The organism is Paenibacillus sp. F4, assembly GCF_002894905.1.
Taxonomy (GTDB): Bacteria; Bacillota; Bacilli; order Paenibacillales; family Paenibacillaceae; genus Paenibacillus; species Paenibacillus polymyxa_B.
Genome location: NZ_POVS01000004.1, coordinates 140,806 through 198,476 on the forward strand (window position 1 = coordinate 140,806; position 57,671 = coordinate 198,476).

47 protein-coding genes and 2 pseudogenes (3 of these 49 cut by a window edge) are annotated in these 57,671 nt (G+C 44.0%); 31 read left to right on the top strand and 18 right to left on the bottom strand.

The features are described from left to right. Window positions 1-31 (bottom strand): annotated as a pseudogene (locus C1T21_RS01340) (helix-turn-helix transcriptional regulator) (its annotated part extends 248 nt beyond the left edge of the window); the annotation flags it as partial. Between C1T21_RS01340 and C1T21_RS01345 the strand changes: the two are divergent. Then, window positions 1-628, top strand: partial view of a hypothetical protein gene (locus C1T21_RS01345; protein WP_258012331.1) — the 3' portion only. 50 nt of this gene lie to the left of the window's left edge; the window shows 628 of its 678 coding nt (coding positions 51-678); its start codon lies beyond the left edge, outside the window; it ends in the stop codon at window positions 626-628. The pseudogene C1T21_RS01340 and the gene C1T21_RS01345 overlap by 81 nt on opposite strands. Window positions 629-724: 96 nt before the next feature. On the opposite strand, the pseudogene C1T21_RS01350 reads toward C1T21_RS01345, so the two are convergent. Continuing rightward, window positions 725-1,565 (bottom strand): annotated as a pseudogene (locus tag C1T21_RS01350) (cellulase family glycosylhydrolase). A 223-nt stretch (window positions 1,566-1,788) separates the two neighbouring features. Between C1T21_RS01350 and C1T21_RS01355 the strand changes: the two are divergent. The 3 genes from C1T21_RS01355 (at window position 1,789) to C1T21_RS01365 (ending at window position 5,705) form a co-directional block, all read left to right on the top strand. After that, complete coding sequence (locus tag C1T21_RS01355) at window positions 1,789-2,355, top strand: 5' nucleotidase, NT5C type (RefSeq protein ID WP_103046900.1); 567 nt, start codon at window positions 1,789-1,791, stop codon at window positions 2,353-2,355. A 121-nt stretch (window positions 2,356-2,476) separates the two neighbouring features. Further along, the gene (locus C1T21_RS01360) at window positions 2,477-3,271 is read left to right on the top strand and encodes a Nif3-like dinuclear metal center hexameric protein (protein ID WP_103046901.1); all 795 of its coding nucleotides are present in this window, start codon (window positions 2,477-2,479) and stop codon (window positions 3,269-3,271) included. A gap of 79 nt (window positions 3,272-3,350) precedes the next feature. Beyond that, window positions 3,351-5,705 carry a glycoside hydrolase family 2 TIM barrel-domain containing protein gene (locus tag C1T21_RS01365; protein ID WP_103046902.1) on the top strand — a complete coding sequence of 785 codons (2,355 nt, stop codon included), beginning with the start codon at window positions 3,351-3,353 and terminating at the stop codon, window positions 5,703-5,705. A gap of 150 nt (window positions 5,706-5,855) precedes the next feature. Here C1T21_RS01365 and C1T21_RS01370 read toward each other — a convergent pair whose 3' ends face one another. Then, window positions 5,856-6,299, bottom strand: coding sequence for an AbrB/MazE/SpoVT family DNA-binding domain-containing protein (locus C1T21_RS01370; RefSeq protein WP_103046903.1), 444 nt, complete (start codon window positions 6,297-6,299; stop codon window positions 5,856-5,858). A 666-nt stretch (window positions 6,300-6,965) separates the two neighbouring features. Here C1T21_RS01370 and C1T21_RS27665 point away from each other — a divergent pair. The 4 genes from C1T21_RS27665 to C1T21_RS01400 all read left to right on the top strand — a co-directional run bounded on the left by C1T21_RS27665 (window position 6,966) and on the right by C1T21_RS01400 (window position 11,156). Next, complete coding sequence (locus C1T21_RS27665) at window positions 6,966-7,832, top strand: hypothetical protein (protein ID WP_250273176.1); 867 nt, start codon at window positions 6,966-6,968, stop codon at window positions 7,830-7,832. A 102-nt stretch (window positions 7,833-7,934) separates the two neighbouring features. After that, window positions 7,935-8,441, top strand: a complete 507-nt coding sequence (locus tag C1T21_RS27670) for a hypothetical protein (protein ID WP_250273175.1) — start codon at window positions 7,935-7,937, stop codon at window positions 8,439-8,441. Between the two features lie 916 nt (window positions 8,442-9,357). Continuing rightward, on the top strand, window positions 9,358-10,566 hold the full coding sequence (locus C1T21_RS01395; RefSeq protein ID WP_374703711.1) for an MFS transporter: 1,209 nt from the start codon (window positions 9,358-9,360) through the stop codon (window positions 10,564-10,566). A 20-nt stretch (window positions 10,567-10,586) separates the two neighbouring features. Beyond that, window positions 10,587-11,156, top strand: a complete 570-nt coding sequence (locus C1T21_RS01400; RefSeq protein WP_103046904.1) for a sugar O-acetyltransferase — start codon at window positions 10,587-10,589, stop codon at window positions 11,154-11,156. 110 nt (window positions 11,157-11,266) lie between these two features. On the opposite strand, the gene C1T21_RS01405 is transcribed toward C1T21_RS01400, so the two are convergent. Beyond that, window positions 11,267-11,818 carry a helix-turn-helix domain-containing protein gene (locus tag C1T21_RS01405; RefSeq protein WP_180984530.1) on the bottom strand — a complete coding sequence of 184 codons (552 nt, stop codon included), beginning with the start codon at window positions 11,816-11,818 and terminating at the stop codon, window positions 11,267-11,269. Between the two features lie 114 nt (window positions 11,819-11,932). Here C1T21_RS01405 and C1T21_RS01410 point away from each other — a divergent pair, with 114 nt between their 5' ends. From C1T21_RS01410 to C1T21_RS01440, 7 genes are all read left to right on the top strand, one after another. After that, the gene (locus C1T21_RS01410) at window positions 11,933-12,514 is read left to right on the top strand and encodes a LysE family transporter (RefSeq protein WP_103046906.1); all 582 of its coding nucleotides are present in this window, start codon (window positions 11,933-11,935) and stop codon (window positions 12,512-12,514) included. Window positions 12,515-12,786: 272 nt separating this feature from the next. Further along, window positions 12,787-14,526, top strand: coding sequence for an alpha,alpha-phosphotrehalase (gene treC / locus C1T21_RS01415; protein ID WP_103046907.1), 1,740 nt, complete (start codon window positions 12,787-12,789; stop codon window positions 14,524-14,526). 90 nt (window positions 14,527-14,616) lie between these two features. Beyond that, the gene (gene treP / locus C1T21_RS01420; protein ID WP_103046908.1) at window positions 14,617-16,575 is read left to right on the top strand and encodes a PTS system trehalose-specific EIIBC component; all 1,959 of its coding nucleotides are present in this window, start codon (window positions 14,617-14,619) and stop codon (window positions 16,573-16,575) included. Window positions 16,576-16,651: 76 nt separating this feature from the next. Further along, a complete protein-coding gene (gene treR, locus C1T21_RS01425; RefSeq protein WP_103046909.1) occupies window positions 16,652-17,401 on the top strand; it encodes a trehalose operon repressor in 750 nt (249 codons plus the stop codon). Window positions 17,402-17,611: 210 nt separating this feature from the next. Beyond that, window positions 17,612-18,352, top strand: a complete 741-nt coding sequence (locus tag C1T21_RS01430) for a LytR/AlgR family response regulator transcription factor (protein ID WP_103046910.1) — start codon at window positions 17,612-17,614, stop codon at window positions 18,350-18,352. A gap of 1 nt (window position 18,353) precedes the next feature. Next, window positions 18,354-19,655: an ATP-binding protein gene (locus C1T21_RS01435; RefSeq protein ID WP_103046911.1), complete on the top strand. Its 1,302-nt coding sequence runs from the start codon at window positions 18,354-18,356 to the stop codon at window positions 19,653-19,655. Window positions 19,656-19,778: 123 nt separating this feature from the next. Further along, complete coding sequence (locus C1T21_RS01440; RefSeq protein WP_103046912.1) at window positions 19,779-21,821, top strand: serine hydrolase domain-containing protein; 2,043 nt, start codon at window positions 19,779-19,781, stop codon at window positions 21,819-21,821. 113 nt (window positions 21,822-21,934) lie between these two features. Here the strand turns inward: C1T21_RS01440 and C1T21_RS01445 are convergent, their stop codons facing one another. From C1T21_RS01445 to C1T21_RS01455, 3 genes are read right to left on the bottom strand one after another with little or no spacing between them, the layout of a single operon-like run. Further along, on the bottom strand, window positions 21,935-23,131 hold the full coding sequence (locus C1T21_RS01445; RefSeq protein WP_103046913.1) for a Ger(x)C family spore germination protein: 1,197 nt from the start codon (window positions 23,129-23,131) through the stop codon (window positions 21,935-21,937). After that, a complete protein-coding gene (locus C1T21_RS01450) occupies window positions 23,124-24,227 on the bottom strand; it encodes a GerAB/ArcD/ProY family transporter (protein ID WP_103047034.1) in 1,104 nt (367 codons plus the stop codon). The genes C1T21_RS01445 and C1T21_RS01450 overlap by 8 nt, the downstream gene beginning before the upstream one ends. Window positions 24,228-24,251: 24 nt before the next feature. Next, window positions 24,252-25,940, bottom strand: a complete 1,689-nt coding sequence (locus C1T21_RS01455) for a spore germination protein (protein ID WP_103046914.1) — start codon at window positions 25,938-25,940, stop codon at window positions 24,252-24,254. Window positions 25,941-26,282: 342 nt separating this feature from the next. Between C1T21_RS01455 and nirB the strand changes: the two genes are divergently transcribed. Then, entirely contained in the window at window positions 26,283-28,712 is a 2,430-nt protein-coding gene (gene nirB / locus C1T21_RS01460; protein WP_103046915.1) for a nitrite reductase large subunit NirB, read from the top strand. A 39-nt stretch (window positions 28,713-28,751) separates the two neighbouring features. Beyond that, window positions 28,752-29,081 carry a nitrite reductase small subunit NirD gene (gene nirD, locus C1T21_RS01465; RefSeq protein ID WP_103046916.1) on the top strand — a complete coding sequence of 110 codons (330 nt, stop codon included), beginning with the start codon at window positions 28,752-28,754 and terminating at the stop codon, window positions 29,079-29,081. Between the two features lie 72 nt (window positions 29,082-29,153). On the opposite strand, the gene C1T21_RS01470 is transcribed toward nirD, so the two are convergent. From C1T21_RS01470 to C1T21_RS01480, 3 genes are all read right to left on the bottom strand, one after another. Next, the gene (locus tag C1T21_RS01470) at window positions 29,154-30,458 is read right to left on the bottom strand and encodes an exosporium glycoprotein BclB-related protein (protein WP_103046917.1); all 1,305 of its coding nucleotides are present in this window, start codon (window positions 30,456-30,458) and stop codon (window positions 29,154-29,156) included. A gap of 235 nt (window positions 30,459-30,693) precedes the next feature. Then, the gene (locus C1T21_RS01475) at window positions 30,694-34,584 is read right to left on the bottom strand and encodes an immunoglobulin-like domain-containing protein (RefSeq protein ID WP_103046918.1); all 3,891 of its coding nucleotides are present in this window, start codon (window positions 34,582-34,584) and stop codon (window positions 30,694-30,696) included. A 45-nt stretch (window positions 34,585-34,629) separates the two neighbouring features. Next, on the bottom strand, window positions 34,630-34,971 hold the full coding sequence (locus tag C1T21_RS01480) for a phage tail protein (RefSeq protein ID WP_103046919.1): 342 nt from the start codon (window positions 34,969-34,971) through the stop codon (window positions 34,630-34,632). 239 nt (window positions 34,972-35,210) lie between these two features. Between C1T21_RS01480 and C1T21_RS01485 the strand changes: the two genes are divergently transcribed. The 3 genes from C1T21_RS01485 to C1T21_RS01495 are packed head-to-tail and all read left to right on the top strand — an operon-like array spanning window position 35,211 to window position 39,227. After that, on the top strand, window positions 35,211-36,911 hold the full coding sequence (locus tag C1T21_RS01485; protein ID WP_103046920.1) for a spore germination protein: 1,701 nt from the start codon (window positions 35,211-35,213) through the stop codon (window positions 36,909-36,911). A 25-nt stretch (window positions 36,912-36,936) separates the two neighbouring features. Next, window positions 36,937-38,031, top strand: a complete 1,095-nt coding sequence (locus C1T21_RS01490; protein ID WP_103046921.1) for a GerAB/ArcD/ProY family transporter — start codon at window positions 36,937-36,939, stop codon at window positions 38,029-38,031. Then, complete coding sequence (locus C1T21_RS01495; protein ID WP_103046922.1) at window positions 38,028-39,227, top strand: Ger(x)C family spore germination protein; 1,200 nt, start codon at window positions 38,028-38,030, stop codon at window positions 39,225-39,227. The genes C1T21_RS01490 and C1T21_RS01495 overlap by 4 nt, the downstream gene beginning before the upstream one ends. Window positions 39,228-39,290: 63 nt before the next feature. Here C1T21_RS01495 and C1T21_RS01500 read toward each other — a convergent pair whose 3' ends face one another. Then, window positions 39,291-39,839, bottom strand: coding sequence for a PadR family transcriptional regulator (locus tag C1T21_RS01500; protein WP_103046923.1), 549 nt, complete (start codon window positions 39,837-39,839; stop codon window positions 39,291-39,293). 167 nt (window positions 39,840-40,006) lie between these two features. Here C1T21_RS01500 and C1T21_RS01505 point away from each other — a divergent pair, with 167 nt between their 5' ends. Continuing rightward, window positions 40,007-40,498 carry a phenolic acid decarboxylase gene (locus C1T21_RS01505; protein ID WP_013308656.1) on the top strand — a complete coding sequence of 164 codons (492 nt, stop codon included), beginning with the start codon at window positions 40,007-40,009 and terminating at the stop codon, window positions 40,496-40,498. Between the two features lie 103 nt (window positions 40,499-40,601). On the opposite strand, the gene C1T21_RS01510 is transcribed toward C1T21_RS01505, so the two are convergent. From C1T21_RS01510 to C1T21_RS01520, 3 genes are all read right to left on the bottom strand, one after another. Beyond that, complete coding sequence (locus tag C1T21_RS01510) at window positions 40,602-41,048, bottom strand: hypothetical protein (protein WP_103046924.1); 447 nt, start codon at window positions 41,046-41,048, stop codon at window positions 40,602-40,604. Between the two features lie 271 nt (window positions 41,049-41,319). After that, window positions 41,320-41,709 carry a winged helix-turn-helix transcriptional regulator gene (locus C1T21_RS01515; protein WP_061831260.1) on the bottom strand — a complete coding sequence of 130 codons (390 nt, stop codon included), beginning with the start codon at window positions 41,707-41,709 and terminating at the stop codon, window positions 41,320-41,322. A gap of 189 nt (window positions 41,710-41,898) precedes the next feature. Continuing rightward, entirely contained in the window at window positions 41,899-43,242 is a 1,344-nt protein-coding gene (locus C1T21_RS01520; protein WP_103046925.1) for a glycoside hydrolase family 30 protein, read from the bottom strand. 211 nt (window positions 43,243-43,453) lie between these two features. On the opposite strand from C1T21_RS01520, the gene C1T21_RS01525 reads away from it, so the two are divergent. The 7 genes from C1T21_RS01525 to C1T21_RS01555 all read left to right on the top strand — a co-directional run bounded on the left by C1T21_RS01525 (window position 43,454) and on the right by C1T21_RS01555 (window position 49,316). Continuing rightward, the gene (locus C1T21_RS01525; RefSeq protein WP_061831262.1) at window positions 43,454-44,134 is read left to right on the top strand and encodes a response regulator transcription factor; all 681 of its coding nucleotides are present in this window, start codon (window positions 43,454-43,456) and stop codon (window positions 44,132-44,134) included. After that, window positions 44,131-45,900 (top strand): sensor histidine kinase, encoded by a 1,770-nt coding sequence (locus tag C1T21_RS01530; RefSeq protein WP_103046926.1) that lies wholly within the window; start codon window positions 44,131-44,133, stop codon window positions 45,898-45,900. The genes C1T21_RS01525 and C1T21_RS01530 overlap by 4 nt, the downstream gene beginning before the upstream one ends. 23 nt (window positions 45,901-45,923) lie before the next feature. Then, window positions 45,924-46,433, top strand: a complete 510-nt coding sequence (gene pssA, locus C1T21_RS01535) for a CDP-diacylglycerol--serine O-phosphatidyltransferase (RefSeq protein WP_025677988.1) — start codon at window positions 45,924-45,926, stop codon at window positions 46,431-46,433. A gap of 22 nt (window positions 46,434-46,455) precedes the next feature. Beyond that, on the top strand, window positions 46,456-46,950 hold the full coding sequence (locus C1T21_RS01540; RefSeq protein ID WP_103046927.1) for a DedA family protein: 495 nt from the start codon (window positions 46,456-46,458) through the stop codon (window positions 46,948-46,950). Window positions 46,951-47,037: 87 nt separating this feature from the next. Beyond that, window positions 47,038-47,454 (top strand): phosphate-starvation-inducible protein PsiE, encoded by a 417-nt coding sequence (psiE, locus tag C1T21_RS01545; protein ID WP_025723919.1) that lies wholly within the window; start codon window positions 47,038-47,040, stop codon window positions 47,452-47,454. A gap of 55 nt (window positions 47,455-47,509) precedes the next feature. Next, entirely contained in the window at window positions 47,510-48,517 is a 1,008-nt protein-coding gene (locus C1T21_RS01550; protein ID WP_103046928.1) for an AI-2E family transporter, read from the top strand. 232 nt (window positions 48,518-48,749) lie between these two features. Continuing rightward, a complete protein-coding gene (locus tag C1T21_RS01555; protein ID WP_103046929.1) occupies window positions 48,750-49,316 on the top strand; it encodes an NADPH-dependent FMN reductase in 567 nt (188 codons plus the stop codon). Between the two features lie 115 nt (window positions 49,317-49,431). Here C1T21_RS01555 and C1T21_RS01560 read toward each other — a convergent pair whose 3' ends face one another. Both C1T21_RS01560 and panB read right to left on the bottom strand, forming a co-directional pair. Further along, window positions 49,432-50,355 (bottom strand): ketopantoate reductase family protein, encoded by a 924-nt coding sequence (locus tag C1T21_RS01560; protein WP_103046930.1) that lies wholly within the window; start codon window positions 50,353-50,355, stop codon window positions 49,432-49,434. Beyond that, window positions 50,355-51,227: a 3-methyl-2-oxobutanoate hydroxymethyltransferase gene (panB, locus tag C1T21_RS01565; protein WP_103047035.1), complete on the bottom strand. Its 873-nt coding sequence runs from the start codon at window positions 51,225-51,227 to the stop codon at window positions 50,355-50,357. The genes C1T21_RS01560 and panB overlap by 1 nt, the downstream gene beginning before the upstream one ends. 530 nt (window positions 51,228-51,757) lie before the next feature. Between panB and C1T21_RS01570 the strand changes: the two genes are divergently transcribed. The 3 genes from C1T21_RS01570 to C1T21_RS01580 all read left to right on the top strand — a co-directional run bounded on the left by C1T21_RS01570 (window position 51,758) and on the right by C1T21_RS01580 (window position 53,902). Further along, window positions 51,758-52,129, top strand: a complete 372-nt coding sequence (locus C1T21_RS01570) for an MmcQ/YjbR family DNA-binding protein (protein ID WP_061831267.1) — start codon at window positions 51,758-51,760, stop codon at window positions 52,127-52,129. A gap of 140 nt (window positions 52,130-52,269) precedes the next feature. After that, a complete protein-coding gene (locus tag C1T21_RS01575) occupies window positions 52,270-52,896 on the top strand; it encodes a nitroreductase family protein (RefSeq protein ID WP_029515856.1) in 627 nt (208 codons plus the stop codon). Between the two features lie 55 nt (window positions 52,897-52,951). Then, a complete protein-coding gene (locus C1T21_RS01580) occupies window positions 52,952-53,902 on the top strand; it encodes a ring-cleaving dioxygenase (RefSeq protein WP_103046931.1) in 951 nt (316 codons plus the stop codon). A 92-nt stretch (window positions 53,903-53,994) separates the two neighbouring features. On the opposite strand, the gene C1T21_RS01585 is transcribed toward C1T21_RS01580, so the two are convergent. Continuing rightward, window positions 53,995-57,360, bottom strand: a complete 3,366-nt coding sequence (locus C1T21_RS01585; protein ID WP_103046932.1) for a DEAD/DEAH box helicase — start codon at window positions 57,358-57,360, stop codon at window positions 53,995-53,997. A gap of 166 nt (window positions 57,361-57,526) precedes the next feature. Then, on the bottom strand, window positions 57,527-57,671 hold the 3' end of the coding sequence (locus C1T21_RS01590) for a macrolide 2'-phosphotransferase (protein ID WP_103046933.1). The gene runs 806 nt beyond the window's last position; the window shows 145 of its 951 coding nt (coding positions 807-951); its start codon lies beyond the right edge, outside the window — the gene reads right to left on this strand; it ends in the stop codon at window positions 57,527-57,529.

Here is a 57,671-nt window from a genome sequence, read left to right on the forward strand (position 1 = left end):
TAAGCTCCTCAAGCGAAAGAGTGGATTCGAGCAATTGGATGGGAACACGATCATTAAGGTTGCTGAAGAGGAGGATGGTCTCATCCATCTGGTATCTGAAGGCGATCTAAGGCTGGAATCAACGGGCCAAGAAATGGTAACTCTGAGTGTATTCCCGGATTTTGACGCCTCATTCACATCTATTTCCGGTGGAGAGTTGCTTGAAATAACAGAAAACAATGTATTCAAAACGTATCGTTTAAAAGCTGCTAAGAAAGAAATTCATTTCAATTTGAAAAGGATAAATAACGATAAATTTACTATTGATTTCGAATTAGATGCCTTTCACGGAATCAAGGAAGCTCTGCTGCGTATCCATTATACTGGAGATATCGGTTATGCTTTTATGGATGGCGAACTGATCAACGATAATTTCTGCAACCATACGACCTGGGAAATAGGTTTGAAAGCATTTGAACATCGGCTCATCGAGCAAGGGTTGTGCGTATATGTTTCTCCCATTCGAAAAGGTAAGGTTCTCAACAGCAACACGACTATGGCTGGCTGGAAAGAGACGACAAAGGAACGTATTGTAGATATCGGTTCGGTCAGCCTTGTGCCTGTATATGAAATCAAAATCACCATGTAACCCAGAAGGTTATATGGTGATTCTTTTCCAGATTCATTTCACATAAGGTAAGGAGCCAGTGAATACATGAGTCTTTTTTATTTTCTTAATGTGTTTTTAGTAGATACCGGCTTTTTTCGATGTTTGTTTGATCCCGTTGCTTCCGTTAACTACAGTTTTTCCCCAATCCGTCAGATTGCCATTAGGTCCTGTTACAAGATCAAGGTAGGAAAGGTTGGAACTATTACCACACCAGGACCAGGCTAACCAGCCTATCCCTTTGGATTGTCCGTATCTCATGATTTCTGTCTCGTCGACATCTGCTCCTTGATGGTAACCGCCAAATTCACCAATAATCAGCTGCAAATACAGATTTACCAAAGTCATTGATAGACTGAGGATATTGTCCCCATCCGGCACAATCGACGATGAGCGTATTTTTGATACCTGCGTTTCTCAACTTGGGAATCGCTTGCTTGTATCCATCAGCCCAACCACTCCCATTCCAAGAACCATACCATTCGTTCGCAATGTTTACAATAACCCGCTCTTCCTTGCCGATCAGAGCATCTTTTATGCTAATCCAGTAGTTCACAGCTGCATCCAAAGACGCGTAGTCGTCTTTGCCCGTAGCGTCATGAACTTCAAGCACAGCAATCATTTTGTAACTCGTGACGAGAGAGATAATATTTTTCACAGAATTAATGTCATCCTTGGTGTACTGGTTTCCGTTAGAAAGGACAATTCGGACGGTATTAGCACCTGTCTGGGCAATTACCGGGATAGCCGTATAAAGATCGCTTTTGTACCAAGTGTGAGCATGATTGACGCCTCTCATAACAAACGGCTTGCCTGTAGAATCATACAATTTGGTACCGCTTACATAAAATCCTGAAGCAGCTTGTGCCTTGGAGAAGAATCCCCCCAAACATTTTTTGCTTTTGAAATGGAGACACATAGTTTACTTATTTATGTGTGAGTTTTCTATGATTTTATTGTGCTTATTGTTTCTATTAAGGTGTATACCTTCGATATTTAGATGAACCTAACGTTCTACTTGGCTGATTATCTTGAACAAAGGTGAGATCTATCGTACAGCAATACCTTAGCTTCACCGCGATATTAAATTATAGTATGATATTCTTATGAAAAATTTTACCAGAGTGAATAGGGGCAAGCTGATGAGAAAACCAATCATTGCAGTCGATATGGACGATACCATCTGTCATCTCGTCAAACGAGCCATATACCATAACAATAGTGAATTTCCCACTCATCCGCTGCGGTATGAAGAAATGTTAGATTGGAATACTGATCATCTACGTCATCCGAAGAGCACGCTTGATGTATTTTATGGACGACCGGGTTTGTTTGAGGAACTTGAACTGTTTGACGAGTATGTTGTAGAAGAAATGGAGAAGCTTTGCAATGCTTTTGATGTCATTATTGTGACAGCGGCAGAACCCAAGACCGTCGTAGAGAAATGGAACTGGCTTCAAAGACATATGCCATTCATTCCGATTGAGAACTTTTTCCCATGTAAACGAAAGAACCTGATTAACTATGATCTCCTGATTGATGATGGTCCTCATAATTTAGTGCCTGCGCTAGAGGAGGGGAAAAAGGTGCTTTGCATTCCTCATCCATGGAATCTGAGAGCAAGAGAGCAATATGAGTTCCCCGTCATGACATCCTGGCAAGGGGCAAAAGAACGAATCGACTCCATTTTAGGAGTTCTGTACAAATAATAGAACCATTCGTAAAACAGCTGGCTCCTTTGGAACTGGCTGTTTTGCTAGAAAGAATAGCACCTATGATTGAAATAAAATGGTACAATTGATATGCTTTATCCATGAGGAGGGAACGTGTATGACCATGACTATGGGTCAGATTGTGAATCATCTGACCAAGGGAATAAGCATACCCAACACCACCGTAGATCTGCTGGACCCAGGATATATAGATACTGAGGTGCAAGGAATTGTAACCGCTTTCTCAGCTTCGCAGTATGTGATAGAACAAGCTATTTCTCTAGGTGCAAATTTTATCATTACGCATGAAGGCATCTTTTATAGTCATCAGAGAATGCATGAATGTTTACTACATGATCCTGTTTTTTTGCAAAAATCTCGCCTCATTGCCGATGCAGGTATAGGCATTTATCGGTTTCATGACGCCATACATCGTTATCAACCGGATGGAGTGATGGTTGGGCTTCTTCAGGCGCTTGGCTGGCACAATTACATTGTGAAGCAGCAGCCGACGGCCGCCATTTTGACTATTCCGGTTATGGAAGTTAAGGAGATCGCTGAATATATCAAAGCCAAACTACATATTCGTTATGTACGGGTGGCTGGCGAGGTTTCCATGCCGTGTGAACGAGTGGGAATCTCAGTAGGATACAGGGGAGGCGGTGAACTAGCCATTCCATTATTTCTAAATGAAAATGTAGATTTAGTCATTGCCGGTGAAGGCCCAGAATGGGAAACACCAGAATATGTTAAAGATGCTGTCTATCAAGGTCAAAGTAAAGCACTTATCATGCTGGGACATGCTGAAAGTGAAGCACCTGGGATGAAGTATCTCGCAGATGTACTTTCCGCCCAATTTCCAATGCTCCCCGTACACTTTATTGAAGATCGCCCGGTGTTTCAAATATTGTAATGAGAACATGTCTTTTGTGATGGTCATCCAGCACTGCTGTTATATCCGTTCATCCACTTTATGAAATGGAGGCAAGATGATGGGAAGCAGAGTGATTATGCCGTTCAAAACAGACTGGAAGTTTATGGAAGGTAATTACGCAGGTGCTGAGAAAATGGACTACAACGATGAGCATTGGCGACTCCTTCAAGTCCCTCATGATTGGAGCATTGAAAAGTCCTTTGATCCACATATGCTGTATGGGGGCAATCAAGCTTATTTGCCGAGATGGTCTGTCGGATGGTACAGAAAGCATTTTAATGTGAAGCCCTCCTCTCCAAAACAGCGCGTATACATACAATTTGATGGCATTCACAGTAACAGTGAGGTTTGGATCAATGGGCATTTTGTGGGCAAGCGGCCCTATGGATATGTTAGCTTTCAATATGATTTGACTCCATATATTCGGTGGGATGAGGAGAATGTGATTGCCGTCAAAGTGGACAATACGATTCTTTCACCTGACAGATGGTATTCGGGGGCCGGTATTTATCGTAATGTCTGGCTGATTTGTACGGATTATATTCATATAACCGAATGGGGGACTTACATTACCACACCTGAAATTTCGCCAGATGAAGCCAAGGTGACTGCCAGAATCCAGGTCACTAATCATCACGCTCATGCCGTAGAGTGTACGATTATGACTGAAATGCTGGACCCACAGGGACAGACCAAAGGAAAAGTGGAAAACCGAGTAACCCTTTCGGGCTGTGAAACGGGGGAAATAGAGCAAAAAACGCGAGTTATAGAGCCAGAACTATGGTCACCGGACAACCCAGTGCTCTACGAAGCCCAGACGACGATCTATTGCGACAATACAGAGGTGGATCGTTATTGTACTCCTTTTGGCATAAGAGAAGTGAAGCTGGATACACAAAAAGGTTTATTGCTGAATGGGGACAGCTTAAAGCTAAAGGGAGTGTGCATTCACCATGATTTAGGCTGTCTGGGGGCTGCTTACCATGATACAGCCATGAAGAGAAGGCTGCAGAGACTGAAAGAAATGGGCTGTAACTCGATTCGTTTTGCTCATAACCCGATGGCGCCCGAATTATTAGATTTATGTGATCAGATGGGGTTCTTGGTGGTTGATGAAGCTTTTGACAAATGGAAGTCTCTTTTCTATGAGCATTTGTATGATGAGTGGTGGGAAAAAGATCTGGAAGCAATGTTGCTCAGGGACAGGAACCATCCCAGTGTTTTCATGTGGAGCGTTGGGAATGAAGTGGAGAATCAAGGTCAGCCATCCATGCTCAAAATGTTGGAGCAACTTGTGGGTTTCTGCCATGAAAAAGACCCGACTCGACCAGTTACATGTGCACTTGAGCCGCATAATACACCAATCAGCTTGCGTGAGGGTTCGATTGAGGCCAAAGTGGAGCATACCAAACAGCTGGCACAACGAGTGGATGTTCTGGGGTTAAACTATCAGGAGCAGTGGTATGAGCACTATAGAGCGGTCATGCCGGATACGCTTATCCTTGGAACCGAGACGTTCCCGTACTATCGGGGTAAGGATAACCGTGTTAAAGGTTATTTGCCCCTAAATCCCTGGTTTGATGTCGCTAATCATGATTATGTGATCGGTCAATTTGTTTGGAGTGGAATTGACTATTTGGGAGAAACGAGTTATCCCTCCAAAGGGTGGTCCTCAGGCCTGATTGATACTTGCGGATTCCGCAAACCAGTATCTTATCTTCAACAAAGTTTATGGTCTAATCAGCCTGTTGTGCACATAGCCGCATTTAACGAACATATGAAATCGGAATTTAATCCGACATGGACGATGCACTGGAAATCTCCGGCCATGGAAGATCACTGGACATTTCCTGAATACGGTGGAAAATTGATAAGGTTGGTTACCTTCACCAATTGTGAGAGCGTGGAATTGATCGTGAATGATGAATCATATGGTGAGAGGAAGCTAGTGGATTACCCTAATCATTTAATCCTATGGGAGCTTCCCTATACACCGGGCAAAATCCGGGCTGTAGGTCGTAATGGAAACGAGAAGGTTTGTGAGCATGAATTGACTACTGCCGGGCTTCCTTATGCTCTAAAGTTGGAGGCTGATCGGGTAATTCTACCTGCCGATGGGCATGAGATATCTCATGTGGAAGTAACCGTCATAGACCCAAACGGGATCATTGTACCTAACCAGGATTTTGAATTAACCTTTAAACTGCATGGTGATGGTCGTATCCTTGGAATAGACAATGGGGATCTCACCAGCGATGAATCCTTTAAGGGGAATGAGAGACGTACACACAGAGGAAGGTGTCTCGTTGTTGTACAATCCGGTTATGTAGCTGGTGAGTTGTTGCTTCAAGCGTCAGCAGAGGGAGAGTTGCAGGGAGAAACTAGACTGAAAATAGAAGAAGAACCCAAATGATAATTCAAGGCTGATTCAGTATAGAGCATGTATAGTTTAATTAAAAGGTCTGAATAGGTGGTGAGTGCTCATGCCTTACCTGTTCAGACCTTTTTTTATGTTTACAACTGACGGTCAACTAAGTATACGTTCCAAAATCAGAACGATAACCTATAATAATTTTTTTAGCTGAGATATTCGGGCTTGCGATACGCCAAACCACTCGGCATATTCGCCTTGTTTGGCTCCTGGATGTTCAAGCATTAGTCTGCGTAAACTTTTAAGCAAATGTAACGTGGACCGATGAGCTTTTTTTTCTTTATTCGCAGTTTCCTTCTTAATAGGCATGGAAGTAACACCTACGTTCCTCTTCAGGTCGAGTATACATTGCTTACATAAAAGAGAGCTTTTGAAATAGCCTAAATCCTGAATCGAATTGCACAGTTTACAGGAAGTCCCGTCACTATACTTTCCTATGCTCATAAAGCCTTTTTCAACGTCTATATAAAATTCTAAAAATTCGTTAATTTCAATCCCCATGCTGGTTCGGATTTGTATAGGGATAACAATCCGGCCTAACCAATCTAAAGGACGTGTCATCCATTTAAGACCCATCTTACTTGGATTATCCTTTATAGTGTGATTGGGTTCTTCCTTTTAGCTTACGTAGCAAAGTCAAAGCAGATACAGAAATGCGACTGGCAGAATATTTAGGCGTAGATATCAGCTCATTAAATGTCTGAAGCTTATTCAAAGAGGGGGGATTTGTTCGGACTCAAAGAGTCCGTCCGGATCCCCTTTGTTCAGGGAGCTTCGGACAGGAAAATCAACTGAATACATAAATGAATGTGTTACAGAGCGATATAAATCGCTCTTTTTGTCGTGCCCAGGTATTCTGCCGGAGTAAAGTAATTCAGCTTCCACATGAATTCATCTTCTTTTGAAAAATCTATCGTAAATCACTAAAGCGACGACAATAGTAAACACCTGGATAAAAAACTGTGGTACCAAGATTAAAAAATCCATTTAATTTCCTCCTTAGTGTAACTTTTTTCCTAAATTTCGAACTTAACAAAAATAGTATTATATAATCAATTAATAGTTATTTACTATAAAATGATTGAAAGCGCTAGAATATTTAATAAATTATCACTATAATAGATATGAGTCTACCAAATATTATTAAAAATGAGGACTTGATTCCAAGTCGAATTTGGTAAATGTACATCAAAAGATTTTACTTACATAGATCAAAAAAATAATGGGAAGAGGGAATTTTGAATGAAGAAAAAATGGTTTACGCTACTTGCTACACTTACAATGGTGGCTGCATTAGGTACTTCTGTATCCGCTGCACCTGTTGTTCCGTCGGCTGATACTTCAGTTTCGGTTTCTGCTTCTGAAGCTTTAACAAAAGATCAAGCTACATCCGAAGCTGCTGTCGATCAATCCGAGCAAGAGGCTCAAAAAGTTGTCACAAAATACTTAACTGCTATGCACGAAAAGAATTTTTCGGATGCAGTAAGTCTGGTCAAAGATTCGCGGTATCTAAGTGAAGAAAAACAAATTCAGAAGTATGAGGAATACAGTAATAGAACTGATTTTGACAAAATTGAAGTTGTCGGTGCCCAAAAAGAGTCCAATTCGAGTGTAGCAGTTGCAATCAAAGAGGATGGGGAAAAACAAAATTTGAAAGTAATCAAAGATGGTGAAGAGTGGAAGTTAGTTCTTGGTGATGGCAATCCTGCAACCGTTAAAGCACTGAATCCATCTGAAATTTCTACAAATGCGGCAGTAGACTATTATAGACTTAGTGGGGTTCAATATGGAACTGTACTAATTGGGGGCGACGCCTTTTCTGTTGGTTCATCCCATTCGGCCACAATCAAAGGATGGCAAGACACAGGTATTAGTGACGTAAAAGCAGTTAATAGATATGAGATTGTGCAAGATGTATGGAATGGATGGAAAGAATGGAGTGTTCCACAGAAAGTATCTGGAAACAGTTCTGAAAAAGATTCTAGTAGCTGGTACAGTAAATCTTTTGATGGTATCCCAACAGGTAGTGGATATCATATCAGAATTACTGGACTGACCACACCAGACGGTTACGGTGCAAGCGGCGCAGGGAATGTTTACGTGAATTAAAAGTTGAATAAAAAAACAGGTTCCAGTAAAAAGGAACCTGTTTTTTCTTTTTTTCACTAGCTTTTACAGTTATACTATCTTATAGAGGGAGGTGAGTGAAATTTGAAAAAAGCAATAGTATTTTTTGTTATGTTAATTGCTGGTCTAATTGTAACCGAGCAGGCGGTTGATATTCTTACGACTCGTGGACGTGGCGAAGCAATTTACAAGATGGGTATGTTAATCCCTGCCCAAGATTTTTATCTATACTTATATGGGTCCATTTTTTTGTTGATAGGGGTCTTGCTTATCTTTTCTCCTTTACTATTCAGAAAGTTTTTTATGACCAGAGAAAAGAGAGTATCAACTAACTCTAAAGTAAAGTGGAATTTGAAAAGAGCGGTAGTGTTTTTTATTATGTTAATCGCAGGTCTAATTGTAACCGAGCAGGCGATTGATATCCTTACGACTCGTGGACGTGGTGAAGCAATTTACAAAATGGGTATGTTAATCCCTGCCCAAGATTTATATCTATATTTGTATGGGTCCATTTTCTTGTTGTTAGGGATTTTGCTTATCTTGTCCCCTTTTCTATTTAGAAAGTCTTTTATAGCCAAGAAGAGTGTCTAGGACTTGGAAATGATAGGAGTTGGTAAGCATGTCTACTGCTCTGATTGCAACAATAATCGGTATTATTTTCTTCTTAGCTTTGTTTACTTATTTGTTTATCGTTATCAGAAGATGGAAAAGAAATCGGAATAAAATGAATTAATCGGAACATTTGGATTTCGTACCAGTTCCTTCAGCTGAAGCTGTATCGCTTATTGATTGAGAAGTAGGGTGTTTCTGGATAAATCCAGGATCACCCTTTTTTTCATGAGTAGGTTGAAAACCTGAAGATTGGTTAAAACCAGTCTGGTATCTGTAGCAAGGAGGTTGGATTCCAGATCGGTGAGTAAAAGAGCAGGCAGGGCAAGAGCAGGGGGAAGCAGGCTTATGCGTACCTGGCTCTAAGGCGGCAAGAACGTTCGCCTAAAAGACAGTACGCTCCGCTGGGCCGCTACTCACGCCGATAACTAGAGCGCCTTGGCCGGGAGAAAGCGCCCGGCCAAGGCGCTCTACATTCCTGGTGTTCGCTTAACGTACCCACGGATCGTTAGGGCTTTGAAAGTAGACCAGGGAGGGCAGAAAACACCATGAACGCTGCATTTCGCCGCTTCCTCGTTCGCTCCATCACTTCATTTCGCTAATCATCGCGTTTTCTGCAAAGGCAGCACCACGAATGGTAGTAACGTCGGGTGCTTGGAAATTACAACAGAAGATGAAAGGATTTCGGCATAACATGCCACACTGGAACCGTTGGGGGCGACTTGGGGGATGGAGATAAGGCTTGTAATGATGAAGCTCTAAAAACGGAAGGTACCTGCTCTCAGCTTATCATACCGTCCAGTTTTTTTTGACAAATAGTTTGGATACGAATAGAATGACTAATTATAATATAACTTATTAAAAGATTAATAAAAAGTGGTGATAAGGAGATAAGTGAATGCCAGTAGAATCATCCATGAATCCCAGGGTAATTCGTAATATTTTATTTTTGTTATTCGCTTTACCGGGTGTAGCTTTTGCTTCCTGGGTGTCTCGAACGCCTATTATACGGGATATTTTACATGTCTCGACTGCCGAAATGGGGATTATAATTTTTGGATTAGCCGCAGGTTCTTTACTGGGACTACTCAGTGCAGGCAATATGATTTCTCGTATAGGTGGACGGGCGGTCATTTTGGGAAGTGCGATTTTGATTGTGATCGGTTTTGTAATTGTAGGGTTGGGAACTGCATTTTCGCTCACGAGCATCGTGTTTGCTGGTTTGGTCATCTTTGGAGGTGGCTATGGGACAGCAGAAGTAGCTCTTAATGTCGAAGGTTCTGCGGTAGAAAATCAATTGCAAAAAACGCTTTTGCCCGCTTTTCACGGTTCATTTAGTATGGGGACACTTGTAGGTGCGGTCATTGGCTCTGGAGCAGCGGCACTACACATACCTGTTGTGGTCCATTTTGGAGCTATGGCTGTCATGATTGCAGCGGTAACCTTCTATTATTATCGTTTTCTGCCTCACAATACAGGTATAGAGAAAGAAGTTCCTACTCAAAAGGTCGGAACTAATCTCAAGGCGCAGCTTGTTGTATGGAAAGAAAGACGGATTTTATTGATCGGTATCATCGTGTTAGGTATGGCATTTGCAGAAGGGTCTGCGAATGACTGGCTACCGCTAACGATGGTAGATGGTTATGGCGTGGATTCTTTAACAGGTTCCTATATGTATGGACTATTTGTGGCAGCGATGACCATTGGACGTTTTACTGGCGGATTCATACTGGATAAATACGGCCGTGTCCCTGTGTTGAAAGGGAGTGCTGTCCTGGCTGCTATCGGTATCATTCTAGTGATCTGGGGACAGCATTACCTCATAGCCGGATTGGGCGTCGTATTATGGGGGCTTGGAGCCTCACTTGGTTTTCCTGTGGGCTTATCTGCTGCCGGAGATGACCCTCGTGGTGCAGCTATCCGGGTTGGAGCCGTAGCCACGATCGGTTACATTGCCTTTTTAGTAGGTCCCCCAGGATTAGGGTTTTTAGGTGAACATATTGGACTTCTGCATGCCTTGATTGTAGTGCTTGTTGGCGTTATTGTTGCTGGTTGGATATCCGGTGCAGCCCAACCTATTGAGGTGAAAGAAAAGAAATCAGATTAAAATATAAAGGGGATTGTTCAATGACTATGAAAACGGAAAAACAAAAGATGATGGATGGGGAACTGTATGTAGCTGCTGATCCTCAATTAACGCAAGAAAGAGAGTATGCGAGAAAATGTGTACGTCTCTTTAATCAGACGGCAGAGACGGATCGTGAGTACCGTGAAAAGTTACTTAAGGAGCTTTTCGGATCAACTGGTGAAAATATAGGCATGGAACCCAACATACGTTGTGACTACGGATACAACATCCATGTTGGAAATAACTTCTATGCCAACTTTGACTGTACCATTTTGGATGTTTGCGAAGTGCGCATTGGAGATAATTGTTTCCTGGCTCCAGGAGTCCATATTTACACAGCAACTCACCCCATAGATCCGTTTGAACGAATCGCTGGCCCAGAGTATGGAAAGCCTGTTAAGATTGGCAACAATGTATGGATCGGCGGTAGAGCAGTTATTAATCCCGGTGTTACGATAGGTAATAATGTCGTAGTGGCATCAGGAGCAGTAGTAACCAAGGATGTTCCAGATCGTGTGGTTGTAGCTGGAAATCCAGCACGAGTGATAAAGCAAATTAAAATCTCCTAAACAGCATACAGGCAAATCATTTAATGTACCGATGATCCTATTAAAAGAGCTCCTTATTTTAATAGGATCATTTAATTTAAAGACTTGAACACTTAGGATCTCATGGTGGACTATATAGAGTAATAAATAATCATATTCATCCGGACTAGTGTTTCTCCTGGATTATAGTAAATATGTGGGCGGTCTGCTTTAAAGCGGATCGAATCTCCGGCTTTCACCGTGTACATTTCCTCACTGACTTTTACCACCATTTCACCCTCAAATACCGTAATAAATTCTTCAGTACCCTCACGGTGTGGGGCTGAACTTAGTTCCCCGCCTGCTTCAATCTCTACGGTGTAGACCTCGAAATTTCTGTTTCCTTCATAGGGGAAAAACGGATACAAGCGATAGTGATTGCTTTCTTCAAGCACGTGTACTTTGCTTTTAGGAACGACTACCGCATCTACAGGTGGTTCGTTAATCAGAGCAGTGAAAGAGATTTTCAAGCCGTTCGCAATTTTCCATACGGTTGTAATCGAGGGATTAGATTCTCCCCGCTCAATCTGACCGAGCATCGTTTTACTGATCCCCGTCAGATCAGCTAATTTATCTAAACTCAATTTTCTTTCATTTCTTAGATGTTTTAGATTTTTACTTAAAATTAGATTAATATTCTCCATAATTCTTCGCTCCCTATTGTGCTATATAAAGAACATAATGTACAATCATGAAGTACAAACGTGCGTTTCAACGTACATTTTATTCAATTATAACACACTGGAGTTGATTATTGTATGCCGTTTATTCCGTTCCTTTCTTATGCACTTGTTACCAGCTTTACGCCAGGTCCCAATAATATCATGTCTTTAGACAGTGCCAGGCGGTTGGGCTTGAAAAAAGCATTTCCATTCTTGCTGGGAGTAACAACTGGCTGTTTCGCCATTATGCTGTTAGCCTGCTATTTTAATCTTGCTTTGTATCATTTTTTGCCGCGAGTTAAAGTCTGGATGAATGTTCTCGGCAGTCTGTACATGCTTTATCTGGCGGTGAAAATGGTGAAGAGCAAATCCTCTACGGAGGATAATGATCACAATGAGGGATATTCCTTCAAATCAGGACTGCTGCTGCAATTTATCAATTTAAAAATCATTTTGTATGGTATTACGGTCATTTCAACGTTTGTAATGCCTTATGATGTATCGTATATAGAGCTTATTACGATTTCATTACTCCTGACCTGTATTGGTTTTGTAGCTGTAGTATGCTGGGCGATTTTTGGCGCTGTGTTTCAACATTTCTTGAATAAGCATGAGCGTTCCTTCAATATCATAATGTCCTTATTGCTCCTTTATAGTGCACTATCGATATGGATGTAAATGAGCACCTTATTCATCATAGAAAAGAAGGGTTCCTGACTATAGGCAGGAGCCTTTTTTTCGTGTGAATTGAGCTTATTCTACGAGTCATAACATACAATCGAACAGAATGGATGAGTCTCCTGATCATTTAGCTGCAAAACGGGTATTACCTTAATAGATAAAGCTGTTGACAACTTGTATATACATGACTTAATCTTGTATATACAAGATGTTGAAAGCGTTATATTATTTTTACGCTACTTCATTTCGCAAGAAAGGAATGAGCATGAATGGAAGCAATGAACAAGACTTTAATTCCTCAAGATAAAGATTGGTGGCGTAAATCAGTAGTCTATCAGGTTTATCCCAAAAGTTTTAACGATACGACGGGCAAAGGAACCGGTGATATAAGAGGACTGACGCAAAAGCTGGATTATTTAAAAAAACTGGGTGTTGATATTGTCTGGTTGCAGCCTGTATATGTCTCACCACAACGTGATAACGGGTATGATGTAGCCGATTATTGCCAGATTAATCCTGATTATGGAACAATGCAGGATTTTGAAGAATTGAGCGAGGGAATCCGGGCACGTGGGATGTACTTAATGATCGACATCGTGGTTAACCATTCTTCCACAGAACATGCCTGGTTTCAGGAGGCACGGCTTTCTAAGGATAGTGAGTATAGGGACTACTATATCTGGCGTGATCCAGCACCCGATGATGGACCACCAAACAATTGGGTTTCCAAATTTGGTGGACCTGCTTGGCAATATGACGAGGCAACAGGCCAATATTTCCTGACACTATTTGATAAGACTCAGGCGGATCTAAACTGGGAAAATCCCAAAGTCCGTCAGGAAGTTGTCAATCTGCTGGAATTTTGGGCTGAGAAGGGAGTCAGTGGTTTCCGGCTCGATGTCATTAATTTGATTTCCAAGGATCAGCAATTCTCGAACGATGATGGGAGCACGGCTCCTGGCGACGGACGTAAATATTATACGGACGGTCCACATGTGCATGAATACATTCATGAGTTACATGAGAAAGTATTTGCTAAACAGAATAGCGTCACTGTGGGTGAGATGTCCTCTACCTCCCTAGAGCACTGCATCCGTTATTCCAATCCAGAGAGAAAAGAATTGTCCATGACCTTTAATTTTCATCATTTGAAGGTAGATTATCCAAATGGACAAAAATGGGAACTCATGCCATATGATTTTGAAATGCTGAAAAAGCTATTCTCGGATTGGCAAACGGGCATGCAACAAGGTGGCGGCTGGAGTGCATTGTTTTTTAATAATCATGATCAGCCAAGGGCGATCTCTCGCTTTTTGGATGATGGCCAATACCATGCGGAAAGCGCCAAGCTGCTGGCAACCACGCTACATGGTCTTCAAGGAACACCTTATATATTTCAAGGTGAAGAAATTGGGATGGCCAACCCGCAGTGGGCAGACATTGAAGAGTTTCGGGATGTTGAATCTCTGAATATGTATCGTATCTTACAGGAGCAAGGCAAAAGTGCAGAAGAAGCATTGAATATCATTCGAGAGCGGTCTCGCGATAATTCGAGGACACCGATGCAGTGGGATAGCACTCGCAATGCGGGCTTCACTACAGGCACTCCTTGGATTAAAGTAGATGAACGATATCCACAGATTAATGCTCAGGATCAGTTAGAGGACCCGAACTCTATCTACCACCATTACCGTAAGCTAATTCATCTGCGTAAGACGGTGCAAGTTATTACCGATGGGAATTATCAACGCTTGGACGAAGCTCATCCTCAGGTCTACGCCTATCAACGCAGCAATGAAGAGGAGACTTTGATCGTCATCTCTAATTTTAGCGGACAGGATGCGCAATTCCGTATACCGGATTCATTTTATTCACGATTAATAAATCAAGCGTTGGATGCGGCTGAGCTCTTAATTGGTAATACCCAGCACGCCCCAGAGCTAAAACAAGTGATCTCTTTAACCCCATATGCTTCATATATGTGGATTGTTCGTAGACTTAGTGAATAGTATGGAGACATCTAGTAGCGCCCCGGGCACGTTATTTTGATAACCGGGGTTGCTACTTTAAAATGAGCAAACGTTAAGGGAGTGGGCTAAATGGCGATTGAAAGATCACAGGTAGAAGACATTATAAAAGCCGTTGGTGGCAAAGACAACATAGAGGCCTCTACGCATTGCGTAACTCGTCTGCGATTTGCCCTTTATGATGATAAGCTGGTTGATAAAGATGCACTTGAACAAAATGATCTGGTTAAAGGCCAATTTTCTTCACAAGGACAATATCAGGTCGTGATTGGCCCAGGTCTGGTGGATAAAGTATATGACGAAATGATCTCCATTACAGGAGGTAGTCGGGCTTCTAAAGATGATGTCAAAAATGCGGCAAGCAAAAAACAAAATCCAATTCAGCGTGCCATCAAGACGCTGGCAGATATTTTTATCCCCATCTTGCCCGCAATCGTGACTGCAGGCTTATTGCTTGGAATAAATAATATTTTGACTGGCAAGGGAATCTTCTTCGAAGGTATGGCTCTGGTTCAAGTCTATCCTCAATGGACCGACTTTGCTGCTATCATTAACACCATTGCCAGCACCGCCTTTACATTTCTACCTGCCTTAATTGGATGGTCGGCTGTTGTCCGGTTTGGCGGCAGTCCTTTACTCGGGATCGTACTGGGTTTGATTCTGGTTCATCCGGATCTGCTAAGTGCATACGGTTATGCAGATGCTGTTACCAAAGGAACCGTTCCAGTTTGGAATTTGTTTGGGTGGGAAGTGAACAAGATTGGTTATCAAGGACAGGTTTTACCCGTTTTAGTATCCGCTTACGTGCTCGCGCACATTGAGAAATTCCTAAATAAGAAGATAGCAGATTCATTTAAACTGTTACTTGTAGCACCGATTACATTATTAATAACGGGATTTCTGGCATTTACAGTGATCGGTCCGGTTACTTTTATGATTGGTAATGCTATTACGTCTGGTCTTGTATACGTTTTCGATTTGGCTCCTGCGCTGGGAGGCCTGATTTATGGAGGCTTGTACTCCTTGCTCGTGATTACGGGAATGCACCATACTTTCCTGGCGGTGGACGTGCAATTAATTGGTACGCAGGGTGGAACATTCCTTTGGCCGATGCTGGCGCTGTCCAATATCGCTCAGGGTGCCGGAGCACTGGCAATGATGCTGGTATTGAAGGAGCAAAAGGGAAAAGGATTGGCTCTTACCTCTTCAGTGTCTGCATTTCTGGGTGTAACCGAGCCTGCCATATTCGGGGTGAATATCCGATATAAATATCCGTTTGTATTCGCAATGATCGGTTCCGGTATTGCAGGTATACTGCTCACCGTAAATCATGTGATGGCTTCTTCCATTGGTGTGGGCGGGATTCCAGGCTTCTTGTCTATTTTCCCAAACAACTGGGGTGTATTCTTCATTGGGATGGCGATCGTGTTAATTGTGCCGTTTGCTTTAACTTTAATGTATGGCAAGTTGTTAACTAAGCGCCGTCAGGCTGCACCAGCCAATGATTCCGTACGGAAAGACTCGCTTCCGCAAAGTACCGCACTAGATGTGCTTGAAGTGAGGACTCCCGTACGAGGACGTGTTGTACCGTTGGAACAGGTCCCTGACCCGGCTTTTGCCGAACGGCAGATGGGGCAAGGTATTGCAGTGGAACCGAAGGATGGCAAGATTCTTGCCCCATTCAGGGGGAAAGTTATTCATATCATGATGAAAAGCAAGCATGCCTTGATTTTGGAGCATTCGACAGGTGTACAGATTCTGGTACATGTGGGGATCAATACGGTGTCACTGAAGGGTGAGGGATTCACCATGCATGTGGAGACCAATCAAACCGTGGAGCAAGGACAACTACTGATGGAATTTGACCGTGATCTGATTCAGAAATCCGGATATCCCGTCATTACACCAGTCATTGTCCCGGATGGTCAGAGTATGATTGAATCGGTTGAGGAACTGCCAGGTGAGGCAGACGATTTGCAGTATACCTTAATGAGAATTCATTTGAATTCTTCATCAGGTCATAGGAATTAATTCAGATTCAATTCGCACAGTCTATTATAGTGAACAGGGAAGTGAAAGAATGCTACAATGAACGTGGTGATGAAAATTGACAAAGAATATATTTTTGCAAATTTATCAGGATTATTCGGGACAGATCCAGACAGGCGAATTGGCTCCAGGCACGAAAATGCCATCTGAAAATGAACTGGCCAGAGAGTATAACACTTCTCGTGAAACCGTACGTAAAGCACTTCACTTGCTTGCACAAAATGGGTATATCCATAAAATAAAAGCTAAGGGATCTTTTGTTCTGGATATTGGACGGATGGATTTTCCTATAGGAGGACTGGTAAGTTTCAAGGAAATGTCTGAACGAATTGGGCGTACATCACGAACCATTGTACATGAAAATCAGCTAATTCCAGTTCCAGATGACATAGCCAATCATCTTGAGATTGACAAAGACAAGTATTTGGTCTGGAAAGTTATTCGTGCGCGTGAGATTGAAGGTGAATGCGTCATACTGGATAAAGATTACTTTCGATCAGACATTGTACCTGTGCTTACCGAGGAAATTAGTCGTGGGTCCATCTACGAATATTTGGAGAGAGAGCTCCATCTTCAAATTAGTTATGCCAAAAAAGTGGTTTCTGTAGAAAATGCAGACGAAGAAGACCATAGGCTGATGGACCTTCAGAACTACACTCATGTGGTCGTAGTACGTAACTATGTTTATCTGGAAGATACCACGTTGTTCCAGTATACCGAGTCAAGGCATCGGCTAGACAAATTCCAATTTATCGACTTTGCCAGACGTTCCCACGGTGAAGACAAGAGAGCAGATTTTTTAAAATAACGATCAATAAAATAGTTAAGAAACCCCGTCTTTTAAGACGAGGGTTTCTTTTTTACCTTGGATGCAACTGCTGAGCAGCTTGTATACTGGCATTTGAGGGATTTGAATTTGCGTTTTATCCAAAAGCTGTTTATAGAATATTAAAAGGTTATATACTGTTTAGAATACAATTCCATGATCAATGCAATGGGAACGAGGTGTATGTTATTTATGTATAGAGTGGCTATCTGCGATGATGAGCACAAGCAGAGAGAACTTGTTAAAAATATGCTGATTACTTTGTCGATAAAGACCAGTATAGAATTTAAAGTTGAATTATTCGACTCCGGAGAACAGCTGGTATCTCATTATCAAAACCATGAGTCTCCATTCCATATCTTAATATTGGATGTTGAAATGAATGGCATGAACGGAATTCAAACCGCCCAAAAAATAAGGAGTTTAAATCACCTGGATGAACAGATTGTTTTTTTAACGAGCTACCCTGAATATATGGTGGAAAGTTTTGACGTAGTCACATTTCAGTATTTAATAAAACCGATTGCTCCCCATATCTTTGAGGAAAAAATGATAAAGCTGTGTCAATATTTTCAATCTCTCGATAAAAAATTCGTTATCATCAAGTCAGCTTATGAGGAAGTGCTTTTAAAATATGATGATATCATTAGTATTGAAGTGGTCAAAAGCTTAACCATAAAAAACAAACTGCATTTTGTAACCTCTACTCAAACCTATGATAGCAAAGGGATTCTTTCGGACTATGCTTCAGCATTAAAAGAACATAATTTTCTACAAATTCATCGTTCGATTATTATAAACTTAATTCATGTGAAAAAATTTGCTGGCGGTGATGTTTTGATGTCAAATGATGTGAAGTTACCTATTGGGCGTTCTAAAATAAAAGAAGTTAAAGATCTATATACCAAATTTATGATCATGAAGTTGCATTAATATGATGGAATATAACTCCCTGCTTCTTAATCTTTGCGTTGTCCTTGTTATGTGCTTCCAAGTGAATTTTTACTTTAACTCGGTTTTTGATAAGTCCAATCGAAAGCCGAACAGATTCGTGTACTTCATTATTTTTGGGTTGCTGGATTCCTTATATTTAAGTGTTTATTTGACTCCTACGATATCTTCAATTTTAGCATTACTTGTCATATTTAGTTTAGCGCAATCGTATACAGTGGAAATAAAGACAAAGATCATTTTTTCTATTCTTTATGCTGTATTGATAACCATCGTTAATTTTATATCTCTTTATATTTTATATGCTGTAGGCTCCGTTAAAATTAGCAACTTTATCCATTTGAGTGGACAAGATCACTTGATATTCTCTAAGGTTATGTTACTCAGCTGCATTATCATGTTTGCTGTCATTCAGATTATACGGCTATTTGCCAAACGCAGAACCTTCCCTTTGCAGCATCGTTACTATATTTTATTTCTAATCGTTCCCATCATAAGTTTATACCAGGTCAATGTTTTATCTGTTTATAGTGAAAAGAATATGTATTATTTTGGTTCTATTATTGGCTTTATTTCCTTAAATGTTTTTATCATATATATTTTTGATAATGTCATTGAAAAATTTCAATTAATGCATGAAAATGCTCAATTACAACATCAGATGGACTACCAAGATGCTAACTACGAAAAAACGGTTCACAGCTTCAAAAATATAAAAAGAATCATTCATGATACACACCAACAGTTTTTGTATATTGAAGAATGTATCAAGAGAAATGAATTGGCAGAGGCGAGTGAACATATTAAGGTTACCTTAAATAAAATCGAAGGAGCGTATCAAAGGGTTAATACCGGTAATCTGGTTATAGATGCCCTTGTCACGAACAGCCTTAATATTGCTCTGGCCAATGGCATCAAGGTAGATACCCAGCTTAACTTGTATTCACAGAAAGTAAATATTGAACGTTATGACTTATGTGTCGCTCTGGGCAATATGCTGGATAATGCCATAGAAGCATCTAAAAGGGTCAGGATTGCGGATGATAGGTACATTCTTATTAAAATACATTCCAATGAGTCCGCGCTGTTCATTCACATCCTTAATCATGTGGAGAATGAAGTTGCCCATTTGCATAGTCAAAAATCAAACCCGGATGTTCATGGCATTGGCTTAACCAATATATCTAGAATATGTGACAAATATGGTGGGAATATGACCATTGAAACGAAAAATAAAGTATTCAATAATATGGTTTTATTGCCATTTTATAAGGACATTCCTTAGACATTATGTTGTTTAGGGATTGTTTTTTACATTTAAGGGTGTTTTTTTATATAGAATCCTCGTTCATTGTATGATCAGGTCAGTAATAAAGCCTGGTGAAGCTATAAGAGGAGGAAATATGGAATGAAGAAAATAATAGCTGTGTTCGTTTCTGCTATGCTTTTTGTACTGCCGATGACGAATACTTTTGCTCAAGACACTGCTGAACCCATCAAGGAAAAGGCTCGCAGTCTAGCCTCGGAGCTGGTATCCAAATACGGTGCTAGCGGTGTGCAGTATGCCATTATGGACCAAGGAAACATTGTATTATCGGATAGCGTGGGTGTAAAGAATAAAGCAACCAACGAGCCGATCACCAAAGATACGATGTTCGGTATAGGCTCTACAAGCAAAATGTATGTATCTGCTGCAACGATGATGCTGGTCGATGCCCATAAGGTAGATATTGATCAGCCGCTAACAACATACATTAAGGACTTTAAAATGTCTGATGAAAGATACAAACAAATTACACCCCGTATGCTGTTAAATCATTCGTCAGGTCTTTACGGTGCTCACTATAAAAATAGTATGTTATTTAATGACAATGATACAGAAAATCATGATGAGCTCTTGCTAAGGTTGCAATCAGAAACTTTAAAATCAAACCCTGGCGAATATTCCGTATATACCAATGATGGATTTCAATTGCTTGAAATATTGGTTGAGCGGGTGAGCGGTCTAAGTTACACCGATTTCCTGGCAAAGCATATTAGTACACCTTTAGGTTTGAAATCTACCAAAACACCTCTCGATCAATTTGATAGACAAAAGCTGTCCAAAACTTATTTTCCTGCGGTTGAGGGGGCTTTACCGGTTGAAAATGCCAATGTCATCGGGACAGGGGGCTTATACTCCACCGCAGAAGAGGTGGCTATGTTTTCAGAAGTATTAACGGGGAACAGACCCGATATTCTATCTGCACAATCGGCGAAGTCCATGAAAAGTCATGAATATCGAAATGGAATATGGGTACCTGAAGAGACAAACAGCTTTAATTATGGACTTGGTTGGGATGCGGTTCAGTTGGCACCGTTTAGTGATTACGGAATAACTGCGTTATCCAAGGGTGGGGATACTGTTTTGTATCACTCTACTTTGATCACCATACCAGAGCATCATATTTCTATGGCTGTGCTTTCATCTGGAGGGTCTTCCATCTTAGATAGTATTTTTGCTTCTAACATTTTATTGGAAGTTTTAAAAGATAAGGGCATCATTAAAGACATCATACCGGAGAAAACATTTGAGCCTCCTGTAAAAGTGGAAATGCCATCTGATTTACTTTTTTATTCGGGATTATACGGTTCTGTGGGTACAACCATAAATGTAGAGATTAAAAACGGTGAGTTTGATTTACCTGCTTTCTTGGATGGATTCGTCCCGGCGCAAAAATATGTGTATACAGGCAATGGACAATTCAAAAGCAGTGATGGCAGTGTAGCCATAAGCTTTGACAAACAAAAAAACGGGAAAACGTATATTAAGGCGAACCTATATTTAAACTTTCCGGGATTAGGTCAAATGGTTATGGTGACTTATGAATATCAAAAGCTAGATGCCAATCCTGTAAATCCCATAGTTAAAAAGGCATGGGAAAACAGAAACGGGAAAAATTATTATGCTTTGGATGAAAAGATATCTTCCATATTTTATCTGGCCCCCTCATTTATAACGAAAAAAATATCCTTTGATCATGATGGATACGCAAGTGGTACTAAAATTGTGGATGAGAATAAAGCAGTAAATGCCGTTGAGATTCCTGTTATGAGTGGAAGAGATGCATTTGATCTGAATTTTTATACCAAGGATGGTTCGGAGTATTTAACCATAGATGGACAATCCTATATCAGTGAAGATGCTGTTAAACCTATCTTGGGAGGAAAATCAGTGTACACCATACCATCTAATGGCCAAGCCACATGGTATAAAATAGATAAAAACTCAGCCGATAAAACGATGACCATTGATTTTCCAACAAGCGGAGGGTTCGCTGTCTATGATGAAAACGGAGCGGTTGTACAATTTTCAACTGCCAGCAATAACAATTCGGTTGTACTTCCCAAAGGTGGCTTGATCGTTTTGGGTGGCAATGCAGGGGATGTATTTAAAATCAATTTGAATTAAGCGTGTAGCCGCTTCTGGAAATTCAGGAGCGACCGTTGCAGCGTTGGAAGGTTAAGTAGATAACCGCGAATCTTAAGTCGAATTGGCCTTTATATAAGGCCAATTCGACTTTTTCATTCAGCAGATGAGCCTAAATCCGTAATGGATAATTTTATATCGAAGGTTACGGGGATTTTGCTGAATTTATAATCCCAATCATCCTTTACTTTTTTCCACACCTGAGGTTTCTCAATATGCAAATGATCACCAAAACCGGCAACATCGACTTTATATTCTGACTGTAATTTGTGCATAACAGACTTAATCCTGCGAGTCACTTGTTCTTCAAACTCTTTCTCAGCCTCTTTCATGTTTCGTGTCTCAGTTGGGTCCGCTTTATCATCCCAGTTTTCGATTAGACGTCCTTTGGATTCAATTTTTACGTGGAATGAGATATCGTTGCCCTCGGTCACCTTCGTTGTTATTTTGCTTTTTACCGATTTGATTTCGTAAGTTATGGCTTCATTCCGCTTGTTATACGTTTTGACAGCCCCACCTTTAACATCACCTGTAATCCATCCAATACTCTCCACGTCTTGTTGTCCCAAACTACCGATCCAGTGACCGGTATCTCCTTTAATAATGCCAGCCCCTGAAAATTCTAATTCTCCATCGGATTCAGTAATGTTTTGCAATATATAGCTTTTTTTAGAATGCATCAACCCATCCAATTCAGACAAATTGACTCCCTTCATTACCTTGCTGGTTCTGAAATGGTTACGAAGCATATATAGAATATGAATGGAGGGGACCTCGTCCTCATATTTGGTAACTAAAGTGCTAGCTGCTCGATCCTTGCTTAAGAAGACCAAACAACTCGGGCGAATATCATTATCACGTAGCACAAAATCCATTAATTGCTGCATCGTCTGTTCTTTCGCCAAATCGGTGGCAACCACCATGACCTTAAGATGGTGACCAATAACCGGGCGATCCAAACGGAGAGAGAGTTGCCGGAAGATTTCAAGCAAAGAATCCCCGGTGGCTGCTATATTGACATAGTTTGGCCCTTGTCCGCCACCGCTTTGCTGCTCTGTGCTTCCAGATGATTTTTTGGGGACGATTTGTAGGCTGGCGGTAATTTTATTTTTCTTGAAGTAACGGCTGCCTTTCTTCTCCAGTTCCTTCTCCAATGGAGTGAGCTCCCCCTTATCCAGGGCCAGTCCTGTATATATGCTTAGTTCCTCTACTTCTTTGCTGCTCCAACAGCCAACTTGAGTCACCAGAAGAATGAAGGCAAGCAGCAAAGATAGGATAGCTCGTCTACACATTTTGCTTCATTCCCTTCTTCCTGATCATGAAAACGATGGAGAGAAGTACCGGGACCAGAAAAAATAAAATGATTCCCATGTATCCGATCGCATCGCCTAGGCTAAACACTTCCATCATACGAACAGGAGTCATTGTGGAGATAAAGATAATTGGGATTAAGCCAAAAATCGCATAACGATATTTAAGGCCAAACACCTGTGAGACACCTAAGGATGCATTGAAGAAAAAACTGCAGAAATTACAAAACATTTGCATCATCCAGATCACCAGCAGCGGAAACTCAAGCCGTTCAAAAAGAAAACCGGGGATTTCAAAACTGCGCATCAAATTAATGGTGGGCCAAGTACTTGTCACAGTGGAGTCCATCGATAGCCCGCCGATCACCATAACTACGGTCAGAAAGTACAAAACCAAAGGGATACTGATCCCCACTACCATGGCCTTAAATGCTTTTTCGGGGTGCTGTAAAAAAGCGACCAGTGTCATGATGACTTCACATCCACTGAAAACAAGAACAGTCGATTTAAGACCCTTGATGACAGGGAGAATCCCGTCACTCAATACAGGACGAAGATGATCAATTTCAAAAATCCTTAAGCTAAAGACAAAACAGAGCAGCAGAAAGAAGAGACTGATCGGAAGTATGATTTGGTATAGCCGAGCGATGGGATTAATGCCTCCAAAAACCAAATAACTTCCTACCCAGATGAACGGAATCACAATCGCCCAGATGGGTGTGCCTTCGAGCAGAAAAAACATCGTCACTTCAGCCAAAACCCGAATCTCAAAGCCAGCGATAATTAAAAAATATATAATTAATAACACGCTTAAAAATCCTCCCGGAATCGTGCCCACGATTTTTCTGGAGTATTGATACACGGTGTTTCCGGGGAACTGTTGACTTAATTTCACCATGACCCAGACGACTAATATGACAATGCATCCACCGATGAGGACAGAAAGCCATGCATCAGGAGTCTGTACCTTTTCAGTTACACCTCTCGGCAGTGTCAAAATCCCTGCCCCCAATACGGTATTGGTCAGGAATACAGCCGCCTGCTTCGTTGTGATCTTATCATCAGAGCGTCTAAACACCATAGCTCCTCCTTCGTCTTGGCATCATGATCTGCGCTTTTTTTGCTGAGTTTTCATCATAACAGGTCTTCGTTTCATCATAGATATAGGAGCACGAATGTACACATCCTTCCAGTCGCTTAGACGCATGGGCGAAAAGGGAGTTACGTACGGTACGCCGAAGCTTTTCAATTTCGTCAGATGGATACAAATTAACAGAAAGAACAATATGGTTCCGAACATGCCCAGGATGGCTGCAAATACCATGCCGGCAAAACGCAAAATTCGCAAGGTAATGCCCGCACTGTATGTTGGTATCGAAAACGAAGAAATCGCAGTAACCGAAACCACAATCACCAGGAATGGGCTAACGATACCCGCATTTACAGCAGCGTCGCCAATGACCAAGCCTCCCACAATGCCCATTGCAGGACCGATGGGTTTGGGCAAGCGAATGCCTGCTTCCCGTAGGATTTCAATAGAGATTTCCAAAATCATGACCTCTATGACAGATGGGAAAGGGACGCCTTGACGGGTTTCGATGATGCTAATGACCAGCTTGGTCGGAATCAAACCGGGATGAAACGATATAAAAGAGATGTACAAAGCAGGCCCCATGAGCGCTATAAACGCCCCGCTAAATCGCAGCAGGCGTAAAAGTGTTCCTGGAATCCAGCGCTCATAATAGTCCTCGGGTGATTGAAGCAGCATACTGAAGGTCACCGGAACAATAAGTGCAAAGGGAGTCCCATCCAGCAAAATGGCTATTCTTCCTTCCAACAAAGCATTAATGACACGGTCGGGGCGCTCTGTATTGTGAGCCTGCTGGAACGGACTTAAATAATTGTCTTCAATAAGTTGTTCCACATAACCGGATTCAGCCAAAAAATCCATGTCTATCTTTGAAATTCTGCGGTTTACTTCTTCGAGGAGATCTGGATTCACAATATCCTTTATATACGCGACAACCAGATCTTTTTTGATTCGGCTTCCCACTTGGAATTTCTTCATCTCCAAACTTTTGTTTAAGCCCTGGCGTCGAAGCATCGAAGTATTTTCACTTAATACCTCCGTAAAACCAATTCGGGGCCCCCGAAGCAATGCTTCAGAGGTTGGTTCATTGACGGAGCGAATGGCGCCATTGGGCGAGCCCACCAGCAGTGCTCCCTTCATTCCTTCAATTAATAAGGCAGTATGGCCTAAAAGTATAGACTCCTGCAGGTCCTCCATATCAGCAACTTCACTAATTTGCGTAAGTGGCATCAAGTTTTCTTTTATAAAGGTGTTACTTATACTTTCCTGCTGTTCCTGTGGGCGCTGTGGGTCCTGCTGGCCCTCGTACATCAAGACCTCCAATACCTGCTTGCTCATAAGCTTTTCATCCTGCATACCTTCTATGAAGACTAACACGGACCGAACATGATATTTCTTTACTACAAACTCACGAAAATGCACATCACTATTTTCGCCTATAGCCTCTCGGATCGACTTTAAGTCGGAATCATAATTCCCTGTAATTTTGGAGCTTGGTTCATGCTGCTGATCAGCATCGCCTTCGTTATGTTCGTCGGAAAGCGGACGATCAGAAGAATGTTTGGATTTTGCCCCCTTACTACCAACAAACGAATAAATCGATGTGTTTATATAATAAATTCCTAAAGGAATAATCAACGCGAGGCCTGCTTGAAAGAGTGTAATCCAGCTTGGAATATAAGAAATTATTTTAGACCACATGATGATCACCTCCATACGATTCAATTCATGTTTCCTTAAGATACAAGTTGTTCCTAAAGTATTCCTTATAAAGGTTGTATTTACACATGAAATGGAAAGATTCGTTCGATGAATTGAGCAGTGATGTATTTAATATTTATGAAGTTTGATTTCTGGCCTTAGCTTTATCCCTTGAAACGGAATAGGGAAATCCCTAAATATTCTTAATTTGAACTACATTGTGATTCTAGTCACATATAGCTCTATCTGCTGTATTAGAATAGAAGCATAAGCAATATTCATAGGAACGTAGGAGATGTCATCGGATAGGAAGTATCGTCGAATGAATGGAGGAACCGGTATATGATAAACAGTAAACAGAAACTTGTGGTTATAGGGAACGGGATGGCTGGTATCAATACGGTCGAACAAATTTTGAAATTAACGGATAAGTATGAAATTACGGTCCTGGGAAATGAACCGCATCCGAACTATAACAGGATCATGCTCTCTTATGTGTTGGAAGGCAGTAAAACGATTGATGATATCATACTGAACGATTTGCAATGGTACGCGGATCAAGGGATTACTTTATATACAGGAAAAATGGTGAAAAGCATCGACGGTGAGAACAAGAAGATTCACACCGAAGACGGACTGGAAATTGATTACGATGTAGCTTTGGTAGCTACTGGCTCACAATCGTTTATTCTGCCTATTCCGGGTAAAGAATTACCGGGTGTCATCGGTTTCCGAGATATCGCCGATTGCTCGGCAATGCTTGAGGCGGCGAAGACCTTTAAAAAGGCAGCTGTCATTGGCGGAGGTCTGTTAGGGCTGGAAGCAGCTAAAGGCTTGGTCAACCTGGGAATGGATGTTACGGTCGTCCATTTAATGGAGGATTTGATGGAACGCCAGCTGGACCGGGAAGCCTCTGCGATGCTAAAAGCAGAACTAGAACGCCAGGGAATCAAGTTTGCTATGCAAATGCAAACTGCGGAGGTGTATGGTCAAGATCGGGTACAAGGACTGCGGTTTTCAGACGGAAGCGTGCTGGAAGCGGATTTGGTCGTTATGGCCGTCGGGATCAAACCTAATATTCAGGTGGCTGTGCAAAGTGGTATGGAAACGAACCGTGGTATTGTAGTCGATGATTTGATGAGAACCTCCGTGCCGGATGTATATGCTGTAGGGGAATGTGTTGAACACCGCGGAACCTGTTACGGCTTGGTAGCTCCGCTGTTTGAACAGGGGAGTGTAATTGCCAAACATTTGGCAGGTGCGGATACTGAAGGTTATATGGGATCGGTGGTTTCCACCAAGCTCAAAATTTCAGGGGTGGATGTTTTCTCAGCTGGCGAATTCATAACCCAGCCTGAACATACGGTGATTGTTGCAAAGGATGAGTGGAAGCGCACATACAAAAAAGTGCTGCTTCGTGAAAATAAGATTGTTGGAACTGTACTGTTTGGCGATGTGAGCGAATCTGCTACTCTTCAAAAATATGTGCGTCAGCAAACATTGATGACAGATGAGATATATGGACAGATCATGGGTACTGGATGCAGTAATCACGGGGCGAAAACATCATCCGCTGAAACGATGGCCGATGATGAAATTGTGTGTGGCTGTAACGGTGTAACTAAAAAGGCCATTGTGGATGCAATTAATGAAAATGGACTGACTACAGTCGATGAAATTAAAGCATGTACCGGAGCAACGCGCTCCTGTGGAGGATGTAAGCCGGTCGTGGAGCAGATTCTACAATATGTTCTTGGAGACAGCTTCAAGACGTCAGCCAAACAAGGAATATGTGGCTGCACAACATTGAGTCGGGACGAGATTGTGGAAGCGATCAAAACCAAAGGGCTGACAACAACGCGTGAAGTTATGAATGTACTGGGTTGGCATAATGATGAAGGATGCTCCAAATGCCGCCCGGCGCTGAATTACTATTTGGGAATGATTAACCCGGATACCTATGAAAATGAGGGAGATTCTCGTTTTGTAAATGAGCGATTGCACGCAAACATTCAAAAGGATGGAACGTTTACGGTTGTTCCTAGAATGTACGGCGGTGTAACGACCCCAGAAGATTTGAAGAAGATAGCAGATGTTTCTCTTAAATACAACGTTAAGGTCGTTAAAGTAACAGGAGGGCAGCGGCTTGATTTGATCGGTGTCCGTAAAGAGGATCTGCCTAAAGTATGGGAAGAACTCGATATGCCGTCAGGATATGCTTACGCGAAGTCACTTCGTACGGTTAAAACCTGTGTTGGATCGCAATTCTGCCGGTTTGGCACACAAGACTCGATGGGAATGGGAGAAGTGTTGGAACGAAAATTCGAACGACTGGATTTCCCAGCAAAATTCAAATTAGCGGTTAATGGATGTCCACGCAACTGTGCGGAATCATGTACCAAAGATATCGGAATCGTAGGTAATGATGGGGGCTGGGAGATCTTTATCGGTGGTAATGGCGGTATTAAAGCACGGTTGGCTGATTCACTCTGTAAAGTGAAAACCGACGCCGAGTTGATTGATATTGTAGGCAGCGTAATGCAACTTTACCGGGAAACAGGACAATACCTGGAGCGCACGTCGGAGTGGGTGGAACGGATCGGTCTGGAAGAGATTCAGAAGGCTGTCGTTCAGGATACAGATAATCGACAAGCTTTAGTAGAACGCATCGAATTTGCACTACAACAGGTCGAAGACCCGTGGAAAAAGATCATCAATGATGAGGATACACGCAAAAATCTATTTGAGGTTGTCACTCCGTCTATTGTGTAATTGTATCTAAAATGCCTGAGGAAGGGAGCGATCAAGCAAATGATCAAAAATGCCGAATGGCTTGTCGTCGGTCACAGTAAGGATTTTCCGATCAGAATAGGACGTACCATCCACATCAAAGGTGCCGAAATTGCTGTTTTCCGCACTTCGGAGAATGAGCTTTATGCCGTTGAAAATGTCAGTCCTCATCCCAAAAGAGGTCCTCTTACAGAGGCGATAGTATCTGGTCATTATATCTATGATCCTTTATATGACTGGAAAATTGATTTAAAGACGGGCATCGTTCAAGAGCCTGATCACGGACAAATTAAAACGTTCGCCGTTTGTGAAGAGGGAGAAGAAGTGAAAATTTCGCTCGAAACGGTTTAGTTCGTCTGAGGGAATACAAATAAAAAAGGGCTCGACAGGAACAATCCTGTGGGGCCCTTTTTTCGTCTTGGATCAGGTAATGGTAACGCCTGCACTTGCATAACCTACGATAGTGTTTACGAGGGAAAGTCCCGTAGCTGTTGCAGAGAAGACAAGGAGCAGACGAGTCTGTGCGGTTACCGGTATAGCCAGCCCGGTAGTAATACCGCTAGAGATCGTTCCCAAAGCAATAATGCCAGCCAGTGGAGGGGCCAATGTAACGATAGCTCCGGGAACTGCTGTGAAGGTATTATTAGGTGTTGGGGAACTAAACAACTGGGCCGTAATCGTCGCAGTTGAACCCACGAGAGTTAACGCAGCTGTTGTACTGAAGTAACCAGCAATAGATGTAATTACGCCATCCCGTGGTACGGAAAAAGCAAAGTTGATCAGAGGTCCTACAAGTGTACCTGTGAGGTCAATGGTATCGCCTACAAGGCCAATACCTGTAGCTGAGCTTCCAAAGCCGATCAAACTTGTGGTTCCTACCACCCCGCCAAGAACGGTTGTCAGGATAGCAGGTCCGCCCGAAGCAAACGGAATGATGGCTCCCGAACCGGTGGCTCCAGTAACACCAGCCGTGCCCGTGGCTCCGGTAGCGCCAACTGCGCCTGGCAAACCATCCGCCCCGGTAGGCCCTGTGGCTCCGGCTGGCCCGACCAATCCATCCGCGCCCGTAGCGCCCGTGGCGCCTGTCACACCCCCGGCAGGGCCCGCAGCACCCGTAGCGCCGACAGGTCCAGCGGCCCCGATAGGCCCTGCTGGGCCAACAGGTCCGGCCGCTCCGATAGGTCCGGGAGGCCCTTGTGGCCCTGGTCCACCTGCGGGTCCAGGCGCACCGCCGGGTCCCACGGGTCCAGGAGGTCCTTGTGGACCAGGCGCCCCTGACGAGGACGTGGTACCCAACGCAATACTGATAGCCGTTCCGGCGGTTCTGATTGCACTGATCAAACTGTCTTTAAGAGCTGGATCGAGGGGTTCCTGTAAAACGATGGACAATAGGACATCCAGTAACTGTTGCAGTGTAGTTCCTACGCTGATTGGGGAGAAAGGCGTGGCTTCTATCGCTACAATAGCAAGTTCCAGCGCTGCCAGTAAGTCTGCCTTAATCCCGCCTCTAAGTCTTAAGCTTTTCGCCAGAGACAACAAACGTCTTAAAATCTGTTGCAAGGAAGATACATTAGCCGCAGAGGGGCTTGCGAATACAAGTGGGATGATCACAGTCAATTCATTAATAAGCTTGAGAAGCTCTTCTATATTTCTATTTACTCTTGCTGGCTTACAGTCTTCGTCTCTTTTTGAAGCACCACTGAACCTGAACGGTTTTCTGTGTTTCATATTCAAATATCTCCTCCTCACCATTCTTCCTACTGTAGAGGTGACAGGTAGTTCATCGCCCCGCTTCGAAGATATTCATAATATATTTACTGAAGCGAAAAGGGTGAATAAACAAGCAAAAATGATTGTTGAAGGCTTGTACATAAAATATACATAAAAAAATACGGCCCCCGAAAAGCTTGGAGGCCGCGTTGTATTTGCTTATGCTCATCTGATCTATGAAGCTTAAAAAGTCTTATTTAAGAATACGTACCAGCAGTTCAGCCATCTCACCTCTGCTGATGGCCGCTTTTGGCTTGAGCGTTCCATCTGGATAACCGCTGATCCAACCGGAGGATACTGCATTTTGAAATGCTGCCGAGGCCCATGCTGAAATCTGCTGCTCATCCTTGTAGGATTGCAGTGCAGTAGTGCTGGAAATGGATGTCTGATTTTGCATCGCCTGTGACAGGATCACCATCGCCTGTTCACGGGTAAGACTCTCATCAGGTCCGAAAGTTTGAGCGGTTAGCCCTTGAATCCATCCCTGACGGTGAGCAGAATCCACGGCTGATCCAGCCCAGTGTCCCTGCATATCTGTAAATGAGGTAGAAGGGCTCACATCTCCAGCAGTTCCCAATGCTCTGGTCAGTATGGCTACAAATTCTGCACGGCTTACAGCGCGCTCAGGGCGTATGTTGCCGTCTTTATAGCCTTGTATCCAGCCTTTGTCTGCAAGAGATTGCAGGGACTTCGCTGCCCAATGGCCTTGTACATCCGGCCATACCTGAGCTAGCTCTTGCGAATCTGACGAATTGATGGGGTTATTTTGCACACTGGCATTATTGGTTTGAGTCTTTGCGTCTGTGGCGACGGCAAAGGTACCTAACCCGGTCGTATTCAGACTCACACCCGACAAAATCCCTTTTGAATCCATTACAGCAGTCCCTTTTAGAATCTCACGCTCACCATTCTCATGAATAACAAGAATGGAGAACTGGGGCTCTGCATTGTGTAACTCACCTAAGGATTCGTTATCCAGCGGTAGAATGATCGACGAGGTCCCTGTCACATTAGCTTTGATGTCTGTAACCGGACCCATCAGCGTCAGGCTGGATTGTTGCTCGGCCCAATCACGGATCTGCTGCGCACGTTGTACATCTACCTGCTGGAATGATAATGTAACGTCCTGCTGTCCTGAGGCCATGCTGGTTAAGGTGTCACTGGATATCATCAGTGTTCCATATCGAGATATTACCGATGCACCAATCTTATCCCATTTATTCAGTAAAGAATGAGAAAGGATAACACGACTCAGTTGCTTCTCCTGCTCCAAACGAATGTCTGCGTATGCCTTGCCTTCGCGAAGTGCTTGCTGTATCTGCTCATCCAGGAATGCTGGCGAAGGAACAAAGAGGGAGAACTCTTTCCCTTGTTCGGAAAATCCGCTCTGTGGTACGAAAGCAAATAGATCCTCATTCTTATCTTTGTTAGATTTACCTGTGCTCGCCATTACCTTGGCAGGGACGGTGACTTCTATGGCTTGCGTCAAAGCATGAGAACCATCGCTTACCCTCATAACATCCAGCATGATAGTTACAACGGAAGGAGTATCTGCTTGAACAATAGTTCCGTCTGTACGCACGATGTCTGGCTGGCTACTGCTGCTGATGGTCACACGGAAACCATCAGGTACAACAGGCAACCTGAGCAGTGTGTCACTTGTTGTAGGAGCTGCTATGCTTGTGATGGAATCCGCAACGCGCTGCGCGGTTAACCCTTGCGCATACACTAGCCCTGACGGAGCGCTCTTCATACCATTTACGTTCTGCAGCACATAGTAGCTGGCTCCTTCAGGAACAGGTGTAAATGTATATCTTCCCTCTCCCGAAGCAATTCCTTCCGCTATAAGCTCCTGCTGGGCATTGTACAGCTCAAGCCGTGCGCTCGGTAAGGCGCCTGTAACGATCACAGAGGCTATATCCTCATTGCCTGCTGCGGCTGTAACAGCACGAGGCAGCACGTTTATACGGCGTTCTGCCGGCTCTGCCGTCCAACCACCGTTGTCGCTATAAGCATAGTTCAATACATATACACCAGGTACATTTGTATCGACATTCCCGCTACCTGAAAGCTCAGGGATCAGGATATTGCCGTATACGCTGTCCAGTACACTGGCTCCCGGATCAGTGAAGCTGTCGCCGGCTTCTAGAACAATTGGATTGTTGCCGTTCAATCGTACATAAGGTGTATTCGGCAATGCCTTCAGCACTGTGATCGTGAATGTTCTTTGTACAGAAGCTGCACCTTTAGAAATAATGGCAATTAATTGTACATTCACATCACCGTCTGTATATTTAGGCCGATTTACCTGACCACTGTTGCTGAGGATATCTGGTTGATCCGAAGACCAGTCGATCTGGGTGTCAAATGCTCCTGTAAGAGGTAGAGCAATGGAATCCTTAATCCCTTGCGGATAATCTAAATTCAGTGTATTTGCTGCCAAATTTACGGCTTCATCAGCACTTACGGGCAGTGCAGGCACGAGCAGGCTGAATGTTTTTCGCAGCTCAACCCCGCCTCGTGACACAACTGCTTCCAGCGTGATCGTTTGATCGCCCTGCACATAGCTTGGGAATGTTACATGCCCAGTTTGATCCAGGAACTGGGGCTGAGTCGATGACCATGACACCTGAACACCATTCAAAACGTCTTTTGGCAAATATACGTCTCCGGTTACTGTAGTCATTGGCAACTCAAGCGCCCTGTATGCCGCGTCAACGGCTTCAGTGTCGCTCATGGGCAGACGGAGTACGTGTGCAGTAAAATCCTTTGTTTTCGTTAAGCCTGCAAGTTGCAGGGTAGCCGTTAGGGTAACATCCGTATCTCCACTATTATAAGGGGGTCTGGTGAGTGTTCCATCTACTGCAATAATAAGTGGTTTGGCTGAGGACCATTCGATCTGCGCTCCACCATAACCGGATAAAGGGAGAGAAATATTTTCTGTTAGCGCAGATAAATCGCCAAGCGAGAGGGTGTCTGCTGCTTGATTCAATGTATCTTGAGCAGTGATCTTCGATACGGTAACCTCAAAAGTTTGGGTATCTGAGGCGCTTCCCTTCGCAATCGTTGCTGTCAGTTTTACTTTTCGGTCACCCAGATCATACTGCGGGCGTGTGACAGCCCCCTCGTTCGTAATGATGTTAGGAGTATCCGAACTCCAGCTCACCGTCGTATCATTCAACCCAGCGAGTGGCAGCGTCAGCTTTTGGGATACCGAATCAGCTGTATCTCCAGGTGCGAAGCCTAATGCAAGAGCAGCTTTTGCCTGTGCAACTCTCTCGGCATCGGTAAGTATGTTCACTTTAACCTCTGAGGGAGTGCTCTCCCCCTTAGCATTCACGGCCTGAACCGTGTAAATTGCTTCACCTGGTGGCAATGCTGAAGTGTCTATGAATTGAGTTAAGTTACCTGAATAAAGCGTTACACTATCTCGTATGACTTTGTATGAAGTTGCATAAGGAACAGCATCCCAGCTTAACTCCACTGTATTTCCATTTTTGGTTCCTGTAAAATGACCCGGAGCCTGTGGAACGGGCAATTGCTCCCCATAAGCTGCGAATTCCATGATGGAAGCCCATTGATTGTTTCTTGCATTTCCTTGATCAATATATAATCGCAAGTATCGTGTAGTTACAGGAGTAATGCTCTTTTCAACATTAGAGCTCCCATTATTCTGGACGGTATCAATAGTCACCCAATTACTTCCGTTGCTGCTTGTTTGCAATCGGAAACTGTATGGATCACGTTGATCCCGCCACCCGTTATGGACTCCCATACCTGTAACAACGTATCGATCTACGATATACCAATCTCTCAAGTCTACCTGGATCCATTTCTCACCGTTGCTGGCTTGATACCAGCGGCTTGTCGGCCCGATTGACCCATCCACAGCTCTGGAGGGATCATAGGGCTGGCTATAGCCACTGGATGTGGCTGGTTTATTAAGTACGACATTTTCCCAACCGGCAGCATGTGCCTCATTCGTCCCTATGAGCAGGAACGCACCGCCGATGAATGGCAGCAATGGAACCAGCAAGCGATACAGTTTCAAATTGTTGCGTGTGAAGTTATTGCCTTCGAGCACGCCATCACCTCTTCTTCATTAAATAGCACACCATTGAACATTTCATTATGGACGGGACGGGAATCCCCCTACGGTTGAAATGTAGTAATCTACATTCGGCACCGGAGAGGCTCCACGCAAATCAGGCAATGCAAATGTGGTCGTTCCATTCCCCCCGAAATTAGTACCCAGTAGACTGAACAGTGCTGTATTTTGCGAAATAGATAAGAGCTGACCTTCACATTTTAGCCATCCATTGGGAGCGAACATGTAAGGATACATCGTAATTTCCCCAAGATAAGGTTCGGGCGATGCTTGAGCCTGCTTGGGACTGATCGCTGTTCCCCCTAACAAAATGCCCGCTAACAAACTCAACACAGCGGCTTTCTTCCAAAAATGCTTCTTCATACCTACAACTCCTTTTTTAGATTCGAATAATGGCCCACGAATTCAACAAATTTGTGACATTAGTCATAGAATGAATAGATATTATCATGGAAATCCACTTTTGGCACTACAGTTCACCTATCAAATTCACCTTTTTATTCCTTTTGTGAGTAAAGAAATTTATTCCATTGCCGATGCATCTTTTTTCTAATCCAGGTAAATCTATATACAAATCATCTGGAAGTGAAGGAGGAAAGAGTGTGTGGCAGGTCATCGGAACTCATATGCCCAAATGGAACGTATGGATGGAAGCTTTCTTTTTGTTCATCATCCCTTTGATTATTTTTCTGACGGTACGACAAATTAGAGCGATGGATGGTCGAGAAAGCAGACGTATGGAACGATTAAAGCTTTTAGAAGAAGAAGACCGTTCGCAGCATACAGATCGTAATCCGTCTGTAAGTGAGGCTGAGAATGTAAAGGAGACCTTTACCGAAGATTATGAAGCCAATGTAGCAAAAATCAGACAAGCCGTCACGGATATGTCGGACGTGAACGAACGATCCATTTTTCTGGAAAAACTGAACGCTGTAGGCACACTTTTTTTTGTGGATGGATTAACAGACAAGGTTGGCATGGATCAGAACATACTAAAGCCGCTGATGGATTGGGGCAGCTCCGGGCAAGAGGGGGAAGATCTCCCGAGAGGAGAAGAGCTTCGGGATATGATTACTCGCCAGGTCATGCTGGTATCGGAGACAGAGTATACGGTAGAGGTGAAGTTCTCCTTGCAAAAGGTGCTGTTCGGTTCAGTCATACTCATGATTCAGGGCATACCAGGTGCCTTTGTGCTGGGTACACCCAAAGGGAGTACACGAGGGGTGGAAGACCCCATATCGGAATCGGTGCTGCGGGGACCGCGAGTCGGTTTTACCGAGACCCTCAGCGATAATACAGCAATGCTGCGCAGACATGGAGAAAGTACGGAGCTGGCCATGTCGTCCTTCAAAGTGGGCAAAAGAGTGGAAAAGCAGCTGATGGTGGTGTATTTCAGAGACATTGCCGACCCGGAGCTTGTAGATGAGGTGAAACGGCGGGTCAAAACCATTGATATGGATGAGGTGCTGGAGTCGGGCTATGTGGAGCAGCTTATTGAGGATAATTTTCTTAGCCCCTTTCTGCAAATTCAAAATACGGAGAGACCAGATCGTGTCATGGCTGCATTGCTGGAGGGACGTGTGGCGATTCTGCTGGACGGTACACCTTTTGCCCTCCTTATGCCTGTGACGTACGGGATGATGCTCCAGTCTCCCGAAGATTACTATGAACGATGGATACCGGGGTCGCTTATTCGATTTCTTCGTTTTATGGCAACTACGATATCTCTGTTCGCCCCGGCGCTCTATATCTCCTTTATCTCGTTTCATCCCGGATTGATTCCAACCAAGCTGGTCATTTCCATTATCAGTGCGAGACAGGGTGTTCCGTTTTCGACGCTGATTGAGGCCCTGATTATGGAAATTTCCATCGAAATTTTACGCGAGGCAGGGCTTCGGCTCCCCAAACCTATCGGTCCAGCGATGGGCATTGTCGGCGGTTTGATTATTGGACAGGCCGCTGTTAACGCTGGGATTGTGAGTCCGATTCTCGTTATTGTGGTAGCAGTCACGGCGATTTCTTCCTTTGCCTCACCTGTATACAGCGCCGGGATCTCTATGCGCGTTCTTCGTTTTGGGGCCATGTTCACGGCGGCTATCTTCGGTTTGTATGGAGTGATCATGTTTTTCCTGATGCTGAGCATTCATATGGCTAAATTACACAGCTTCGGCGTGCCGTATCTTAGTTTAACGGCTCCCCGTTCATTGAAGGACTGGAAAGATTACTTTTTGCGAGCACCGTTACAATTTATGAAAAATAGACCCATTCTATTGAAGCATAAAGACCCTAAGCGACAAGGATGAGTTCAACAATACAGGAGGGAGCAAGATGGCCCGTGGGAAAAAAACGGATAAAATTACAACCTTACAGACGACGACAATTGTGCTTTGCTTTATGCTGGCTGCCGGGTTGCTTACCCTTCCCAGAGTAGCCGTTGAAGCTGCCAAAACACCGGATGTATGGATGTCTGTCATTTTAGCAGGGGCTGCCACTTTCCTGTTCGGATGGATTATAGTCAAACTAAGTTCACGGTTTCCAGAAAGCACCTTTTACCAGTATGTTCAGCGGATAACCGGCAAAGCCATCGGCAAAGTGTTGGGCATCTTGTTCGTCATCTATTTTATTTGTATAGCTGCATACGAAATCCGATCTGTGGAGGAAGTAACGTCGTTCTTTTTGCTTGAAGGAACTCCAGTGTGGGCTATTTCAGCACCTTTTATATGGATCTCTCTGTACCTGTGCTTAGGGGGCATAGGTACATTAGGTAAAATATGTCAAGTTATATTCCCGATTACGGCAGCTATTTTTGTATTGATATGCTTGCTGAGTTTGAATATTTTCGAATTGAATAATTTGCGTCCTGTTTTGTCCGAGGGTGTAATGCCAGTGCTTAAAACGCTCAAGACTACAACCCTGACCTTAACGGGGACAGAGTGTCTGCTGTTTATTCTTTGTCGGATGGAAAAACCGAAGAAAGCAACCAAGGCGATTGGACTGGCGATCGGGATCTCGGTCGTTTTTTATACAGCTGCGCTGATTTTATGCATTGGCGCCTTTTCGGTGGAAGGGGTTATGACCAGAACCTGGCCTTTTTTAGACTTGGCCCGCTCCTTTGAAGTGGAGTATCTGTTATTGGAACGGTTCGAATCCCTGTTGTTGTCCATTTGGATCATGCAAATTTTTGCTACATTCAGTATTGCTTTTTATTGCGCTTCGCTCGGAGTTTCTCAAATTTTGAATAGCTCTTATTCCAAGGTGCTGTTCATTTTGCTCCCGTTCATTTACGTCCTGTCCCAAATTCCTAAAAACCTGAATGAGTTATTTTCTTTTGGAACGATCATCGGGAATGCAGCTTTCGTTTTATTCGCGCTGCTTCCACTGCCACTGCTTCTTATTTCTCACTTGAGGGGGTTGCGGTCATGAAGAGAGTCCAGTCAGGATTACTCGGAATGGTGGCTTTCCTGATATGCTGTACACTTTCAGGTTGCTGGAGCAGCTCTCCAGTGGAGGATCTAAATCTGGAGACAGGCATTGCTATGGATGTAGCGTCAGAATCTTCACAAGAAGAACAAATCAATCGGAAAGGAGGAGACTATCCGAAAAAAGAGTTAATCACCGGAACCTTTCAATTTATCATCCCAGAGGAAAGCGGCGGCTCCAACAGTTCCTCCCCACAAGCTAAAAAGTTTTTTAATATTACGGAAACGGGGGATTCCGTTTTTGAAATGTTAAGAGAAATTTCATTGCGAACCAACCGACCGCCCATCGGACAACATTTGAAAACGATTATTATCAGCTCCAGTCTGCTTCGCAAGATTCCGTTGTATGAGCTGCTGGACTTTTTCTTGGCGGATAATGACATTCGACCCAGCGTCCAGCTGCTGATTAGTACAGACAAGGCGGGCAATGCGCTTCAGGAGAGAATTCCTGGTCAAATTCCTGCCTATATCTTAAAGGATATTTTCGAAAATCGTAAACGGAATGCCCGGTTGATAAAACCCGTGGCTTTGGTTAAAGTGGTCGGGCCCATGAAGGGTAAAAGAAGCTTTATATTACCCAATGTCATTACGGCGGAGAATGAAATCAAGCTCGCAGGTGCGGGAGTCATCAAGGGAAAGACGCAAACCTACGCTGGTTTTCTGAATGAGTCAGAGGTCGAGGGTCTCATGTGGATCAAAGGCCAATTGGTTGGAGGCGTGCTGAAAAGTAGTGATCCCCAGACCGGTAAAAATATAGCTTATGAGATCAAAGCGGTGAAAAGCAGGATCAAGGCCAACGTTCAGGGGGACGACATTTCCTTCCAAGTAAAAATGACTTCAGAGGGACGTGTTTCCGAGGTTTTTAACAAGAAAGAAAATTTGCGTAGCAATGATGTGCTCGGACAAGAAGAGAGTATCTTTCAGGAGAAAGTGAATTCATTAGCTGAACAAACTGTAGCCAAAATGCAAAAGCTGCAGGCTGATGTTGGAGGTTTCGGAGAAGCGTTGAGGATTCAACATCCTAAAGTTTGGCATAAGGTCAAAGAGGATTGGGATACCACGTTTAGTACCATTCCTGTACGTTTTAGCACAGATATCCATATTGAAGATTACGGCTCTTCGATTACGACGGCAGACTAGTTTGCACCTATTTAGAAAAACCTTCAATACCACGAATCTACGTGGCGTTGAAGGTTTTTTAGGCTATTCAAACAGGGACAGTGTTTCTTCCAGCCACATAATATAGCTTTCTTCCCGATTAATGGCACGGCTCAGCACCAGATAATGCCCAAATTGATTAGAACCGGGGGCTTGGAGGTTTTCGTCCAGCTGTTGGAGGGATTTCTTACTTTCGTACAGATACTCCAGCTTCTCTTTACGTTTGGTTATCTGGTCCTCGAACAATCGCTTGTTCTCTTCCTTGGGGATGGCCGCTGAGAAATACAGCATGAGCATAAACTCATCCTTTTCCGTTTCCGGTAACTCTTTGGGGCTCAGGAGCCATTCGGTCAGTTCTTGGGTTCCTTTGGGGGTAATGCAGTACAGCTTTTTTTCCAGCTTGGCTCCTGTAATGGAGGTGCGATATTCAATAAGCTCCTCTTCGGTCAGCCTTCTTAACTCAGGATAAATCTGACTGTGTTTGGCGCTCCAAAATTGTCCGATTTCCTTCTTGAATTGACTCGTAATATCGTAGCCGCTCATTTCCTCTTTATGAACCAGGCCCAAAATAGCGTATTTTAATGTGCGTTTCAACGTAGCTCTCCTTGTCAAACGTTATTTGACACTAGTATACCATAGTGCTACAATTTATATGTATTTAAAAACATGTTTAATATTACATGTTTTGAATTGAATATTAATTATCTTTGGTCTCCTATTCAATTCATAAAAACTTATAATTTAGGAAAGAAGGATGCAAGATGGACAAGTTTATCGGCAGCCACATGATCTACACTTATGAGAATGGTTGGGAGTACGAAATATATATTAAAAATGAAGATACGATCGATTATCGCATTCATAGTGGTATGGTAGGCGGCCGCTGGGTACGTGATCAGAAGGTCAATCTGGTGAAGCTGGTGGAAAATGTGTATAAAGTATCGTGGACCGAACCGACTGGCACTGACGTTTCTCTGAACTTTATGCCTGAGGAAAAACGTATGCACGGCATTATTTTCTTCCCTAAATGGGTTCATGAGCATCCGGAAATCACTGTGCGCTATCAAAACGATTTTATTCCACTGATGGAGGAATCGCGTGAAAAGTATGAAACGTATCCGAAGTATGTGGTTCCTGAATTTGCAGATATTACATTCATCGAAAATGCGGGTGTGAACAACGAACAATTAATTTCCCAAGCACCTTATGCAGGAATGACAGACGATATTCGTGCAGGTAAATTGCAAGTGTAATCAGCTCTGTGCTGAAAGTGTAAAAGCCTGGCCTGTGATAAACAGTCTCAGGCTTTTTTACGTTAACTGGAAAGTAGATTGCTAATGGAGTGGTGGACGATATTTAGAATGAATAGTAGACCAGGCCATGCTCGATGAGATAAGAACGACTAATCCGAGGGGGGAGAATGGTCGCTGTTGGGGAGAGAATGTGCAGGTACGCATGGGCAGTCAGATCGGATAAGGCAGATAGAGCCAGCTCTGTTTTATCAGGTCCCCAGTGATCAGCGTGGTGCTGAATATATTGCTCAGCCTCGGTTAAGGACAGACCCTTGAGCGAGGTAAACACGGAAGCCCAGCGGACGAGGTCAAAAGCGCCTTTAATTTCAGGCAGCTCATATTCCGCCAGACCTTGAGCGCCGTTACACGACATAGTAAGCAAGCCACAGCAATGGTGTTGATAAGGTTTTGAGTCAGGAAATTGACGATAGTCGTATTGAATCATTTCCATGGAACCAATGCGTAATTGGGTCGCTTGGGACGTTGTGGGCTGGGCAAGCGTCATGCTCATGCTAGAACGGCCTCCTTCTTGGATTCACTGTAAATAGGGATGGAAGAATCATACGTCACAGAGGATGTAATGTAAATCACGGATACAAGTGTAAAATGAGGATATGTAGCGAAAAACGAGCTTTAATGCCAATGGAAACGGATACTTGCCTCCATTTCTTTTGTTATCTTGGGGAACGTCTTTATATCATAAAAAAACAACCCCAGATCTCCCCAGGGTCGTCTCTACTAAAAATATAGTTCAGCATTTCGCAAAATGCTTGTTTTGCTGATCACACGGGTGTGACGTCCTGAATTTCCTCTTCTTCTTTCCAAATCACATTCTCTCGATAGTTTGATCCCCAATCGTACATTGCTCTCAGTACCGGAATCAGGCTTTCGCCATGCTCTGTCAGTGAATATTCCACATGTGGAGGAACGACAGGATAGACTTTACGCAGAATGAGTTTATCTTCCTCTAGTTCGCGCAATTGGTTGGTCAGCATTTTTTGCGTAATGTGGGGGATTAGCTTCTTCAATTCACCAAACCGCTTGGTGCCTTCCATACCGAGATGCCACAAAATAATCAGCTTCCATTTTCCACCGATGACCGCGAGAGTCAATTCCTTATCACAATTAATCAGCTTCAAATCAATCCGGTCTTTTACAGTAGTGATATTCATCGACCTCCTGTCCGTAGTTATTCCAAGTATACTATCTATAGCTACTATACGCAAAAGGATATACATCCATTTTGGAAACTATGCCTACGCTTGGGTACAGAGACCGGACAGTGAAGCATGATGATTACGCAAGACCGGAAAACAGGACTGTAACATTCCTAATATGCATAATTCCAGAAAACTGAGGCGCTAAGAAGGAATCACAATAGTATTAAAGGACTCCGGCTCCAGCTCCAAGCGGTGTGTTGTTTCACCGAGGGACAGATTCAGCACACGCGATTCCTTGAACGGATTGGCGATGACTACCACCCTTTGCCCGTCTATATTTTGAAAAGCAACTGCATTTCCAGTCCATGAGCCACGAAGTCCGATGCGTCGGGCACCCGGTAATACAAAATGAGAAAAATGCTTCATGACATAATACTCTGGATTCAGGATAGGTTTTCGATCCGCTAGATCAACCGTAATCATCGAATTTTGCTCCCAGCCCCATGTGCTCTTACCTTTTGGTTCCAAAACCATATTCCAGTAAATATAAGCATTCACACCATTGGTGAAGTAGTGCTGGTACAGATTATATACATATTTGGCGTAGTCCCATGAGTTTTCTCCGTTACCGCATTCATTTTCTGTTTGCATGTAACGAAGCTCAGGATAGCTGGCAACGGTGCGCTGAATGGCATTTTTGCCTGCCCACTGGTAGCCTACGCCTTTAATATATTTGTAGGCTTCGGGGTCACTCAACACGGTATGGGCATACTCATCGAATCCGGTCGAAGTCTTTTTCATTAATTCCTCCCACGGATCGGGTGCGTTAATGGTGCCCAGCCAAATTTCCGTATCCAGTCCGTGTTCCTCAAAAGCAGGGCCCAAATAATCACGAATAAATTCACGCAGTTGCTCTCCGGTCCATACACAGGAAGGGAACTTCTGATCGGCAATGACTTCATTTTGAACATGAATCTGATGAATTGTAATACCTGCCTCTCGATAAGCCTGAACAAATTTGACAAAGTACAATGCATACGCTTTCAAAATATCCTTTTCCCAGCGCAGCGTGCCGTAATTGTAGGCTTTCGGTGATTTCATCCATGTTGGCGGGCTCCAGGGTGAGGCGAACAGCTTCAAGTCCGGATTGAGTTGCAACGCTTCCCGAATAAAAGGAATGAGATATTGCTGATCACGCTCAATGGAAAAGTGCTTCATCTCCACGTCGCCGTCTGTTTCATTGTGGCTGTACCACTCCAGCGCGTAGTCACTCGCTCCAATAGGAAGTCGGCAAATCGCAAATTTGTGCTCGCCCTCTGGATGAAAGAGAGAATGAAGCACCCGATCTCGTTCGTCCTTTTCCAAATGGTTCAGGGCCACATAACCTAATTCATTAAAACAGCCACCAAAGCCTTCGACAAGCTGATGTGTTTCTCCCGTAAAGATTAGATTGGCACTCTCTTGAGTATCGGTCAAATGATGAGCTTGGGATTGCCAAGCTTTAGCTTTGGAAGTGGAAAACCACTGCATGGTTTGATTACTCATGTATTACCCTCCTGTTCAGGCTTTTTGTATCTCTTCTTATTATAGGGTAGGATCATAGGAGATGAGATGGTCTGAGCCACGACAAATTTGCCCTAATCCAAGGTTGAATTTGCGGATGAGAACTTCTGCTGATAAGAAGTGTCAAGAACACATAAAGTACACATATCTTTGATATGCTGGTGTCCTAGAATGACCGAAAGAGGGAAGTCGATTGAAGAAAAGAGTTCTTCTCGTGGAGGATGAAATACGTATTCGTGAAGTGATTGCGGATTATTTTAAACAGAATAATTGGGAAGTCTATGAAGCGGGCAATGGAAAAGATGCACTGATCTGGTTTGATTCGGTGCAGCCGGACCTGATTATACTCGATATTATGATGCCGGAGCTGGATGGTTGGGAGGTGTGCCGCCAGGTGCGCAGCCGCTCAGGTGTGCCTATCATTTTGTTGACAGCCAAATCCGGTGATGATGATAAAATATTAGGCTTTGAACTGGGAGCCGATGATTACGTTACCAAACCTTTCAGCCCCAAGGTGCTGATCGCCCGCGCCAACGCGCTGATGAAACGGGTGGAGGGACATGTACAGCCGGAGTCGCATATTTTGCGGTTCGGTAGTGCCATTCTCAACACGATGGCTCATCGGCTTGAGGTGGATCAGGCGGAAGTCGAGCTGACGCCCAAGGAGTATGAGCTGCTGCGGCTGCTTATACATAATAAAGGCATAGTTATTTCACGGGATGCGATACTGAACCGAGTGTGGGGCATCGACTTTGAAGGAGATACACGAGTTGTCGATACGCATATCAAAAAGCTGAGAAGTAAGCTAGGCCGTGAATCACGCCATATCCGTACGGTTTTTGGTACAGGCTATAGGTTTGAGGAGGAAGAATGAACAAACGGGGAGTTACCTTTAAGTTGTTCATTATGACGGTTGTGTTTTTCCTGTGTTTTTACGGTATGGTGATCTTAAGTCAATTGCTGTTTTTTGAAAATTTTTATCAGCAACAGAAGATTGGTCGTGTGGAAAACCGCTTGCAAAGCTTCGGTCAAAGTTATGTCCAGGAGGCTTGGGGATCGGGTAGGGTTTCGCGTGAGGCAGCTCGCTTTATGCTTCAGAATAAAAACCAGCTGGCGATTGTAACGCTGGACGGCAAAGTAAAGCTGGATGATGCGTTTCATATCAATCTAAGAAAAGCAGATGGTAAAATCGTTAAAATATCGCTGTCTCTGTTTATGAGCGAGTACGGAGATGAACTGAGAGCTGCTCGGATTCAGCCCGGTGATACGGTAACGGTTGAAGGTGAGGGATTGGGAACGGACGGCATCTCTACCGCCAATTTAATTTATCCAACCGGCATACAGAAGCTTGGTTTCAAAAATATAGGATCGACTTCGGAAGAGGCAAGCACAGATGGCAGTGTAAGGTTTTCCGGTACGGTGACAGAGATTGTACTGCCGGATCTGAAAACATGGAGTCAGCGACAAGGCTTACTGTTTAGTGCGCTGGAGGAATGGTTCCCTTTATCACAGGCGCATCTGGAGAAACTTAAGAATTTCGAAGTGTTGGAGGAAGAGTGGACGGAACCTTGGACAGGGGTACGCAATGCAGTCATAGTCCATCCTGTTCGTCAGGACACAGGCGAGATCGACCTCCTGTTCACAGTGACATCGTTGCAGGAAATTAGTGAGACGAATGAAGCTCTGCGCTGGTTTTATCTGTACCTGGGGATCGGGGGATTTGCACTCATTCTGATTTTGTCCCTGTTCTATTCCCGGATGGTGACCCGTCCGCTCATTGCTTTGAATAATACCGCCAAGCGGATGGCTAAGCTCGATTTTACAGCCCATACACCAATCCGGCAGAATGATGAACTGGGCAGCCTGTCCTACAGCATGTATACCCTGTCCCAGAACCTGGACACAGCTTTGCGCGAGCTTCAGGAGGCCAATCAGCAATTGGTAGAGGACATGGAACAGAAGCAGAGGATGGAGGCTGTGCAACAAGACTTTTTTGCCAACGCTTCTCATGAGCTGAAAACCCCGCTGAGTATCATTAAAGGCTTCGCAGAAGGATTACAAGATGGGGTTAGCGCCGGGAAGCAGGATCATTATATGAAAGTCATTGTAGAGGAAGCGGACAAAATGGAGCGATTGGTCAAAGATATGCTGGACCTCGCCAAATTGGAATCGGGTACCCTCAAGCTTCGCAAGACGACCTTCATCTTGAGTGAGCTGGTGGAGGAGGTCGTGGACAAGTTATTCCATTTGTTGAAGAAGAAAAAGCTGGAAGTGGTCATTATCCCCGCCAATGAGATGCCGATCCGTGCCGATGTAGGATGGCTGGAACAGGTGATTATCAACTTTGTTGTCAATGCCATACGACATGCTGAGGAAGGAAGCTCAATCACGATTCGTGTCGAAGGTGCTGGGGAAATCAGTTTTTTTTCCATTGAAAATAAAGGTGAGACCATTCCTGACGATCAACTGGAGCAGATATGGGATCGGTTTTACCGGGCTGAGCTGTCTCGAAACCGCCAGACAGGTGGGACAGGGCTCGGGCTGTCGATCGTCAAACGAATTTTGGATTTGCACGAATTCCGCTATAAGGTGGAGAATACCAAGGACGGCGTCCGTTTTGTTGTTATATTCGGAGGCTAAGCTACGGCAAAGGAGTTAAGAGTATGAAATGGAATTGGTTGCCCTCACTATGCACGATTGCAAACCTGGGGGCAGGGGTCTTATCCCTGTATTTCACGATTCATGAGCAATACATGACCGCTTTTATTCTCGTGGTGGTGGCTGCTTTATGGGATGTATTAGACGGTTTGCTGGCAAGGCTGTTGCATTGTTCCAGTGATTTTGGCAAACAGCTCGATTCGCTGGCGGATGTTGTCTCATTTGGGGTTGCCCCTGCTTTCTTGATCTTGTTATACAAGCTGGGAGATACCCATTGGATAGGACCGCTTGTGGCTGTTTTGTTTGTCATATGCGGTGCGGTAAGATTGGCAAGATTCAACCTAATGGCTTTTAGCAAAGGCTTTGTAGGTATGCCGATTACGGCGGCGGGTGTGATTTTGTCCTTTATGTTTTTATGGAGTGAGCATTTGAAGCCGGGGTTGTTGCTTGCATTAATGGTAGTGCTGTCGTTCCTGATGGTTAGCCGTATTCCCTTTCCGTCCTTCAAAAAATAATCGGTCAGGAGGTGGCTCCCCTATGGAATGGGTCATCAGCATGATTACACAATACGGATATATCGCTATTTTTGCTCTTCTTGCTCTTGGGATTATCGGTTTACCGGTTCCAGATGAAATTATTATGGTGTTTGTCGGCTATTTATCTTCTATTATGGTACTGAATTATTCGGTGTCTATATTAGTCAGCTTCATCGGTGCAATGACAGGGATGATGATCAGCTACACGCTAGGCAAAAAGCTGGGTCAGCCCTTGGTGGATAAGCACGGCAAGTGGGTTGGATTGACACCGAAGCGATTTGCAAGAGTTAAGGGGTGGTTTGCGCGCTTTGGGTTATGGACCATTTTGTTTGGTTATTTTATCCCAGGAGTCAGACATGCGACAAGCTATTTGTCGGGCATTAGTGCGATGCCTGTCCGAAAATATATGCTGGTGGCAAGCGCAGGTTCTCTGATATGGACGCTTATTTTTATCTCCATTGGTTATATTGCAGGGGCGAATATAAACCTTCATTAAGGTGACCTCAAAAGTAATGTAGCATTTTTCACGTATACCACCGATAATATAAATAAAGATACTGTACAACCAGTGAGGGGATCTGTATTGAATGCATTAATGAAGTATATTGAGAAGTTACCTAGTTTTCTGCAAATGATCTTGAATATCTCGCTGTTTCTGGTCGGGCTGATTTTAAGCTTCTTACTTCTAAAAGAAACATGGTCCATTTTTTCTTATGTTTTTTTGTACACAGAGGCCGACAAAAATTACTATGAATTCACGGAAGAGTTGCTTGTGTTTTTCTTGTATTTTGAATTCATAGCATTAATAGTTAAGTACTTTAAAACCAATTTTCATTTTCCATTACGTTATTTTATCTATATTGGGATCACGGCTGTCATCAGGCTCATTATTGTAGATCATGATGATGCTAAAAATACATTCTGGTGGTCTATTGCTATCCTAGTCATGGTAGGTTCTCTATTGATCGCTAACAGTAAATTGATAAAAAGAGAAAATTGATACTCAGGAAGATTGCAAAGTTGACAGTCAAGTGGGAAAGAGGGAATAAAGACGAATGGTAAGAAACTGGATGAATCATGCGGGCGTCAGGCGGGTAGCCGTCCTTGCGATAATCGTTTTGCTGTTGTTTATGTTAAGAAGCATGATGAACATTATGTTGTTAACACTGCTGCTTACGATCTTGATTGGTAGTATATATAACGGAGTGAATAAGCTGGTCAAGCGGTTCGTCAATGTGCCGTCAATGATTGTGCTGCTACTGGTGTATGGGTTGCTAATTCTGATTATGGTGTGGGGCGTTTACAGAATGGTGCCGCTAATCGTTGTACAGGTCAAGCAGGTGTATCTCATGATTCAGCAAGCGTATATGTATCCTGATCGTAATCAATGGAACGAAACGATTATCGAATTTATGGACACGCTGAATGTTCAGCGGCTATTTGAGCCTGGCCTGAGTGCAGTGATGAAGGTCAGTCAATTGGGAACACAGCTTCTGGTGTCGATTATTTTGAGCTTGTTCTTCCTGATGGAAAAATCCTATATTACACGTTTTACAGCTACGTTTGTAGATAGCAAGCTGGGTTGGTTTTTCAAGGAAGTGGGTCATTTTGGCCGTATGTTTCTGGGTACGTTCGGGAAGGTATTGGAGGCTCAACTGCTGATTTCACTTATTAACTGTATATTGACCACGATTGCGCTCTGGATTATGGGCTTCCCTAATCTGCTCGGTCTTGCGCTCATCATTTTCGTACTGGGATTGGTTCCTGTGGCAGGCGTGTTTATCTCACTGGCACCGCTCGGCCTGATCGCTTTCAGTGTCGGTGGCATTCAATATGTGATTTATCTAGTTATTCTGATCGTGGTGATTCATGCGATTGAGGCCTATTTCTTAAATCCGAAGCTGATGTCATCCAAAACGAATTTACCGATCTTCTTTACCTTTGTCGTACTTATTTTCTCTGAGCATCTGATTGGAATTTGGGGCTTGATTGTAGGTATTCCGTTGTTTGTTTTCTTCCTTGATCTGATTGGGATAAAACGCAAGCAAGAGAAGGATACTTGATTCAGCACTACAGATTCCACCCTTGTATAGTGACTATTGATCCACTACGAATGCCTGCGAAGCCGCAGGCATTTTTTATTGCCCTTTTGTTCATAGGAAGAATTGCTGACGTTCATCATCATGCAGGAAGTGTCCAACGGCATTATCTAATGCATTCTCACCTACTTTTTAATTCTCTTGTTAGCTATAGTACACTGAATATGCAAGATTAGATCAAGTGAAAAGAAATGAGATGATACAGTTGGAACAGAAAATTAAAGTATTGGCTATATCAGGTAGTCTTCGTCAAAAGTCCTCCAATACAGCGCTTATGAAGGCTACTATTGGGCTGGCTTCTGAAAATATGATATTCACAGTGTATGATGGATTGGGGCATCTCCCGCATTTTAACCCTGACTTGGATGTAGATGAAGGGTCAGCTTCCGTAAGAGAGCTACGGGAACAATTGAAACAAGTGGATGGAGTGCTGATCTGTACACCAGAATATGGAAATGGTGTGCCGGGTGCTTTGAAAAATGCCTTGGATTGGCTCGTATCTTCAGGTGAATTTGTAAATAAACCTACAGCGGTCATTAGCGCGTCACCATCTCCTATGGGCGGCCATCTGGCGCATGCCTCGCTGCTGCTCACATTGCAAATGATCAATGCAGAGATTGTGGAGAATGGAAAGGTCATTATTCCGCATATCACCTTGAAGCTAAATCAGGAAGGTGATATTACAAACGCTGAAACTAGGCAGGAGCTAGAAGCATTACTTCAAGGGCTTGAGCAAGCTTGCTTAAGCACAGGAACTCTTTAGATTTTTGAAGTTTAATATTTGAAGTTTAATAAAGGAAAAGCAGCGGCAGTCTAAGATTTCATTTTCACCTTCGAAGCTGCCGCTTCCTCTTTTAATTGATTTTAAAGTTTAAATGTTAGACAGTGTCCAATAAGCTCTCGTATACCTTTAATCGGGCATATACCGTTCCGAGTATGGGGTAAACAGTATTACTGGTTGAAGCCAATGCAAGCAGTGAACCATGTAGATGACTGGCTTCAATCGGAAGCTTTTTATGCATATCGCGTTGCATGGATGACATCATCTCAGGTCGTAAGGATTTCATCGTTTTCAGTGTATGAGCTTCCATCTCTGAATCAATCGGCATCCCCGCGTTGCGAGCAAGTGTGACAATCTCATGCAGCAGCTTTTCGTATATAGCTCGTGACTCTGCCGTGGCAAGTATAGTCCCAACCGAGGCATCCATCAATGTTGTAATTGCACTCAAGCTGGCAACGAATATATATTTCTGCCAAACTTCACGCTGGATATCGTGACTTCGTGCCACTGTGAAGCCTGCATGATCAAGATGATTCAGCAGCAGTTGTGTACGCTCTGAGTGCACTCCGTTCCATTCACCGAAGACGATACGGTGGAACGGACTTGTCTGAACAACAGAACCATCATGATCCAGCGTAGTTTCAATATAACAAAGTCCGCCCAGTACTTTTTCAGAACCGAATTGCTTGCGCAAAAAGTCAAAATGTTCGTAACCATTAAGTAACGGAAGAATCATGGTATGATCACCGACATAAGGCTCAAGATCGAATTGCAATTGGGGAAGATGATACGCTTTGACCGAAATGATAATACAGTCGAACGGATCGGCAGCTTCACCATTTGTAATAGCACGCACTGGTGTCTGAAAATCCCCATGAACACTTTTAACAATTAGACCGTCTTCTGCCAACTGAGATTTTTTTGAAGGGCGTACGAGGAAGGTCACGTCTTCTCCTTTTTGAACAAGAAGTCCCCCAAAATAGCCTCCAATCGCCCCTGCACCTACAATCAGAAATCGCATTATAGGGTTCCTGCCTTTACTTTTGCATTCCCGTATAATCCTTCTACTACGTTCTCATCTGCCTTAAAAACATGCTCCTCGCCTGGGAAAGAACGATTCTTCACGTCTTCAACATATTGCCCGATGCTGTTACGAATCAAAGCACCTATATCCGAATAGGTTTTAACGAACTTTTTCTCCCGGTAAGGAGCCGAGTATTGTAACATGTCATGATACACCAAAACCTGGCCATCACAGTATCTCCCCGCACCGATGCCTATGACCGGAATAGATATCTCTCGGGTGATGCTCTTCGCTACTTCCTCTGTCACCAGCTCTAACACGATGGCAAAAGCTCCCGCTTGCTCCAGGGCCCGGGCATCATTTAGAAGGCGCTCAGCGGCCTGTGAGTTTTTACCTTGAATGAAGTATCCGCCGATTTGATGCACAGACTGTGGTGTAAGTCCGATATGCCCCAGTAGTGGGACGCCGGATTGAACAATTCGCTTCACGGTGTCGCAAATTTCCATGCCCCCTTCTAATTTCACGGCATGGGCATGTCCCTCTTGCATGAGCCTGCGCACATTAGTAAGGGCTTTTTCACTACTCCCGTGGTACGTCATAAATGGCATATCCGCGACAATAAAAGTATGTTCCGCACCGCGCACGACAGACCGTGTATGATAGACCATATCATCCATAGTGACGGGCAGTGTGGAGTTATAATTAGATAACACATTACCTACGGAATCACCGACAAGGATGATATCGATCCCGGCTTCCTCAGCCAAACGAGCAGATGGATAGTCATACGCCGTAATCATACTTATAGGTGAACCTTCTTGTTTCATTTTCTTCAATTGCAAAATATGAAGTGCTTTCGAGGTTGCCATGGTTGCATTCAAATCCTTTCCTACCTTTATTTTAGATCACAAAAAAACCTTTCAGCACATGGCTGAAAAGGTCCGAAAGGCAAAAAAAGAGTCAATTTGCGACCGTTCTTTTGTCTCGGTCCTTGCGGATCAGAGCAAAATCCAACGAGTTCACCTCCATAGGCTCACACATCTATATATTGATTACACTAACTAGAGTACCGTTCGAATGTATCGATACAGCCTCTCACGGAAGTATACCAAAATATAGGGCTGTTGCATAACATTCTCTACTATATGAACAAAACAAGCCCCTCTAACTTCCTGTTCGGAAGTGAAGGGCTGTCAGCTTGCAGATACAGTATGTAAAATATCGCTAAATCTTTAGGACGTGTATGAAGTCATGGACGGTCGATAAATTTCATATAGAAAGGATTGACCCTCCCGATAGAATTCTAATTGTAGCATGAAACTATTGTATGTGGAGAGCGTGATATAATAGGGCACAAATCGTTTCATAGATGATGACTCAAGCAGAGGAGTGAAGGCTGGTGTATGAACAAATTGTAGCGTATGGTCTGAGCCAAAAAGAAGCTGTTAAGGATTATCCATTCGGAGCTGATCCCCTGGTACTAAAAGTAGGGGGCAAGATGTTTGCACTTCTAACTGAAAAGGATGACATTTGCCACGTATCCTTGAAATGTGATCCAGTCATTGCGGTAAATCTGCGTGAACAAAACAAGGCGATTAAGCCAGGCTATCATTTGAATAAAAAGCATTGGAATACGATTGAGGTTGATGCTACCTTCCCACTGGAGGATTTGTACAGCATGATCGACCATTCGTATGAGCTGGTCTTCAAGAGCTTAACCAAAGCGCAACGCGAAGCGATTACGATGAGAATACGGGCAACGGATCTGTAAAGGGCTGATGAAGCCCTTAGTTTGTATCCAAAAATACTTATTAACATTATTATAGTTTTACTTGACAGAAATCACGAATGGATATATTCTTAATTTAAAGATAATTCATTTGAAAATAATATTAAGGAGTGGAACTTAACATGAGCGAACTGGTGAATATTATTCAAGAGAGAAGATCAGCTTCTAAATTTATTCCTGATGTTACTATAGATGCAAAAGAACTAGAAGAAATATTTCAGCTGGTGAAGTTTGCTCCATCGGCTTTTAATTTACAGCATGCACGTTATATCGTAGTGCAGGATGCTGATACCAAACAAAGACTGCATGATGAGGCAAGTAAGCAGTATAAAATATTAACGGCTTCAGCGACCATTGTAGTGCTGGGGGATACAGAAGCTTATACCAAGGTAGCTGACCTCAACGAAGGATTCCTGAATTTAGGTGTCCTGAGCAAGCAGGAATATGATAGTACAGTGGAATCGGTAACTCAGTTTTATCGCGAGCGGGGACCTGTCTTCCAGAGAGAAGAAGCGATCCGTAATGCCAGCCTGTCGGCTATGCAATTTATGTTGATTGCCAAGGACAAAGGCTGGGATACATGCCCGATGATCGGTTTTGATCCGGCGAAGGTGCAGGAAGTACTGAATATTCCAGAGCAATTTGTACCGGTGATGATGATTACCTTGGGTAAAGAGGACGAATCGGGTCAGCGGGCACGGGGATACCGCAAGCCGGTTGGACAATTTGTCAGCTACAATGGATTTTGAAATTTGTAAATCATTTGTGTAAATAAATCAACATGTTAATGAAGGAGTGATAAAGATGTCATTGAAAACCGCTGGAATTCACCATATCACGTCCTTTGCAGGCGATCCGCAGGGCAACGTTGATTTTTACGCAGGCGTACTTGGTCTGCGATTGATTAAAAAGACGATCAACTTTGATGCTCCAGAAGTATACCATTTGTACTTTGGTAATGAAGAGGGCAGCCCGGGAACGATCATTACCTTTTTTCCAGCTCCGGGTACACGCAAGGGTAAGATTGGAGGCGGACAGGTCGGGATTACGACGTATGTCGTGCCGTCCGGTGCTTTGGAATACTGGGAAAACCGTCTGCACAGCTTGAAGGTATCTTTCACGAAGGCTACTCGTTTTGGCGAGTCATTCATCCAGTTCCGAGACAACGAGGGCTTGCATCTGGAGTTGGTGGAGCGGGAAGCTGGCCCGTTGAACACGTGGACAGCCGGCGGCGTGCCTACGGATAAAGCTATCAAGGGCTTTGGCGGGGCGGTACTGTACAGTGCGGATTCCAAGCATACGCAAGAGGTGTTGGAGAACCTATTGGGAATGACTCCCATCGGAGAAGACGCAAATGCAGGCTACATCCGCTATCAGGCTACAGGTGATTTGGGCAACCTGATCGACATTCCGGTCAAAGATGTCCCGTGGGGGAATGGCGGCGCCGGTACGGTTCACCATATTGCCTGGCGCGCGCAGGATGATACGGAGCATCAGGCGTGGAACGAATGGGTTCATCAGCATGGTTTTGGGACCAGTGGTATTGTAGATCGCCAATACTTCAATGCCGTATACTTCCGCGAGCGGGGCGGTATTTTATTCGAGATCGCAACCGATCCACCCGGATTTACCGTGGATGAGGAATTGAATGAGTTAGGGCACAAGCTGATGCTGCCTGAATGGTATGAGCCTCAGCGCACCCAGATTGAGTCTAACCTGGTTCCCATTGAACCTAGAGTATTAAAACAGGATTAATCTGCTCGATCCAAACAATCATATTAGAACGAAAAAGGTCCAATGCGGGAAAATTTCTACCGTAATTGGACCTTTTTTGCATGTGGAGTTGGCTAGATCATGAGCAGTTCACGAATCTCCAGCTCGGTCAGTGCCGAAAGGGTTTCTTGCCCCGGCTGAATGACCTGGTCGATCATGTTTTTCTTTTTTTGTTGTAGCTCATACATTTTATCCTCTACCGTGCCTTGGGCGACGAGACGAATAACCTGTACGACTTTTTTCTGGCCCATTCGGTGTGCGCGGTTGGTAGCCTGCTCCTCTACAGCGGGATTCCACCACAGGTCATACAGAATGACCGTATCTGCACCAGTGAGATTCAGGCCAGTGCCTCCTGCCTTTAGGGAAATCAGGAACAGCTCGCGTTCTCCTTCGTTGAAGCGACTGCACAGCTCGACTCGTTCCAGAGCGGGAGTCTGCCCATCCAGGTAAAAGTAGGACACCCCTTCTCGAGCAAGCTCGCGTCCGATCATTTGAAGCATTGTGGTGAACTGTGAAAAAATGAGTATCCGTTTCCCGGAGCTGAGACATTCCGTAATGATCTCCAAGAGCTGTTCAAATTTGGCAGAGCTACCCGTATATCCTTCGATGAACAAGCCCGGATGACAACAGAGCTGACGAAGTCGAGTCAGACCGGCGAGAATTTTGATCCGATTTTTCTGAAATCCTTCCTCGTTGAGATGCTTCAACGTTTCATGCTGGAGCTTGGCCAGATAGGCTGTATACAGCTTTTTTTGATCTGGCAGAAGCCGGGATACCTGCACGGATTCGATTTTCTCCGGCAGCTCCTTGAGGACATCGCTCTTAAGACGGCGCAGCAGAAACGGACGAACCCGCTTAGCGATCACATTTCGAGGCAGGTTGTGAAACGCTCTTTTCCCGCCGGGAAATAGCGCAGGAAATACAACGTCAAAGATGGACCACAGCTCTTCCAACGTATTTTCTACTGGCGTTCCTGTCAGGGCAAAACGGTAACGGGCTTTTACATCCTTAACAGCCTGCGCCGTCTGGGTGGCATGGTTCTTGAAAGCCTGCGCCTCGTCCAGAATAAGCGTATGAAACGATGGCTTGCTGTACACATCTGCATCGCGCCGTAGCAGCGGATAGGACGTAATGACGATGTCATAACTGGCGGCATCCCGTATGATTCGGCCGCGTTCTTCCGGGCTGCCATCTGCGATAGTGACGCGGACGTGTGGAGCGAATTTCTCCAGCTCATTCCGCCAGTTGTACACCAGTGATGCAGGGGACACGATCATGGCTGGAAGCTGCTGGCTGCGAATCTCCGGCAATACTGAGACGAGAAAGGCGATACTTTGCAGCGTTTTACCCAGCCCCATATCATCTGCCAAAATGCCCCCAAAACGGTAATGCGCCAATGTCTTAAGCCATTGAAAGCCGTAAACCTGATAATCTCTCAAGATTGGAGCAAGCATGTCTGGAACTGGAAAGTCGAGATGGTCTGGGTTACGTATATTTTCCAGCAGCTGGCGAAAGGTTTTACCCAAAGTCAGGTTTTTCCCATGATCGTGAGGATCAATTAAGTACAGTCCTTGCGTGACGGGAACACGAATTTGCGTTGCATCCAGATCGCTTTTGCGGATACCTGTTTCATTCATGAACCGAATCAATTCCTTGTACTCCTTTGTTTCCAACGGCAGCAAGGCACCATTTGGAAGACGGTGATATTTCTGTTTTTCCTCTAACGATTTGAGCAGCTTGCGAATTTCCGGTTCCGGTATGCCCTCCATATCAAATTTAAATTCAAGCCAATCCGTACGTTCATCCCACTCCGCCCGTATCCTTGGGGTAGGCAAAGTATTGTTTATTTTCGCTTTGACTGCACCTGTAGCATAGACATCCAGCAGCTTTTCCAGTTGCGGAACAGTATGGTACAAAAAATCATACTCTGCATCTTCATCTTCCATAAAATATCCGCTGTCTGTTCTGGCAAAAGAGCTATGCTCCATCAGCTCCAAAATCCGCTGCTCCTGTTCCCCATCACGTATCAGAATTCGGTCGTTACCAGGAGTTCGTGCATCTGTTTCCAGCGGGTTGATGATGATATCCCCATATTGGAACTCCAGCCCTGCCAGCAGCTTGTCTCTTACCCGGTCCAGATATAGCTTTGCCTTCAATGGCTGCTGTGTGACCCGATCTGAGACGGACCGAGTCATATGAACACGTCCGAGCTTCATTAACCCGGGTACAACCTTGTCCATAAAAGATTCCATCTGCTCTGGCGCAATCAGAACTTTTCGCCTGTGGTGTACCTCTACCATCCGTTTTAGCTCGGACAAACGCCGTAAGGGATCGGCCTTCTGTTTGACAAGCTTGCCATCGGCAATGACGACACCGTAGTCCTCCATGATGGTCAAGTCATCCAATCCTTGTATGCTTAGCTGGTAGCCTTCGGTTACGGTCCCGGCCTCATCAAATTCAAATTGCAGTGGAAGCATCAGGTCGGACTGGGGAATACCCTCGTTCATGTTTCCGTGAATTTCAAAGTAGACGCCCTGTGCTGTTGTCAGCAAGGGGAGCAGCTTTTCCCAAGCCGCAGGCGGAATGAGGAGCATTCGCTCGCCGCTCATATGACTACTGGAAGATGAATACGTGCCTGAAGTTTCCCGAATCATACGCTCATGGTGGCATACTTGGGATAATTGGTGGAGAATAGCGTCATGTTCAGGTCGGAAGCGGTACAACTCAGGCTCGTACGAGAAGCTTTTCGTGAACATGTAGCTATCCCCACGGTCAATACTATCCAGAAACGGACGAATTTTCTGGACGATATATAATCGTTTGGGGCCAGCCTTCATTTCTACACCAAACATATACTTTTGGTAACCGTAGGCAAAAGGCCGGATCACGAACTGAAAATCCAAGACCGCACGAGTATCCAGCAGGGTAGGCGTGCTGCGAAGCGGTCGCTTGCGGTCAAATAGTTTTAACATACTGTCGGTCAGCTGGAGATCCCCTTGTGTGATGTCAGAGGATCGTGCTGTTCTAGCAGTGTGATCATACGGAGCATCTGTAGATGTGTACATCCCGTCTGAATCCATGTTTCCTGCTGTATCTGGGGCAGTACCGGGATGAAGCCTGGAGGCGTAGGAGCGCACAGACAGACTTTTTCCACGGCGTATATCATGGGCGTTAAGGAGAACAGCAGCGATATGTTTGCAATATCGTCCGGTGTTCTGAAATGTGCTACAGGTGCACTCTGCTCGGATACTTCCATTGGATCGGATCATCGCCGCAACAGCATAAAAGCTGCTTCCTTTGACCGTAGCTTCGTATACCCCTTCATCATGATCTATTTGTGTAAAGGCCACTCTTTTGGCCCGGTAATAGGCATCCCCGTCGTCATAAGCAGCTTGACTGCATAGTTGTCTGATGGCTCGCCGGGTAAGTTCAAAACTCATGATTCGTAATCCTTTCCTGGGTTATTCCGTTTTCTTACATGATAACAGAACAGACAGGAGGATGGACACTTGGGTGCGAAACGTAACTTTACAAAAAAAGGAGTGCAGAAAAAAACAGGCCTTGGTCCGTCATTGAACCAAAGCCTGCCAGGTGGCTACAGCTATATTATATGTCGGGCACTCCTTCTTCTTGCTCATGGACACCCAGCGCGTTGCGTGCCATCTCCATATATTCATCTAGTCCGGATTTAAGGGCGAATTCGGCGATAAGCACAGGGTAAGCCGCGGTCAGTTCAACGATATGTTCGCTC

What these genes read in the sequence shown, in the direction of transcription:
- C1T21_RS01395 (WP_374703711.1), top strand. Translation starts at nt 9,358, where the DNA reads ATGCCAGTAGAATCATCCATGAATCCCAGGGTAATTCGTAATATTTTA.
- C1T21_RS01505 (WP_013308656.1), top strand. Translation starts at nt 40,007, where the DNA reads ATGGACAAGTTTATCGGCAGCCACATGATCTACACTTATGAGAATGGT.
- panB (WP_103047035.1), bottom strand. Translation starts at nt 51,227, where the DNA reads ATGGCAACCTCGAAAGCACTTCATATTTTGCAATTGAAGAAAATGAAA.
- C1T21_RS01355 (WP_103046900.1), top strand. Translation starts at nt 1,789, where the DNA reads ATGAGAAAACCAATCATTGCAGTCGATATGGACGATACCATCTGTCAT.
- C1T21_RS01430 (WP_103046910.1), top strand. Translation starts at nt 17,612, where the DNA reads ATGTATAGAGTGGCTATCTGCGATGATGAGCACAAGCAGAGAGAACTT.
- C1T21_RS01360 (WP_103046901.1), top strand. Translation starts at nt 2,477, where the DNA reads ATGACCATGACTATGGGTCAGATTGTGAATCATCTGACCAAGGGAATA.
- C1T21_RS01445 (WP_103046913.1), bottom strand. Translation starts at nt 23,131, where the DNA reads ATGTGTAGACGAGCTATCCTATCTTTGCTGCTTGCCTTCATTCTTCTG.
- C1T21_RS01540 (WP_103046927.1), top strand. Translation starts at nt 46,456, where the DNA reads ATGGAATGGGTCATCAGCATGATTACACAATACGGATATATCGCTATT.
- C1T21_RS01515 (WP_061831260.1), bottom strand. Translation starts at nt 41,709, where the DNA reads ATGAATATCACTACTGTAAAAGACCGGATTGATTTGAAGCTGATTAAT.
- C1T21_RS01435 (WP_103046911.1), top strand. Translation starts at nt 18,354, where the DNA reads ATGATGGAATATAACTCCCTGCTTCTTAATCTTTGCGTTGTCCTTGTT.
- C1T21_RS01495 (WP_103046922.1), top strand. Translation starts at nt 38,028, where the DNA reads ATGAAGAGAGTCCAGTCAGGATTACTCGGAATGGTGGCTTTCCTGATA.
- C1T21_RS01520 (WP_103046925.1), bottom strand. Translation starts at nt 43,242, where the DNA reads ATGAGTAATCAAACCATGCAGTGGTTTTCCACTTCCAAAGCTAAAGCT.
- C1T21_RS01400 (WP_103046904.1), top strand. Translation starts at nt 10,587, where the DNA reads ATGACTATGAAAACGGAAAAACAAAAGATGATGGATGGGGAACTGTAT.
- C1T21_RS01480 (WP_103046919.1), bottom strand. Translation starts at nt 34,971, where the DNA reads ATGAAGAAGCATTTTTGGAAGAAAGCCGCTGTGTTGAGTTTGTTAGCG.
- C1T21_RS01575 (WP_029515856.1), top strand. Translation starts at nt 52,270, where the DNA reads ATGAGCGAACTGGTGAATATTATTCAAGAGAGAAGATCAGCTTCTAAA.
- C1T21_RS27665 (WP_250273176.1), top strand. Translation starts at nt 6,966, where the DNA reads ATGAAGAAAAAATGGTTTACGCTACTTGCTACACTTACAATGGTGGCT.
- treC (WP_103046907.1), top strand. Translation starts at nt 12,787, where the DNA reads ATGGAAGCAATGAACAAGACTTTAATTCCTCAAGATAAAGATTGGTGG.
- pssA (WP_025677988.1), top strand. Translation starts at nt 45,924, where the DNA reads ATGAAATGGAATTGGTTGCCCTCACTATGCACGATTGCAAACCTGGGG.
- C1T21_RS01405 (WP_180984530.1), bottom strand. Translation starts at nt 11,818, where the DNA reads ATGGAGAATATTAATCTAATTTTAAGTAAAAATCTAAAACATCTAAGA.
- C1T21_RS01440 (WP_103046912.1), top strand. Translation starts at nt 19,779, where the DNA reads ATGAAGAAAATAATAGCTGTGTTCGTTTCTGCTATGCTTTTTGTACTG.
- C1T21_RS01585 (WP_103046932.1), bottom strand. Translation starts at nt 57,360, where the DNA reads ATGAGTTTTGAACTTACCCGGCGAGCCATCAGACAACTATGCAGTCAA.
- C1T21_RS01455 (WP_103046914.1), bottom strand. Translation starts at nt 25,940, where the DNA reads ATGTGGTCTAAAATAATTTCTTATATTCCAAGCTGGATTACACTCTTT.
- C1T21_RS01555 (WP_103046929.1), top strand. Translation starts at nt 48,750, where the DNA reads ATGATACAGTTGGAACAGAAAATTAAAGTATTGGCTATATCAGGTAGT.
- C1T21_RS01580 (WP_103046931.1), top strand. Translation starts at nt 52,952, where the DNA reads ATGTCATTGAAAACCGCTGGAATTCACCATATCACGTCCTTTGCAGGC.
- C1T21_RS01410 (WP_103046906.1), top strand. Translation starts at nt 11,933, where the DNA reads ATGCCGTTTATTCCGTTCCTTTCTTATGCACTTGTTACCAGCTTTACG.
- C1T21_RS01550 (WP_103046928.1), top strand. Translation starts at nt 47,510, where the DNA reads ATGGTAAGAAACTGGATGAATCATGCGGGCGTCAGGCGGGTAGCCGTC.
- C1T21_RS01530 (WP_103046926.1), top strand. Translation starts at nt 44,131, where the DNA reads ATGAACAAACGGGGAGTTACCTTTAAGTTGTTCATTATGACGGTTGTG.
- C1T21_RS01510 (WP_103046924.1), bottom strand. Translation starts at nt 41,048, where the DNA reads ATGAGCATGACGCTTGCCCAGCCCACAACGTCCCAAGCGACCCAATTA.
- treP (WP_103046908.1), top strand. Translation starts at nt 14,617, where the DNA reads ATGGCGATTGAAAGATCACAGGTAGAAGACATTATAAAAGCCGTTGGT.
- nirD (WP_103046916.1), top strand. Translation starts at nt 28,752, where the DNA reads ATGATCAAAAATGCCGAATGGCTTGTCGTCGGTCACAGTAAGGATTTT.
- C1T21_RS01470 (WP_103046917.1), bottom strand. Translation starts at nt 30,458, where the DNA reads ATGAAACACAGAAAACCGTTCAGGTTCAGTGGTGCTTCAAAAAGAGAC.
- nirB (WP_103046915.1), top strand. Translation starts at nt 26,283, where the DNA reads ATGATAAACAGTAAACAGAAACTTGTGGTTATAGGGAACGGGATGGCT.
- C1T21_RS01365 (WP_103046902.1), top strand. Translation starts at nt 3,351, where the DNA reads ATGGGAAGCAGAGTGATTATGCCGTTCAAAACAGACTGGAAGTTTATG.
- C1T21_RS01560 (WP_103046930.1), bottom strand. Translation starts at nt 50,355, where the DNA reads ATGCGATTTCTGATTGTAGGTGCAGGGGCGATTGGAGGCTATTTTGGG.
- C1T21_RS01490 (WP_103046921.1), top strand. Translation starts at nt 36,937, where the DNA reads ATGGCCCGTGGGAAAAAAACGGATAAAATTACAACCTTACAGACGACG.
- C1T21_RS01370 (WP_103046903.1), bottom strand. Translation starts at nt 6,299, where the DNA reads ATGGGTCTTAAATGGATGACACGTCCTTTAGATTGGTTAGGCCGGATT.